Annotated in this window: 44 protein-coding genes; 20 read left to right on the plus strand and 24 right to left on the minus strand. The window is 72.5% G+C overall.

Features of this window, described 5'->3' with window-relative positions; all coding sequences use genetic code 11:
• Positions 1 to 208 precede the first annotated feature (208 nt).
• Positions 209 to 1,450, plus strand: coding sequence for a benzoate/H(+) symporter BenE family transporter (locus ABZ484_RS21460; RefSeq protein ID WP_358867494.1), 1,242 nt, complete (start codon positions 209 to 211; stop codon positions 1,448 to 1,450).
• Positions 1,451 to 1,465: 15 nt separating this feature from the next.
• Here the strand turns inward: ABZ484_RS21460 and ABZ484_RS21465 are convergent, their stop codons facing one another.
• Entirely contained in the window at positions 1,466 to 2,242 is a 777-nt protein-coding gene (locus ABZ484_RS21465) for a TetR/AcrR family transcriptional regulator (protein WP_358867495.1), read from the minus strand.
• Between the two features lie 154 nt (positions 2,243 to 2,396).
• On the opposite strand from ABZ484_RS21465, the gene ABZ484_RS21470 reads away from it, so the two are divergent.
• Positions 2,397 to 3,623 carry a DUF418 domain-containing protein gene (locus ABZ484_RS21470; protein WP_358867496.1) on the plus strand — a complete coding sequence of 409 codons (1,227 nt, stop codon included), beginning with the start codon at positions 2,397 to 2,399 and terminating at the stop codon, positions 3,621 to 3,623.
• Positions 3,624 to 3,647: 24 nt separating this feature from the next.
• Here the strand turns inward: ABZ484_RS21470 and ABZ484_RS21475 are convergent, their stop codons facing one another.
• Positions 3,648 to 5,861, minus strand: a complete 2,214-nt coding sequence (locus ABZ484_RS21475) for a glycoside hydrolase family 3 N-terminal domain-containing protein (RefSeq protein WP_358867497.1) — start codon at positions 5,859 to 5,861, stop codon at positions 3,648 to 3,650.
• Between the two features lie 278 nt (positions 5,862 to 6,139).
• A complete protein-coding gene (locus tag ABZ484_RS21480) occupies positions 6,140 to 7,027 on the minus strand; it encodes a LuxR C-terminal-related transcriptional regulator (RefSeq protein ID WP_358867498.1) in 888 nt (295 codons plus the stop codon).
• Between the two features lie 129 nt (positions 7,028 to 7,156).
• Here ABZ484_RS21480 and ABZ484_RS21485 point away from each other — a divergent pair, with 129 nt between their 5' ends.
• The 9 genes from ABZ484_RS21485 to ABZ484_RS21525 all read left to right on the plus strand — a co-directional run bounded on the left by ABZ484_RS21485 (position 7,157) and on the right by ABZ484_RS21525 (position 18,710).
• Positions 7,157 to 8,782: an AMP-binding protein gene (locus ABZ484_RS21485; protein WP_358867499.1), complete on the plus strand. Its 1,626-nt coding sequence runs from the start codon at positions 7,157 to 7,159 to the stop codon at positions 8,780 to 8,782.
• Between the two features lie 65 nt (positions 8,783 to 8,847).
• Positions 8,848 to 9,882 (plus strand): alpha/beta hydrolase family protein, encoded by a 1,035-nt coding sequence (locus ABZ484_RS21490; protein ID WP_358867500.1) that lies wholly within the window; start codon positions 8,848 to 8,850, stop codon positions 9,880 to 9,882.
• A 136-nt stretch (positions 9,883 to 10,018) separates the two neighbouring features.
• Positions 10,019 to 12,022, plus strand: a complete 2,004-nt coding sequence (locus ABZ484_RS21495; protein ID WP_358867501.1) for a CocE/NonD family hydrolase — start codon at positions 10,019 to 10,021, stop codon at positions 12,020 to 12,022.
• Entirely contained in the window at positions 12,019 to 13,635 is a 1,617-nt protein-coding gene (locus tag ABZ484_RS21500; protein ID WP_358867502.1) for an ABC transporter substrate-binding protein, read from the plus strand. Before ABZ484_RS21495 ends, ABZ484_RS21500 begins: the two co-directional genes overlap by 4 nt.
• A gap of 5 nt (positions 13,636 to 13,640) precedes the next feature.
• Positions 13,641 to 14,582 (plus strand): ABC transporter permease, encoded by a 942-nt coding sequence (locus ABZ484_RS21505; protein WP_358867503.1) that lies wholly within the window; start codon positions 13,641 to 13,643, stop codon positions 14,580 to 14,582.
• Positions 14,579 to 16,555: a dipeptide/oligopeptide/nickel ABC transporter permease/ATP-binding protein gene (locus ABZ484_RS21510; protein ID WP_358867504.1), complete on the plus strand. Its 1,977-nt coding sequence runs from the start codon at positions 14,579 to 14,581 to the stop codon at positions 16,553 to 16,555. The genes ABZ484_RS21505 and ABZ484_RS21510 overlap by 4 nt, the downstream gene beginning before the upstream one ends.
• Positions 16,527 to 17,402 (plus strand): ATP-binding cassette domain-containing protein, encoded by an 876-nt coding sequence (locus tag ABZ484_RS21515; protein ID WP_358867505.1) that lies wholly within the window; start codon positions 16,527 to 16,529, stop codon positions 17,400 to 17,402. The genes ABZ484_RS21510 and ABZ484_RS21515 overlap by 29 nt, the downstream gene beginning before the upstream one ends.
• A gap of 11 nt (positions 17,403 to 17,413) precedes the next feature.
• The gene (locus tag ABZ484_RS21520; protein ID WP_358867506.1) at positions 17,414 to 18,175 is read left to right on the plus strand and encodes an SDR family NAD(P)-dependent oxidoreductase; all 762 of its coding nucleotides are present in this window, start codon (positions 17,414 to 17,416) and stop codon (positions 18,173 to 18,175) included.
• A 202-nt stretch (positions 18,176 to 18,377) separates the two neighbouring features.
• Positions 18,378 to 18,710 carry a putative quinol monooxygenase gene (locus tag ABZ484_RS21525; protein ID WP_358867507.1) on the plus strand — a complete coding sequence of 111 codons (333 nt, stop codon included), beginning with the start codon at positions 18,378 to 18,380 and terminating at the stop codon, positions 18,708 to 18,710.
• A gap of 18 nt (positions 18,711 to 18,728) precedes the next feature.
• Here the strand turns inward: ABZ484_RS21525 and ABZ484_RS21530 are convergent, their stop codons facing one another.
• Positions 18,729 to 21,149: a SpoIIE family protein phosphatase gene (locus ABZ484_RS21530; protein ID WP_358867508.1), complete on the minus strand. Its 2,421-nt coding sequence runs from the start codon at positions 21,147 to 21,149 to the stop codon at positions 18,729 to 18,731.
• A gap of 323 nt (positions 21,150 to 21,472) precedes the next feature.
• Positions 21,473 to 22,294: a DUF1963 domain-containing protein gene (locus ABZ484_RS21535; protein ID WP_358867509.1), complete on the minus strand. Its 822-nt coding sequence runs from the start codon at positions 22,292 to 22,294 to the stop codon at positions 21,473 to 21,475.
• A 69-nt stretch (positions 22,295 to 22,363) separates the two neighbouring features.
• Between ABZ484_RS21535 and ABZ484_RS21540 the strand changes: the two genes are divergently transcribed.
• Positions 22,364 to 22,615, plus strand: a complete 252-nt coding sequence (locus tag ABZ484_RS21540) for a hypothetical protein (RefSeq protein WP_358867532.1) — start codon at positions 22,364 to 22,366, stop codon at positions 22,613 to 22,615.
• A 265-nt stretch (positions 22,616 to 22,880) separates the two neighbouring features.
• Positions 22,881 to 23,429, plus strand: coding sequence for an isochorismatase family cysteine hydrolase (locus tag ABZ484_RS21545; protein ID WP_358867533.1), 549 nt, complete (start codon positions 22,881 to 22,883; stop codon positions 23,427 to 23,429).
• A 23-nt stretch (positions 23,430 to 23,452) separates the two neighbouring features.
• Here the strand turns inward: ABZ484_RS21545 and ABZ484_RS21550 are convergent, their stop codons facing one another.
• Positions 23,453 to 24,346, minus strand: a complete 894-nt coding sequence (locus ABZ484_RS21550; protein WP_358867510.1) for a LysR family transcriptional regulator ArgP — start codon at positions 24,344 to 24,346, stop codon at positions 23,453 to 23,455.
• A 67-nt stretch (positions 24,347 to 24,413) separates the two neighbouring features.
• Here ABZ484_RS21550 and ABZ484_RS21555 point away from each other — a divergent pair, with 67 nt between their 5' ends.
• Positions 24,414 to 25,031 (plus strand): LysE/ArgO family amino acid transporter, encoded by a 618-nt coding sequence (locus tag ABZ484_RS21555; RefSeq protein ID WP_358867511.1) that lies wholly within the window; start codon positions 24,414 to 24,416, stop codon positions 25,029 to 25,031.
• A gap of 76 nt (positions 25,032 to 25,107) precedes the next feature.
• Here ABZ484_RS21555 and ABZ484_RS21560 read toward each other — a convergent pair whose 3' ends face one another.
• From ABZ484_RS21560 to ABZ484_RS21580, 5 genes are all read right to left on the minus strand, one after another.
• On the minus strand, positions 25,108 to 28,308 hold the full coding sequence (locus ABZ484_RS21560) for a glycoside hydrolase family 2 TIM barrel-domain containing protein (RefSeq protein ID WP_358867512.1): 3,201 nt from the start codon (positions 28,306 to 28,308) through the stop codon (positions 25,108 to 25,110).
• Between the two features lie 205 nt (positions 28,309 to 28,513).
• Entirely contained in the window at positions 28,514 to 29,089 is a 576-nt protein-coding gene (locus ABZ484_RS21565) for a rhodanese-like domain-containing protein (protein ID WP_358867513.1), read from the minus strand.
• A 122-nt stretch (positions 29,090 to 29,211) separates the two neighbouring features.
• Positions 29,212 to 29,955: a sulfite exporter TauE/SafE family protein gene (locus tag ABZ484_RS21570; protein WP_358867514.1), complete on the minus strand. Its 744-nt coding sequence runs from the start codon at positions 29,953 to 29,955 to the stop codon at positions 29,212 to 29,214.
• Positions 29,952 to 30,161, minus strand: coding sequence for a hypothetical protein (locus ABZ484_RS21575; RefSeq protein ID WP_358867515.1), 210 nt, complete (start codon positions 30,159 to 30,161; stop codon positions 29,952 to 29,954). The genes ABZ484_RS21570 and ABZ484_RS21575 overlap by 4 nt, the downstream gene beginning before the upstream one ends.
• A 45-nt stretch (positions 30,162 to 30,206) precedes the next feature.
• Positions 30,207 to 31,568, minus strand: coding sequence for an MBL fold metallo-hydrolase (locus ABZ484_RS21580; RefSeq protein WP_358867516.1), 1,362 nt, complete (start codon positions 31,566 to 31,568; stop codon positions 30,207 to 30,209).
• A 330-nt stretch (positions 31,569 to 31,898) separates the two neighbouring features.
• Here ABZ484_RS21580 and ABZ484_RS21585 point away from each other — a divergent pair, with 330 nt between their 5' ends.
• Positions 31,899 to 32,186 carry a metal-sensitive transcriptional regulator gene (locus ABZ484_RS21585; RefSeq protein WP_358867517.1) on the plus strand — a complete coding sequence of 96 codons (288 nt, stop codon included), beginning with the start codon at positions 31,899 to 31,901 and terminating at the stop codon, positions 32,184 to 32,186.
• 51 nt (positions 32,187 to 32,237) lie between these two features.
• On the opposite strand, the gene ABZ484_RS21590 is transcribed toward ABZ484_RS21585, so the two are convergent.
• Together ABZ484_RS21590 and ABZ484_RS21595 are read right to left on the minus strand one after the other, a co-directional pair.
• Positions 32,238 to 32,486 (minus strand): hypothetical protein, encoded by a 249-nt coding sequence (locus ABZ484_RS21590; RefSeq protein WP_358867518.1) that lies wholly within the window; start codon positions 32,484 to 32,486, stop codon positions 32,238 to 32,240.
• A 224-nt stretch (positions 32,487 to 32,710) separates the two neighbouring features.
• Positions 32,711 to 34,471 carry an MOSC and FAD-binding oxidoreductase domain-containing protein gene (locus ABZ484_RS21595; protein WP_358867519.1) on the minus strand — a complete coding sequence of 587 codons (1,761 nt, stop codon included), beginning with the start codon at positions 34,469 to 34,471 and terminating at the stop codon, positions 32,711 to 32,713.
• Between the two features lie 214 nt (positions 34,472 to 34,685).
• Here ABZ484_RS21595 and ABZ484_RS21600 point away from each other — a divergent pair, with 214 nt between their 5' ends.
• Positions 34,686 to 35,381 (plus strand): TMEM175 family protein, encoded by a 696-nt coding sequence (locus ABZ484_RS21600; protein ID WP_358867520.1) that lies wholly within the window; start codon positions 34,686 to 34,688, stop codon positions 35,379 to 35,381.
• A 65-nt stretch (positions 35,382 to 35,446) separates the two neighbouring features.
• Here the strand turns inward: ABZ484_RS21600 and ABZ484_RS21605 are convergent, their stop codons facing one another.
• Complete coding sequence (locus tag ABZ484_RS21605; protein WP_358867521.1) at positions 35,447 to 36,325, minus strand: alpha/beta hydrolase; 879 nt, start codon at positions 36,323 to 36,325, stop codon at positions 35,447 to 35,449.
• 147 nt (positions 36,326 to 36,472) lie between these two features.
• On the opposite strand from ABZ484_RS21605, the gene ABZ484_RS21610 reads away from it, so the two are divergent.
• Positions 36,473 to 38,419, plus strand: coding sequence for an AfsR/SARP family transcriptional regulator (locus tag ABZ484_RS21610; protein ID WP_358867522.1), 1,947 nt, complete (start codon positions 36,473 to 36,475; stop codon positions 38,417 to 38,419).
• Between the two features lie 33 nt (positions 38,420 to 38,452).
• Here ABZ484_RS21610 and ABZ484_RS21615 read toward each other — a convergent pair whose 3' ends face one another.
• From ABZ484_RS21615 to ABZ484_RS21630, 4 genes are all read right to left on the minus strand, one after another.
• Positions 38,453 to 39,232, minus strand: a complete 780-nt coding sequence (locus tag ABZ484_RS21615; RefSeq protein ID WP_358867523.1) for a D-Ala-D-Ala carboxypeptidase family metallohydrolase — start codon at positions 39,230 to 39,232, stop codon at positions 38,453 to 38,455.
• A 164-nt stretch (positions 39,233 to 39,396) separates the two neighbouring features.
• Positions 39,397 to 39,618 carry a DUF5133 domain-containing protein gene (locus ABZ484_RS21620; RefSeq protein WP_358867534.1) on the minus strand — a complete coding sequence of 74 codons (222 nt, stop codon included), beginning with the start codon at positions 39,616 to 39,618 and terminating at the stop codon, positions 39,397 to 39,399.
• 388 nt (positions 39,619 to 40,006) lie between these two features.
• Positions 40,007 to 40,270 carry a hypothetical protein gene (locus ABZ484_RS21625; RefSeq protein ID WP_358867524.1) on the minus strand — a complete coding sequence of 88 codons (264 nt, stop codon included), beginning with the start codon at positions 40,268 to 40,270 and terminating at the stop codon, positions 40,007 to 40,009.
• 185 nt (positions 40,271 to 40,455) lie between these two features.
• Complete coding sequence (locus tag ABZ484_RS21630) at positions 40,456 to 41,100, minus strand: TetR family transcriptional regulator (protein ID WP_358867525.1); 645 nt, start codon at positions 41,098 to 41,100, stop codon at positions 40,456 to 40,458.
• Positions 41,101 to 41,184: 84 nt separating this feature from the next.
• Here ABZ484_RS21630 and ABZ484_RS21635 point away from each other — a divergent pair, with 84 nt between their 5' ends.
• Entirely contained in the window at positions 41,185 to 42,120 is a 936-nt protein-coding gene (locus ABZ484_RS21635) for an oxidoreductase (protein WP_358867535.1), read from the plus strand.
• Positions 42,121 to 42,199: 79 nt separating this feature from the next.
• Here ABZ484_RS21635 and gap read toward each other — a convergent pair whose 3' ends face one another.
• The 4 genes from gap to ABZ484_RS21655 all read right to left on the minus strand — a co-directional run bounded on the left by gap (position 42,200) and on the right by ABZ484_RS21655 (position 45,990).
• Positions 42,200 to 43,198, minus strand: a complete 999-nt coding sequence (gene gap, locus ABZ484_RS21640; RefSeq protein WP_358867526.1) for a type I glyceraldehyde-3-phosphate dehydrogenase — start codon at positions 43,196 to 43,198, stop codon at positions 42,200 to 42,202.
• Positions 43,199 to 43,301: 103 nt separating this feature from the next.
• On the minus strand, positions 43,302 to 44,258 hold the full coding sequence (locus tag ABZ484_RS21645) for a helix-turn-helix domain-containing protein (protein WP_358867527.1): 957 nt from the start codon (positions 44,256 to 44,258) through the stop codon (positions 43,302 to 43,304).
• A gap of 50 nt (positions 44,259 to 44,308) precedes the next feature.
• A complete protein-coding gene (locus ABZ484_RS21650) occupies positions 44,309 to 44,965 on the minus strand; it encodes an ATP-dependent endonuclease (protein WP_358867536.1) in 657 nt (218 codons plus the stop codon).
• 86 nt (positions 44,966 to 45,051) lie between these two features.
• Positions 45,052 to 45,990, minus strand: coding sequence for an aldo/keto reductase (locus tag ABZ484_RS21655; protein ID WP_358867528.1), 939 nt, complete (start codon positions 45,988 to 45,990; stop codon positions 45,052 to 45,054).
• Positions 45,991 to 46,316: 326 nt separating this feature from the next.
• Between ABZ484_RS21655 and ABZ484_RS21660 the strand changes: the two genes are divergently transcribed.
• Complete coding sequence (locus ABZ484_RS21660; RefSeq protein ID WP_358867529.1) at positions 46,317 to 47,060, plus strand: class I SAM-dependent methyltransferase; 744 nt, start codon at positions 46,317 to 46,319, stop codon at positions 47,058 to 47,060.
• A 37-nt stretch (positions 47,061 to 47,097) separates the two neighbouring features.
• On the opposite strand, the gene ABZ484_RS21665 is transcribed toward ABZ484_RS21660, so the two are convergent.
• The gene (locus ABZ484_RS21665) at positions 47,098 to 49,080 is read right to left on the minus strand and encodes a heavy metal translocating P-type ATPase (RefSeq protein ID WP_358867530.1); all 1,983 of its coding nucleotides are present in this window, start codon (positions 49,078 to 49,080) and stop codon (positions 47,098 to 47,100) included.
• Positions 49,081 to 49,251: 171 nt separating this feature from the next.
• On the opposite strand from ABZ484_RS21665, the gene ABZ484_RS21670 reads away from it, so the two are divergent.
• The gene (locus ABZ484_RS21670) at positions 49,252 to 49,641 is read left to right on the plus strand and encodes a metalloregulator ArsR/SmtB family transcription factor (protein WP_306185254.1); all 390 of its coding nucleotides are present in this window, start codon (positions 49,252 to 49,254) and stop codon (positions 49,639 to 49,641) included.
• A 3-nt stretch (positions 49,642 to 49,644) separates the two neighbouring features.
• Here ABZ484_RS21670 and ABZ484_RS21675 read toward each other — a convergent pair whose 3' ends face one another.
• On the minus strand, positions 49,645 to 50,817 hold the full coding sequence (locus tag ABZ484_RS21675) for a permease (RefSeq protein ID WP_358867531.1): 1,173 nt from the start codon (positions 50,815 to 50,817) through the stop codon (positions 49,645 to 49,647).
• Between the last annotated feature and the right edge of the window lie 165 nt (positions 50,818 to 50,982).

Genomic DNA, 50,982 nt, shown 5'->3' on the forward strand with positions numbered 1-50,982 from the left:
TCTCTAGTGTTCCACAAACAGAACGTTCCGTTTATGGAACGGCGGGTCCGGAGGGGCGCGGAGGGGTTCGGAAGGGTTCGGAAGGGTTCGGAAGGGTTCGGAACAGTCTGTCGCCGACTCCTGCCCGGCGCACCGCTCCGCCCCGCCCGGCTCTGCCCCGCCCCGCTCCGCCCGCATCCCGCCGCCCTCGTCCCGGAAGTTGCCCCGCATGCCCTCCTTCACCGACCGCGTACGCGCGGCCGCCCCGCCGTCGGCCGTGGCCGCCGGACTGATCGCCGTCACCGTGGGCGTCACCAGCTCGGCCGCGCTCGTGTTCACCGCGGCGAAGGCCGCGGGGGCGGGGCCGAGGGAGATCGGCTCCTGGATGCTCGCGCTCGGCTTCGGGCTCGCCGTCACCTGCGTCGGACTCTCCCTGCGCCATCGCGCCCCCGTCGTCACCGCGTGGTCGACACCGGGCGCGGCCCTGCTCTCCACCAGCCTGGTAGGGGTGCCGATGGGGCAGGCCGTGGGCGCGTTCGTCTTCTCGGCACTGCTGGTCCTCGTCACCGGCGTGACCGGGTGGTTCGCCCGTGCCATGGACCGCATCCCCGTGCCGCTGGCCTCGGCGCTGCTCGCCGGGGTGCTGCTGCGGTTCGGCACCGGCCTGTTCAGCACGATGCACGACAGTTTCGCGGTCGCCTTCCCCGTGTTCGTGCTCTATCTCCTGGCGCGCCGGTTCGCACCGCGGTACGCGGTGCTCCTCGCCCTGGCCGGCGGTGTCCTCGCCTCGGTCCTCACCGGCGGGTGGCGCCTGGACAGGCTGCGGGTCTCGCTCGCCGAACCGGTCTTCGTCGCGCCGGACTTCGACTGGAAGGTCCTCGTCAGCGTCGGTGTGCCGCTGTTCGTGGTCACGATGGCCTCGCAGAACCTGCCCGGAGTCGCCGTGCTGCGCGGCTCGGGCTACGACGTGCCCGTCTCGCCGCTGATGACGTGGACCGGAGCGGTCAACGCACTACTCGCCCCGTTCGGCGCGTTCGGGCTGAACCTCTCCTCCATCACCGCCGCGATCTGCACCGGCCAGGAGGCGCACCCGGACCGGAACAAGCGCTACGCCGCCGCCGTGTGGGCCGGCGTCTTCTATCTCTGCGTCGGCGTGTTCGGTGCCACGGTCGCATCGCTGCTCACCGCCATGCCGCACGCCCTGGTGCTCGCCACGGCGGGCGTCGGTCTGCTGGCCACCATCGAGAGCTCCCTGACCACGGCCCTGTCCGACAAGGAGTCGCGGGAGGCCGCCGTCGTCACGTTCCTCGCCACCGCGTCCGGTGTCACGCTGCTGGGCATCGGATCCGCCTTCTGGGGGCTGCTCGCGGGCGCCCTCACCAGCGTCATCGCGAGCGCCGGGCGACGCCGGACCAGGCCGACACCGCCGGCCCGGCGGGCGGACACGGTGGGCGACACGGCCGGAGTGTGACGCAGCTCCTCAAGCTCACCTGGTCGCGGCGCCGTCCGTCGCGCGGGTGACGGCGGCTGCGACACCGTCGAGGATCAGCTCCAGGCCGATCGCGAAGTCGCTGTCCGCCATCGCCTCGTCGGTGGTGGCGGGCGGGGCCTCGAAGAGGGACGAGGCGAACAGCCGGGCCGACTCCGGGAAACGGCCGGGATCGACGAGCCGCGCCAGCGCGCGGCCGTAGTCCCGTTCCGCGCTCGCCTGGTCGGTCCCCTCGCCCCTGCCCGCGGCGAGATCCTGCGACTGCTGTACCGCCTGGCGCGCGTAACCGCTGATCAGGCCGAGTACGGCGAGCTTGCGCGCCCAGTCGAGACCGGTCCCGCGCAGTACCGCCAGCCCCGATTCCATCCAGGCGATGTGATGGGGCCCGGCGGGCGGACCGGACATCGGCACCCGGACGAGCCAGGGACGCCGCAGATACACCTCGCGCTGGGCGCGGGCCCAGTCGCGCAGGCCGTCGCGCCAGGACGGTGCGTCGCCGTCGCGTGCCGGCGGCTCGCCGAGAGCGGCGTCGCTCATCAGCACGAGCAGCTCGTCCTTGGAACCGACATAGCGATAGAGCGACATGCTCGTCACCCCGAGCGCGGCCCCGACCTTGGGCAGCGTCACTCCGGCGAGCCCGTCACGGTCTGCCAGTTCGACGGCCACCCCGACCACCCGGCCGATGTCGAGCGCGGCGGGCCGGCCCAGGCGCGAAGGCTCCGACAGGCGCCAGAGCCTGCGCAGGCCGTCCGGCACGGTGTCCTCGCTGTTCACGCACTTCCTCCATCGCTGCCACGGCCCGATCGACTGTCTCATCATCGCCCACCCTGAGCCCCGGCCTCCCCGCGACCTGGATTAGTTTCTCACCTATAGTTTCTCTGATATATAAATAAGGACCCGAGTCTGAAGCAGGGGGAAGGGGACACGGATGACCGTCGACCATGTAGATCGCGGCGTGCGGCCGGTGCGGGGGCCGGTGCGGCGTGCGGAGCGCGCGCTGGCGCCGGACCTCGGCAGGGGCGCGATGCTGCTGATCATCGCGCTCGCCAACGCGGCGGGCGTTGTGTTCGCGGGCGAACCAGGGGCCGAGCCGTCGCCCCAGGGCGTCGACCGCGGCGTCAACCTCGCCATGTTCACGCTGGTCCATGCCCGCGGATATCCGGTGTTCGCGGTCATGTTCGGCTACGGACTGGTCCAGCTGGCCCGCCGTCAGACGGCGGCCGGTGCGCCGCGCTCGGCCGTGCGGTCGGTGCTGCTCCGGCGCAACGCATGGCTCGTCGTCTTCGGGTTCGCTCATGCCGCGCTGCTCTACTACGGCGACTTCCTCGGCGCCTACGGCCTGGTCGGGATCGTCATGACCCTGGTGCTCCTCGAGCGGAGCGACCGGGTGCACCGGATCGTGACCTGGCTCTGGGCGCTGTCCGCGGTGGAGGTCCTGGTGCTCGGAACGCTCGTGGCCCGGGCGCTGTCGTCCGGTTCCGCGCCGGGCTCCGGCGCCACCGTCCCGAGCCGGCACGTCGACTCGCTCGCCGCGCCGGACTACCTCCAGGGCATGCTCGACCGGCTCGCCGAGTGGCCCACGCACACGGTGACGGTCCTGCCGTTCATCCTCATCACCTGGCTCGGCATGTGGGCCGCGCGCAAGCAGGTGCTGGAGGACCCGGCCCGCCACCAGCGGCTGCTGCGCCGCACCGCCGTGGCCGGCCTCGGCCTCGCCGTGGCGGGAGGGCTCCCGCTGGGGCTGGTGGCCGCGGGATGGCTGCACGTCGACGCCTCGACGGCGTCGCTCATGTCGACCCTCTACGCCGTCAGCGGCATGTTCGCCGGGCCCGGCTACGTCGCGGTGTTCGGTCTGATCGCCCTGCGCGTGTCGCGCGCCGCACCGGGCCCGCTGGTCACGTCGCTCGCGGCGCTGGGGCAGCGCTCGCTCTCCGGCTACCTCTTCCAGTCCGTCGCCTGGCTCGTCCTCCTCGCGCCGTACAGCCTGGGCCTGACCGACTCGTTGGGCGGCGGCTCGGTCACCGCGGTGGTGCTCGCCGTCGCCGTCTGGTTCGTGAGCGTGGCCGGCGCCGTGTGGCTCGATCGCCACGGCCGCACCGGCCCCGCCGAGTGGCTGCTCCGGCGGCTCACCTACGGCCGGCGCGACACCCGTTGACGGCCGAGGCGGCACACGGTCACGTCACTTGATGGTGAGAGCGCAACCCGTGGCGGTCGGGTGGGAGCCGATGCTCAGGTGGAGGTGGATGTCGCCCGGTTCGACGAGGAACTCGCCCTCGGGACAGTTCGTCCAGAAGCCGAAGTCCTCCGCGCCGAGGGTGAAGGTCACTGTGGTGCTCCGTCCAGCGGGGAGGTGGATGCGGCGGAAGGCCCGCAGGCGGCGAACGGGTTGGACGAGGCTTGCCACCGGGTCGCGGATGTAGAGCTGGACGACCTCGTCGCCGGCCCGGGCGCCGGTGTTGGTCACCGTCACGGAGGCTGTGACCGTGGCTCCTTCGAGGAGGGCCTGCGCGGTGAGGGCCGTGGTGTCCACGGTGGGCCGGCCGAGCTCGAACGTGGTGTAGCCGAGGCCGTGGCCGAAGGGGAACCGCGGGCCGTGGTCCAGGTCGAGGTAGCGCGAGCCGTAGCGCGGGGGCTGGGGTCCTGGGCCGCACGGGCGGCCGGTGTTCTCGTGGTTGTAGGCGATGGGGATCTGACCCGTGGTGCGGGGGAACGACACCGGGAGTCTGGCACCCGGGTCGACGGCGCCGAACAGCACGTCGGCCAGGGCGTGGCCGGCTTCGAGGCCCGGATGCCAGGCGACGAGGACCGCCGGCACCGCGTCGAGCCAGTCGCCGAGGGCGAGGGGGCGGCCGCAGGTCAGTACGACGACGCAGGGGCGGCCCGTGCCGGCGATCGCGGCGACGAGGCGGTCCTGCTCGCCGGGCAGGCCGATGGCGCTGCGCGAGCCGCCTTCGCCGCTCAGGGCCGCCGGCTCGCCGACCACGACCACGGTCACGTCGGACACCTCGGCCGCGGCGACGGCGGCCGCGATCCCGGACGTGTCCTTGCCCTCCGGGTCGACTCCCTTTGCGCAACGGATCTTTGCTCCGGGCACCGCTTGCCGGATGCCGTCCGCCATGGTGACGGCGGGGAAGGCGTCGGCGCCCGGCCCGGCCCACGCGCCGTTGAGGTCGGTCGACTCGGCGAACGGGCCGACCACCGCGATCGACGCGGCGTCCCGAGGCAGGGGAAGTGCGCCGCTCTCGTTCTTGAGCAGCACCATGGAGCGGGCGGCGGCGGCACGCGCGGCGCGACGGGCGTGCGCGGACGGTGCGGTGATCTCCGTGCGCTCGTCCGCGTAGGGGTTGTCGAAGAGACCGAGCCGGAACTTCAGACGCAGCACCCGCGCCACGGCGTCGTCCAGACGGCCGGCCGTGAGACGGCCGTCCGCCAGCAGTCCCGCACCGTGGTCGGCGAAGCAGGTGCTGACCATCTCCATGTCGACACCGGCGCCGAGCGCGAGCCGGGCGGCGTGCGCGGGGTCGGCGGCGAAACCGTGGGGCACCAGTTCCGCCACGCCCGTCCAGTCGCTGACCACGACGCCGCCGAAGCCCCAGTCCCGCTTGAGGACGTCGGTCAGCGTACGGGCGTTGGCGTGCGCTGGTACGCCGCTGACGGTGTTGAACGCGGCCATGACCGTGGCCACGCCTGCCTCGACGGCGGCCCGGAACGGCGGCAGGTGCAGGTTCCGCAGCCGTGACTCGGACACGTCCACCGTGTTGTACTCGCGGCCGCCCTCGACCGCGCCGTAGCCGACGAAGTGCTTGGCGCAGGCGGCCATGCGGTCCCGTGCGATCCGTCCGGCACCGTTGCCCTGGTATCCACGGATCTTGGCGGTCGCGAACGCCGCCGTGAGGCAGGGGTCCTCGCCGCAGCTCTCGGAGATCCGTCCCCAGCGCGGCTCGGCGGTGACGTCCATCATGGGTGAGAACGCCCAGTGGACGCCGGCCGACCGCGCCTCCTCGGCGGAGATGCGGGCCTCCTGCTCGGCGATGTCCGGGTCGAAACTCGCCGCCTGGGCCAGCGAGATGGGGAAGGTGGTCCAAAATCCGTGGACGACGTCCATGCCGAAGACCAGTGGAATGCCGAGCCGGCTCTCCTCGACGGCCATGCGCTGGAGGTCGTTGGTCGCGCGGGCACCGTGGAGGTTCAGCACGGAGCCCAGCCGGCCGGCGCGCGCGGCGCGTCCCACGAGGTGTGCCTGGTCGTGGCCGGGCCCGGTGTCGGCGGTCCAGGCGAGTTGCTGGAGCTGGCCCAGCTTCTCGTCGAGGGTCATCCGCGCGAGCAGTTCGCGGATCTCGCTCTCGTACGGGGCGGCGTGGCCCATGGCGTCGTTCGGCACAGGGCGGTCCATGACGTCGTCTCCTGGGATGCGAGTGCCCGGTGCGTGTGCACGCGGGACCGCTCGGCGCGCCGGCTGTGCGCGGGGCGGGCGGCCATGGTGTGCGTGGTGCCACGGGCACGGAGGAACCGGCGCTGTGCGCCGGGGAGATGAGCGGCGGACCGACGTCCTGACACGGCGGTTCCACTGGGCCGGGAACGATAGTGCACCGGGCCGGTGTCACGTCAACCCCGGGCCGGTCCGGGGCGGGCCCACGGCGGGCCGAGGCCCGGGTAGGGGGAAGGGTCCTGTCAGGGCAGCAGACCGCGGCGTCGTGCCGCGACCACCGCCTCCAGCCGGGAGCGTGCCTGGAGTTTGCGGGTGGCGCTGCGCAGATAGCTCTTCACCGTCTCGACGGTGATCCCGAGGTCGGCGGCGACCTGCGGGTTCGTCCAGCCCAGAGCGACGCAGGCGAGCACGTCCAGCTCACGGGCCGACAGCGGTGTCTCCTGCCGTCGCACCACCGCGCCGTCCGCGGGGCGGGTGTCGCCGCCGGCCGTGGAGAGCTTGTGGCACACCGCCTCGATCCGCTCCCGCAGCGTCGGGTCGTCGGTGTTGTTGGCCAGGATCCGCAGCTCCGTGTAGGCCTCGCGGAGCTGTTCCCGGTGGGTTCCGGCCGGCTCGGGGGCGCCCGCCGCCCTCGGCTCCGGCACCCGCTCGTCGAGCCAGCGCAGTCGCCGCGCGAGTTCGTCCTCGACCGCCAGGTCCTGCTCCAGCTCCCGGGCCATCTCCATGACGGAGTGGACGATCCGGTCCCCGAGCGGTGTGGCGCTGCGTACGGCGCCGTACAGCACACCGCGCACCCGGCCGCGGACCACCAGGGGCACGGCGACCAGGGCCCGCAGGCATTCGGCCTGGATGATGTGGTCGTAGTGGTGGCTGATGCCCTGCGAGCCCACGTAGTCGTTGACCAGTTGGGGCCTCCGCAGCGTCACCGCCTTGCCGCCGAGTCCGCGCCCGGGGTCGAGGACGGCCCCGCGCAGCGCCCCGGCGATGGCTCCGACGAACTGCGTGAGCTGCAGTTGCATGCCGCTGTTGACCGCTCCGCCGAAGGTGAGGGGCAGGTCGGTGGCATCCCGCAGCCGGGCGAGTGTGCGCTGTATCCGGGTCTGGTCGTCTGCTGCCACAGAGCGGTTCACGCCGCCTCCTGGAATGAGCCGCGTCGCGGGGGCGCCCCCCTCAGTCGGGGGTACCTCGCGCTGCCACCGCGCCGGAAACATCTGGTTAACAGTCGGGCATCAAGGTGCCCCATGGATCCGGGAGCCGCAATGACTTTGCCACACGAACGCGTCGCGGAGACCCTGGCGGCGGTCGCCGGGCCTGAGGCCGTCGCCGCCGGGCTGCTGTGCGACCGACATCCGCCGGACGCCGTCGCCGTGCGGGTCGTCGAGCCGGACCTCACCAGCACCGGCCTGACCTACGGTGAGTTGCACGACCGGTCCGCACGGCTCGCGACCGCGCTGGCCGGGCTGGGAGTCGGGGCGGGCGACCGGGTGGCCACGCTGATGCCCAAGTCGGCCGACCTGGTCGTGGCGGCCCTGGCGATCTGGCGGCTCGGGGCGGTGCAGGTCCCCCTGTTCACCGCCTTCGCCCGGCCCGCGATCGCCCTGCGGATCACCGGCAACGGCACCAAGGCGGTGATCTGCGATCCGTCGCAGCGGCCCAAACTCGCACCGGGCGACGGCATACCGGACGCCCCCGAATGGCGGGTCATCAGCACCGGTGCCGCCACCGGAACCGACCTCGCCCTGCACGACCTGCTCACGGCGGAACCCTGGCCGCACCCCGTGGCCGTCGGCGGCGACGGAACCCTCGTCGAGCTGTTCACCTCGGGCACGACCGGCACCCCGAAGGCCGTATCGCTCCCGCTGCGGGCCGTGGCGGCGATCCTCATGTACCAGGAGTACGGTCTCGACCACCGCCCCGACGACGTCTTCTGGAACGCGGCGGACCCCGGCTGGGCGTACGGCCTGTACTACGGGCTGATCGGCCCGCTCGCCCTCGGCCGGACCACACTTCTGCTGCACAGCGCGTTCTCGTCCGAGCTGACCTGGTCCGTCCTGGCGAGGTTTCGCGTCACCAACTTCACCGCGGGACCCACGGTGTTCCGGGCGCTGCGCGCCCATACCCCGGCGCGGACCGAGCCCCTCGCGCTGCGGCACTGCTCCTCGGCCGGCGAGCCGCTCGGCGCGGACGTCGTCGCCTGGGCCGAGCGGACACTGGGCGTTCCGGTGCGCGACCACTACGGTCAGACCGAGCTCGGCATGGCCGTGGCCAACGCCTGGCATCCCGAGGTCGCGGCGCCCCTGCGGCCCGGTTCGATGGGCCGTGCGCTGCCCGGCTGGCGCCTCGACGTGCTGCGTCCGGACGCGGACGAACCCGCGCCGCGCGGTACGACGGGCCGGCTCGCGGTCGACGTGGAGTCGAGCTTTCTGATGTGGTTCACCGGCTACCGCGACGCCCCTGAGCGCACCGCGGAGCGCTTCACCGCCGACGGCCGCTGGTACCTCACCGGTGACGCGGCGGCCCAGGACGACGACGGCTATCTCACCTTCGCGTCACGCGACGACGACGTGATTCTGATGGCCGGTTACCGCATCGGCCCGTACGAGGTGGAGAGCCTGCTGGAGCGGCACGAAGCCGTGGCGGAGGCCGCCGTCGTCGGCGCTCCGGACGACCTGCGCGGCGAGATCGTCGTCGCCCATGTGGTGCTGCGGCAGGGCGCCGAGCCGGGCGACGCGCTGGTCGACGAGCTCCAGAAGCATGTGAAGTCGCACCTCGCCGCGCATGCCTATCCGCGTGAGATCCGCTTCGTGAAGCGACTGCCCCGCACGCCCAGCGGCAAGCTCCAGCGCTATCTGCTCCGCGAGAGCGGCGGCTCCCGGCCGTCCTGATCCGCGCCCGACTCCCCTGAGAAATCCTCCCTTTCCCCACGTCCCAGGAGGCGACGATGCCCCGCATGGACCGACGTAGATTCCTCACGGGTGCCGCCGCGGCCGCTTCGGCGGTCGCGTTGACGGCCACCCCCGCCGGCGCCGCGGCCCCGCCGGCCCGGCACAAGGCCAAGCCGGCACGGCGCGCGGCCGGCACGTTCGGCGACGCCCGCGTCGTGGCCGAGACCTACGTCGACGCCCGGACCCTGGACCTCACCATCGACTCCCCCGCTCTCGCCGACCCGGCGGTGAAGGTACGGCTGCTGTTGCCGCCGGGGTGGACCCCGAACCCGGCCCGCACCTGGCCGGTGCTGTATCTGCTGCACGGCGCGGGCGACGACTACTCGTCGTGGACCCGCTCCACCGACGTCGCCGCGCTGACGCGGGACACCGGCGTCCTCGTCGTCATGCCGACCGGCGGCCGTGCCGGCTTCTACTCGGACTGGTGGAACCACGGCTTCGGCGGCGCTCCGGCCTGGGAGACGTTCCATCTCGTCGAACTGGTACGCATCCTGGAAGGCGGCTACGGCGCCGGCCCGCGGCGCGTCATCGCCGGTCTGTCGATGGGCGGCTTCGGCGCGATGTCGTACGCGGCCCGCCACCCCGGCATGTTCCGTGCCGCGGCCGCGTACAGCGGTGTCGTCCACACCACGTACACCGGACCGCACGACCCGAGCCCGTTCGACGGTCCCGCGCTGGTGCGGGGCACCCTCCAGGTGGAGGGGTTCGACCCGGACGCCCTGTGGGGGGACCCGGCCGTCGATCCGGGGCGGTGGTCGGCCCACAATCCGTACGACCTCGCGTACCTGCTCAAGGACATCCCGTTGTACGCCTCCAGCGGCAACGGCCGGCCCGGCCCCTTCGAGCCGCCGGGCACACCGGCCGATCCCAACATCGAACCGCTGATCGAGATCATGACCGAGGCGTTCGTCGACCGCCTGCACCAGGTCGGCGCGAACATCACGGCCAACCTCTACGGCCCGGGCATCCACAACTGGCCCTACTGGGAGCGCGAGTTGCACGCGTCCTTCCCGCTCCTCATGAACGCGGCCGGCGTCTGACCTGACGCGGAGCCGGCCGAGAAGAGGCGCGGTTCCGCGTGCCCGGCCTGACACGAGCACGCGGAACCCCCTCGAAGCCGACGCGCCATCCCTTTCCCGACACAGTCACAGCTCCTGCTCGTGGCGAGAGGCCACCATGAACGCACCCGAACCTCCCCTCGAAGGCCCGGGCCGCCGCTACGGCGTCGTCGTGCACCGCGACGTCCGCATCCCCACGGCCGATCCCGATGTCACGCTCTCCGGCGACCTGTTCCTGCCCGAGGGCGCCGCCCCCGCACCGCTTCTCCTCACGCTTCTCCCCTACCGCCGCGACGTCGCCGCCCTGTCGGGCTCCGCCGTCTTCCGCTGGTTCGCCTCGCGCGGCTACCCCTCGCTGCTGGTGGACCTGCGCGGTCTCGGGTCCTCCGACGGCGTGCGCAGGCCACCGTTCCACCCGCAGGAGGCGGACGACGCGCTCGACGCCATCGCCTGGGCCGTCCGTCAGCCCTGGTGCGACGGCACGGTCGGCATGTGGGGCGGCTCCTACGGCGGGATGACGACGATGCGCACCGCGGCCCGGCGCCCCGCCGCACTGCGTGCGATCGTCGTCCTCGAAAGCACGGACGACCCGGGCCACGACTTCGTCCACCCCGGTGGCACCCGCGGCGCGCTCGGCCCGCTGGGCCTGTGGTCGATGACCATGCTGCTCGGCCAGCTGCTGCCGCCGCTCGACGACTACGCCGACCTGGCCGAGCGGGCGCGCTGGCGCACTCGCCGGAGCGAGCGCCCGCACCTGCTGGACCTCTTCGGCCCGGGCCCCGGCGACCCGGTGTGGGACCGCGCGCGCATCGACGCCTCGGCGATCGACGTCCCCGCACTGTGCTTCGCCGGATGGCGGGACCTGTTCTGCGAGGGCACGCTGCGGGCGTACGAGAAGATGACCGGGCCGAAGCGGCTGATCGCGGGACCGTGGCTGCACACCATGCCCCACGAATCGCCGCACGTGCCCGTCGACTTCCTCCAGCTCGCGCTGGCCTGGTGGGACCGGTGGCTGCGCGACGAGCCGAACGACGCGGACAAGGCGCCGCCCGTCAGCGTGTACGTCGAGGGAGGCGACGCGCCGCGTTGGCTGGGTCTGCCGGACTGGCCCACGGGCGACAGCGCCGTGCCGGTGCATCCGGCGACCTGGACGTGCACCGTGGCGGTGCGGCCCGATCCGGCGACCGGCGCACTCAGCGGCCTGTGGGCCGTTCCGTCCGGGCCCTTCGGCCTCCCTCTCGACCAGCACGACGACGACACCCGCGGTCTGTGCCTGACATCGCCGCCGGGTCGCGAGCCACAACTGCTGTGCGGGCGTCCCGTGGTGACCGTCACCGCGCCCTGGCCGCGCGTGTCGGTGAAGCTCACGGACGTCGATCCGATGGGCCGTTCCACCCTGGTCTGCGCGGGTCTGTGGGCCGGGGAGCCGCTCGCCGGCGGCACCGTCGACGTCACGCTCGGTCCGACGACGTACGAAGTGCGTCCCGGACACCGGCTGCGCGTCGTCGTCGCGCCGGGCGACTTCCCGCGTGTCTGGCCCGAGGAGCCGGGGCGCGCGGACGCGTGGCCCGAGGTGACCGGACTGGTGCTCCCCGTCCTGCCCGCGGAGCGCGTCGGGAACGCCGACGTGCTCGACTTCCCGGCCCCGGATCCGAGTTCACTCCTGGAGCTGCTGTCCGTGGCCACCGGCACGGCCTCCGAGCCCCCGGCCCCGGGCACGGCACCCGTCCCCGCCGCCGCCTCGGCTTCCGGCCCACCCGTCTGGGAGATCGCCGACGACCACCTCGGCAACACGGTCTCCGTGCGCATCGCCCTGAGCGACGACGGAGCGGCCGTACCGCACACCCACGGCCGTGCCCACCGCGTGCGCGGCCGGCAGGAGATCGCCGCGACGGCCGACCGCGTGCGGCCGGACGCCGCCACCGTCACCGTCAGCGCCTTCGGCGAAGTCCACACCGACACCGGTCACCACATCACCGTCGACGCCGACATCACCGCCCAGGCCTCCGGTGTGCGGGCCACCGGCCGGATCACGCTCGACGGTCACCTGCTGTTCGACCGCCAGTGGACCGCCGGTCCTCCTCACCCGCCCGCCCTCTCTCACGACAGGAGCCCACGATGAGCACCGCATCCCTCGGCGGGACACTCCCCGCCCGCCTCACCCAAGCCCCGGCGCCGGACCGGGCGGGCCTGTCGCGACGGCGGTTCGCGGCCACGGCGACCGTGCTCGCCTCCGGGCTGACGCTGGCCGCGTGCAGCGGTGGCGCCGGTTCCGCCGGCTCGGCGACCTCGCACAGCACTCTGCGCATCGGACAGTTCTGGCCACCGGTCAGTCTCGACCCCGCCAAGGCCGGCGGCGAGTCGCTGTTCTACCTCAACCCGGCCTACGACCCGCTGATCCACCGCGCCGCCGACGGCAGTCTGCGACCGCGCCTGGCGACCTCGTGGAGGTACCTCGGCAAGGGCAACACCGCCTTCGAGATCAAGCTCCGTGCGGGCGTGACCTTCAGCGACGGCGCGCCGCTCGACGCCGAGGCGGTCGAACGGAACATCGCGTACTTCAAGCGGGCGGCGGGCCAGGCGGCGGCCTTCCTCGCGCCCGTCGCCAAGGTGGAGGCACTCGACGAGCACACGGTCCACCTCGCTCTTTCCCAGCCGCACCCGCAGCTGCCGGCGCTCTTCACCCAGGACTACTTCGCGGGCAACCTGATCAGCCCCCGAGCGCTCGCCGATCCCGGCACACTCGCTCGCCGTACCTCCGGCGCGGGCCCCTACATGCTGGCTCCGGCCGAGACGGTGGCGGGCGACCACTACACCTATGTGCCCAACCCGAGGTACTGGAACGCGAAGGACCGCCGCTACGACAGGATCGTCATCAAGGTCCTGCCCAACGAGAACACCGCCCTCGCCGCGCTCAAGACGGGCCAGGTGGATGTCATCTCCGGCAGCTACGCGATCGCCTCCGGCGCGGCGCGGGCGGGGCTGAAGGTCGCCTCCAGCCCCAACATCGTGATGGGCATCCAGCTCAACGACCGTGCCGGGAAGCTGTGCCCGCCGCTGCGTGACGTCCGCGTGCGGCAGGCCCTCAACCACGCCGTGGACCGCGAGAAGATCACCAAGGCGTTGCTCGGCGCCTACGGCACACCCACCGACCAGCCGGCGGTGCCCGGTCAGGACGGCCACAACGACACCGTCTTCTACCCCCACGACCCGGTCAAGGCCAAGCAGCTCCTGGCCGCGGCCGGGTACGCCGACGGCTTCACCCTTCCGGTGGTCGTCCCGTCGACCCCCGCGTTCCCCGGGGAGATCGCCCAGGCCGTAGCCGCCGACCTGGAGAAGGTGGGCGTCCGGATGCGGATCACGGCGAAGGACCCCGCCGGCGCGGCGCAGGAGATCACCAGGTATCCCGCGTCGACGATGGGTTGGGGGGCGCTGCCGGTCTACTTCATGGGCCGGGGGCTGTGGCTGCGGGACGCCGTCGGCATGAACCCCTTCCACAGCTTTGATCCCGAACTGGAGCGGCTGGACCCGCAGGCGGCCGCCGCGGACGAGAAGACCCGCGCGGGCCTGGACCGGGACATCGTCCGGCGGGTGGTGGAGCAGGCCTGGTTCCTGCCGGTGTGCCTGAGTCCGGTGTTCCTCTTCCACCGCGACAGCGTGCGGATCGAGGCGGTGCGGGACAGGCCGTTCCCGAGCGTCGTCGACTGGCGCCCGGCGGCGGACCCGGGAGCCTGAACGCCATGCCGCGGTTGATCGCACGCCGGCTGCTGGTCTCGGCCGTGCTCGTCCTCCTCGTCTCACTGCTGACGTTCCTGCTCCAGGCGGCGGCTCCCGGAGACACCGCCCGCACGATCCTGGGCGATCACTACAGCCCCGAGGCCCACCGGCTCCTGGCCCACCGACTGCACCTGGACGAACCGCTGCTGGTCCAGTACGCCCACTGGCTGGGCCACGCGCTGCGCGGCGACCTGGGGTCCTCGCCGATCAGCGGACTCGACGTCGGCGCGGAGATCGCGGGCCGTCTGCCGGTGACGCTCTCACTGATCGTGTGCACGACCACCGTCACGGCCGTGCTCGGGGTGGCGCTGGGTGTGCTGAGCGCGGTGCGCGGCGGGCGCATCGGCCGTGCCGTGGACCTGGTGTCGCTGATCGGGTACGCGTTGCCGGGGTTCTGGCTGGCGCTGGTCCTGGTCGCCCTGCTCGCCGTGGCCGTTCCGGTGTTCCCCGCGACCGGGTACGTGGCGTTCTCCGACGCCCCCGGCGGGTGGGCGCGCAGTCTCGTGCTGCCCGTGGCCACCCTGGCGCTGCCCGGGATCGCGGTGTTCGCCAAACAGACACGCGACGCGATGCTGGAGGCCCTCTCCCAGGACTTCGTCACCACGCTGCGCGCCAACGGGGCCTCGCCGGCCTCCGTCGTCCTGCGGCACGCACTGCGCAACGCGGCCATACCCGTGGTGACGCTGGTCGGTCTCACCTCCGTCGGCCTGCTCAGCGGCACCGTCTTCGGGGAGGCCGTCTTCGCCATGCCGGGCCTCGGCGGTCTCGCCGCGCAGGCCACGACCCAGCACGACATCCCCGTGATCCAGGGCGTGGTCGTGGTGTTCACGCTGGTGGTCGTCGCCGTGAACCTCGCCGTCGACCTCGCCTACGCCCGGCTCAACCCCAAGGTGCGTGTGCCATGACCGAACCGCCCTCCGCCGTACGACGCCGCCGACCCGCGCCGATGATGCGCACCGTGCTGCGGCGCCCGGCCGCCCTCGTGTGCCTGGCGTACCTCGCGCTGCTGGTCCTGGCGTCCCTCGCCGCTCCGTGGCTCGCGCCGCACGGCCCGACCGCCACCGACCTGGACCACGTCCTCACCGGTCCGAGCGGGGCGCATCCGCTGGGCACCGACAACCTGGGCCGGGACGTGCTCAGCCGCCTCATGTACGGCGGCCGGCCCAGCCTGACCGACGCCTCCGTTGCCGCGGCGACCGTGCTCGTCGTCGGCGCCGGCTGCGGGGTCACGGCCGGTTTCCTCGGCGGCTGGTTCGACCGGGTCTTCTCCTGGGCGGTGGACGTCATGCTCGCGATCCCCGTCCTGGTCACCCTGCTCGTCGTCCTGGCCGTCGTCGGCGACCACCAGGTCCTGGCGATGGCGGTGCTCGGGGTGCTGGTCTCCCCCGGCGTCGCCCGGGTGGTGCGGGGTGCCACCCTCGCCGTACGGCAGGAGTTGTACGTCGCGGCGGCCCGGGTGAGCGGCCTGAGCCGGCGTCACATCCTCGTGCGCCATGTGCTGCCGCGGGTGGCGGGGCTGGTCGTCGTCCAGGTCTCGCTGTTCGCCGGCGGGGCCCTGATGATCGACGCGGGTCTGAGCTATCTGGGGTTCGGCGCCGACCCGCCCACGCCCACCTGGGGCAACATGATCGCCGACGCGGCTGCCGTCACCGACCGGCAGCCCTGGCTGCTCGCGCCACCCGGTGTCGTACTCGGTCTGGCGATCCTGGCGTGCGGGGTGCTCGGCGACGCCGTCCGGGACGCCGGCGCGGGCCGGTCCACCACGGCCACGCCACCCGCGCCCCGCACACGCCCGTCGCGGTCCCGGATGACCCGGCCCCACAAGGGCACATCGCACCCACCGGTGGCCGCCTCGCGCAGGGACTCCTCCCCCGCCCTGCTGTCGATCCACGGCGCCACCGTCGCGCTCCCCGGTCCGCACGGCATGACCACCGTCGTCGAAGGCGTGCACCTCGACATCGGCCGCGGGGAGACCGTGGGCCTGGTCGGCGAGTCGGGCTGCGGCAAGTCCGTCACCGGCCGGGCGATCCTGGGACTCCTGCCCGGCCGGGGCGAGGTCACCGAGGGCAGCGTCGTCTTCGACGGCACCGAGCTCGTGGGCGCGGACCCGCGGACCGTCCGCGCGCTGCGCGGCAGGCGCATCGCTCTGGTCTCGCAGACTCCCCTCACCTCCCTCGACCCCGTGATCCCGGTCGGCGAACAGATCGCGGAGCTGGTACGCCGCCACCACGGCGGCACACGCCGGGCCGCCCGTGCCCGGGCCGTCGAACTGCTGCGCGCCGTACGCGTCGCCGAGCCAGAACAGGTTGCCACCCGCCATGTCCACGAGCTCTCCGGCGGGATGGCGCAGCGCGCCGCCATCGCCCTGGCCCTCGCCGGGGAGCCGGACCTCCTGATCGCCGACGAGCCCACCACCGCACTGGACGCCGGCGTACGCGCCGAAGTCCTCGACCTGCTCCGGCAGGTGCAGCGCGAGCGCGGCCTGGCGGTCCTGCTCATCAGTCACGACTGGAAGGTCGTCGCACGGATGTGCCGGCGGACGTACGTGATGTACGCCGGCCAGGTCGTCGAGTCGGGTCCGACGGCCGATCTGCTCGCGCGCCCTCGGCACCCCTACACGGCCGGACTGCTCGCCTCGGCGCCCGGCCGCGCCGCTCCCCGAGAGCCGCTGCGGGCGATCCCCGGCACGGTTCCGGCTCCCCACGAGTGGCCCCGGGGCTGCCACTTCGCCGCCCGCTGCGCGCTCGCGACGCCGGCCTGCGCCGCGGCGGCCGTGCCCCTGCTGGAACCCGCGCCCGACCGCGGCACCCGCTGCCTGCGGCACACCGAACTCGGCAAAGGAGACGACCGTGACCGAGCGACCGCCGTACGTTCCTGACGCCACCGCGGCCGAGGGGCAGCCGTGCGCTCCTGAGACCGCCGTGGCCGCGCGGCCGCCGACCGTCGCGACCGAGCCCCTGCTCGAGGTGCAGGGGCTGAGTGTCTCCTACGGACGGCGCGGCCGGAGCCGGGGCCCGCTGCGCCCCGCCGTCGACGGTGTCACCCTGCGCCTCTCCCGCGGTGAGACCCTGGGCCTGCTGGGCGAGTCGGGCTCCGGCAAGTCGACGATCGGCAACGCGATCCTGGGCCTGGTGCGGCCCACCGCCGGGCGCATCGTCTTCCACGGCGCAGTCCAGGACGAGGACATCACGCACGCGCCGCCCGCGCGGCGCCGCCGGCTCGCCCGGCACATCCAGGTGGTGTTCCAGGACCCGTACGGTTCGCTCAACCCCTCGCGCAGCATCGGCCAGACCCTGAGCGAACCCCTGCACATCATGCGGCGGCACACCCGCGGCCAGGCCGCGGTACGTGTGAGCGACACCTTGAACCTGGTCGGTCTGACCGCGGACGCCGCCGAGCGCTACCCTGCCGCCTTCTCCGGGGGACAGCGCCAGCGCATCGCCGTCGCCCGCGCCCTCGTCCTCGAACCCGACCTGATCGTCTGCGACGAGCCGACCAGCGCCCTGGACCTGTCCGTGCAGGCCCACGTCCTCAACCTGCTCGTCGAACTCCAGCAGACCCTCGGCGTCGCGTACTTGTTCGTCTCCCACGATCTCGACGTCATCCGCCACGTCGCACACCGCGCGGCCGTGCTGCGCGCGGGAACCGTCGTCGAGGAGGGCACCGCCGACCGGCTCACCACCCATCCGTCCCACCCCTACACACGGACCCTCCTGACAGCTTGAGGAGCAGCACGTTGCACATCGAGGGAAACGTCGTACTGATCACCGGAGGCGGGTCGGGCCTGGGTCTGGCGACCGCGCGCCGGCTCGTCGAGGCCGGAGCCACGGCCGTACTCGTCGATCTGCCGGCCTCGGACGGGGCGCAGGCCGCCGAAGAGCTGGGAGACCGGGCCCGTTTCGTCGCGGCCGACGTCACCAGCGCGGAGCAGGTGGCGAGCGCCCTGGACACCGCCGAGGGACTGGGGCCGCTGCGCGCCGTCGTCACCTGCGCCGGGGTCCTTCGGGGCATCCGTCTGCCGGCGGGGGACCCGGTCTCCGGTCTCGCCGCCTTCCGCGGTGTGGTCGAGGTCAACCTGACCGGAACCTTCAACGTGGTCCAGCTCGCCGCCAGGCGCATCGCCGCGCAGCAGCCGATCGGGGGCGAGCGCGGCGTTGTGATCACGACGGCCTCGGTGGCCGCGTTCGACGGACAGATCGGACAGGCCGCCTACGCCGCGTCCAAGGCAGGCATCAGCGGAATGACGCTTCCGTTGGCGCGGGACCTCGCCGAGAGCCTGATTCGGGTGGTGAGCATCGCGCCGGGCCTGTTCGAGACGCCCATGCTCGCGGGACTGCCGGACGCGGCCCGGGCGGCTCTCGGCGCACAGGTCCCGCACCCGGCCCGCCTCGGCGCCCCGCACGAATACGCCGCTCTGGTGGAGCACGTCCTCACCAACCCCATGCTCAACGGCGAAACCGTCCGACTGGACGGCGCTCTCCGCATGGCGCCCCGCTGACGCCCGGACGGCGTGGGCCGGCCTGCAGGGGCCGTCCCACGGGTGCGCGGCCCGCGCAACGGCGGCAACGGCAGGAGCGGCGACGGCAGGAGCGGCGACGGCAGGAGCGGCGACGGCAGGAGCGGCGACGACAGGAGCGGCGACGGCAGGAGCGGCGACGACAGGAGCGGCGACGACAGTACGAGGTCGTACGATGCTGCCCATGATCTTCATCACCGCCAAGTTCCGAGTCCGTCCCGAACACGCCGACCGGTGGCCCGAGATCACCGCCGACTTCACCCGGGCGACCCGCGCCGAGCCGGGCTGCCTGTGGTTCGACTGGTCCCGCAGCATCGAGGACCCGACGGAATACGTGCTGGTCGAGGCGTTCCGTGACGACGAGGCCGGGGCCGCTCATGTGCAGTCCGCACACTTCAAGGCGGCGCAGCAGTCGCTGCCGCCGCATCTGGCCGAGACGCCGCGCATCGTCAACATGACCGTCGAGCAGGACGACTGGTCCCTGCTCGGGGAGATGGCGGTCCCCGGGCAGGAGTAGCGGTCCCGCCGGGGGCGGTCAGGTGAACGCGCCGCCCAGGGGTTGTTCGGTCCACACCGTCTTGCCGTCGCGGCTGTAGCGGGTGCCCCAGCGTTCGGCCAGCTGGGCCACCAGGAACAGGCCGCGCCCGCCCTCGTCGGTGGTGCGGGCCCGGCGCAGGTGGGGTGAGGTGTGGCTGGTGTCGCTGACCTCGCACACCAGAGACCGTTCACGGATGAGCCGCAGGGTCGCCGGGCCGCCGGCGTACCGGTAGACGTTGGTGACGAGTTCGCTGGCGATCAGCTCGGTGGTGAACGCCAGGTGTTCCAGGCCCCATTCGGCCAGCTGGGCGGAGGTCAGCTCGCGGGCCCGGGCGGCGCTTGCGGGCTCCGGTGGCAGCTGCCAGGAGGCGACGTCGTCCGGTGGCAGCATGCGGGTGCGGGCGATCAGCAGGGCGACGTCGTCGCTGGGGCGCGCCGGCACGAGGGAGTCGACCACTGCTTGGCACGTCCGTTCCAGTGCGTCCGCGGGGCGGGCGAGCGCCCGGCGCAGGGTGGCCAGGCCCGCGTCGGCATCGAGGTGGCGTTCGCCGATGAGACCGTTGGTGTAGAGGCACAGCAGGCTGCCCTCGTCCAGTTCGATGTCCCGGGCCTCGAACGGCAGGCCGCCCAGGCCGAGTGGTGGGCCGGCGGGCAGGTCGAGCAGGGCCGCCTGTCCGTCCGGGGCCGTCACCACCGGCGGCGGGTGGCCGGCGCGGGCCGCGCAGCAACGCCCGGAGACGGGGTCGTAGACGGCGTACAGGCAGGTGGCGCCGACGACCTGCTCCCCCACGGGCCGCTCGCCCGCCGCCTCCTGTTCGGCCGCCAGCAGCAGGATCAGATCGTCCAGTCGGGAGAGGACCTCGTCCGGTTCCAGGTCGAGGCTGGCCAGCGTGTGTACGGCGGTACGCAGCCGGCCCATGGTGGCGGCGGCGTGGATGCCGCGTCCCACCACGTCGCCGACGACGAGGGCGACCCTGGCCCCGGACAGAGGGATGACGTCGAACCAGTCCCCGCCCAGGCCCGGGGCCGCGCTGGCCGGCAGGTACCGCAGGGCCACCTCGACGGCCGACTGGTCCGGGACCGTACGGGGCAGCAGGCTGCTCTGGAGGGTGAACGCGGTGTGCTGCTGCTGGGTGAAGCGCCGGGCGTTGTCGATGGCGACGGCGGCGCGCGCGGCGAGTTCCTGGGCGAGGGTGAGGTCGTCGGCCTCGAAGGGCTCGGGGCGGCGCGTACGCCACAGGGTCATCACGCCGAGCACCAGGCCACGCGCGGCCAGGGGCACCACGATCAGCGAGTGCGCGCCGAGTTCCGGAGCGTGGGCCCCTTGGCGGCCTTGGGACGAGAACCAGCCGGGCGGGAGCACGGGCTCCAGGACGGGCCGGCCTTCGGCCAGGCATCTGGCTTCGGGCGTGTCGGGTGCGAACTCCACCGGCTCGCCCTGGGGGTGGGGCGGACCGGGTTGCCGGGCGCCGACTCCGCTGGTCCCGACGCGTACGACGGGCCCCGCCAGTGCCTGCGCCGGTTCCTCACCGAGCGTCACCTGCTGAAGGAGGTCTACCGAGGCATGGTCGGCGAGGTGAGGCACCATCGCCTCGGCGAGTTCCCGGGCGGTCTCCGCCGCCTCGAGGGTGGTTCCGATGCGGCTGCCGGCCTGGTCGAGGAACGCGAGCCGACGCTGGGCCCGATAGCGTTCGGTGATGTCCTCGATCATCTCGGCCACGCCCAGGATGCGGCCGGAGGGATCCTCCATCGGGAAGGACGAGACCATCGCGACGCGCTCGCGTGCCGGGTCCCACTCCATGCGGACCAGCTGCTCGGAGTAGACCATGGGTCTCCCGGTCTCGAGCACCCGGCGCACCCGGTCCACGGCCCTGCGCGCGTCGTCGGGCAGGAGGAAACAGCCGGTGGGCAGCCCGCGGAAGTCCGCTGCCGGGACGCCGGTGACGCGTTCGATCGCCCGGTTGACCCGGAGCAGCCGCAGGTCGGGGCCGTGGACGACGAGGCCGATGGGGCACCGGCGGTACAGCCCGTCGAGCACCGCGCGGTCCCTCTGCCACTCCAGGACGTCGATCGCGAGCGCTCCCGCCAGAAACCACTCGCGGGTCCCGTCGTCGCGGGTGAGCGCATGGGCCCTGAGCCCCATCTCCACGAGCCGCCCGTCGCTGTGCCGCACCTTCAGCACCCCGAACCAGCCGCCGGTTCTCCTGCATCGTGCCGCGGCCTGTCGTGCGGCCGGCCGATCGCGGGGATCGACGAGGACATCCAGTGCCGGACGCCCGAGCACCGCGGCGTCCGGATGGCCGAGCAGTTCCTGGGCCCGCCGGTTCCAGCCGACCACGGCTCCGCGGTCGTCGAGCACCGCCACAGCGGCCAGGTGCTGGGCGAACGGATCGTCGTGGCTTTCGCTGAGCTCCGTCATCCGCTTCTCCACCACCGGGCTCCACCTCGTACCAGGTCAGCGGCGTTCTGCCGCGGGTCCTGACCGCGGCCGGTGACCGGCATGACGGGGTCCCGTGCGGTGTGGCTCGGCGTACCCCCCTTGCACGCTGACCTGCTGACGCTCCGTAAGCCTAGTGAACGGGGCGGGTTCGCGGCGGCCACGCCCGCCGCACGGCGCGGCGTGGCGTGGCAAGCACGAAGGTCCGCTCGGGCTGAGGCCGCGCGCACTCAGCCGACGGCGGCGCCGAACTTCCGCGGCTCGGGTTCCGGGCGTGATCGTGGGACCCCGTCCCTGCCGGCCGGTCAGGCCATTTCGACGTAGCGGTGGGCTCGGTCGAAGCGCAGGGCCGCCAGGTCCCGGCGGCGGATCACCCAGTGGGCCACGCCGGAGTCCAGTTCCGTGACGTCGTCGCCGCATCTCCAGGTGGCCAGGAGAGTCCAGTCGTCGGTGCCCACGCCGCCGTCCGTGCCGCCCTGCTCGGCGGTGTCGTCCTGGCCGGGGTCGCGGGCGTAGTGGACCGGGTCGTTCTGAGGAGAGACCGGGTGGCCGCCGATCTGGAGGGTCCAGGAAGGCCGGTGGCCGCCCACCTGGGACCAGGCGTCGGCGAGCTCTTCGGCGCGTTCGAACTGTTCGTCGTCGGGGAAGTCGCCCCATGTGTCCAGGGCGAAGCTCTCGGGCATCCGAGGGCTCAACTGGTGCCAGAGTGTGCGCAGTTCCCGCACTTGGTAGGGCTTGCGCCGGCTGTGTTCGAGGGGGCGTCGGGTGGTCGGTGTCCCGGCGGGGATGTACATCACCGCGTCCGGCACGTGTCCCTGGACGCCACCCACGTCGGGAGCGGCGAAGAAGAGCAGGTGACCGTCGGCCGGGAGCGGGAGGTCGGTGGTGCCCCGGGGGAGGGCCGTGAGGTCGACGGCGGCCACGAAGGGATCGGACGGTTCCGGCACGCCGTGCGGCAGCGTCGGGTCGCCACCCACCCGGGCGGCGAGGGGCCCGTCACCGTCCTCTGCCATGTACACCGCAGGCAGGGCGACGCGTATCCACTCCTCCACCTCCTCCGACGGCAGGTCCCGGGATGCCGCCTCGGCGCGGAAGCGGTTCGGTCTGTCCACGGTCTCGTCAGTCACGGGGCCACCCTAACGATCTCGTTCGCGGGCGGACGCCTGACCGGAGGTGTGGACCTGGTCCTGGAATCCGTGGGACAGGCCACGTTCCCCGTCAGTCTGGCGGTCACCAAGCCCTTCGTCGGACGGGTCGTCGTGTTCGGTGCCGCTTCCGGTGAAGCCGGCTTGACCACGCACGACCTGATCTTCGCCCACCAGGTCCAGCTCAAGGGCCTGCACGGTGCTTCAGTGACTCGAGGCAGGCCGGACCCGTGGCAAACACGCCCTCGATCCATGGCGGCAGGAAAGGCCTGCGCCACACCGCAACACCCATATCGCACCTGAGGTGAGGATCTCCTGGTACGTCCCGGGGAGTCACTTCCGGACCAGATGCACCCGCACACCGCTCATGGGACGATGGTCGCTCGAGTTCGTCCTGAATTCGGTTCTCTCTCGAGCTTTGGCCAGTAACCGTCACCCCCCTGGGAAGTCCTGCCGGGAGACGGATCCGAGGTACGAGATGACTGCAGCGATCAGAGATTATCCACCCGACGAGACGGCTCTGCTGATCATCGATCCGTACAACGACTTCCTGTCCTAGGGCGGGAAGCTGTGGCCGCGTGCCAAGGAGGTCGCGGAAGGCGTGGGGCTGCTCGACCACATGCGGCTCATGCTGGCCGCGGCGCGCGATCAGGGTTTCCGGGTCTTCATCGTGCCCCACCATCAAACGGCCCCGGGTGACTACAGCACGTGGGACCACCTGTCCCCGACCCAGCGGCACGTCGTCGAGCGGCAGACCTTCGCCGCCGGCAGCTGGGGCGCCGAGTGGCACCCTGACTTCGTGCCGCGAGAGGGCGAGCTGGTCATGCGGCAGCACTGGGCGTCGAGCGGCTTCGCGAACACCGACCTCGACATGTTGCTCAAGCAGCACGGGGTCAGGAAGATCGTGCTCATCGGCATGAAAGCCAACACGTGCGTGGACACCACCGCCCGCTTCGGCCAGGAACTGGGATACCACGTCACCCTCATCCGTGACGCCATCGGATCGTTCGACTGGGACGAGATGAAGGCGACGTTCGACATCAACGCGCCGGCGTACGCCCACGCCGTCCTCACCACGGACGAGTTTCTCGGCATCGTCGGGGGAACGGCCCAGTAGTCGAGGAATCGGCCGGTGGTCCTTCACTGCCGAAGAGCCTCGGCCGCGGTGGCCGTGACCGCGTCGGCCAGTGCCGCCAGTGCCGGGGAGTCGAGCTTCCACTGCTGCCAGTGCAGGGTGACGTCCATCCACTCCCCGGGCGCCAGCAGGGTCAGACGGCCCGCTTCGAGCAGGGGCGCGGCCTGGACCTCCGGGACCATGCCCCAGCCGAGCCCGGCCGCGACCGCCTCGCAGAAGCCCTCGGAGGTGGGGACGTGGTGCCGGTCCGCGGCGGCGGAGGTGCGGCCCAGGCGGCGTACGAAACCGTCCTGGAAGTCGTCCTTGCGGTCGAAGACCACGACGGGGGCCCGGGGCAGCACCTCCGGGAGCGGCCCGGTCAGCAGGCGTGCCGCGAGAGAGGGCTCCGCCACCGGCAGATACCGCATCCGGCCGAGCGGCCGGACCGTGCAGCCGGGCACCGGGTCGGGCGAGGAGGTCACCGCCGCCATCACCAGGCCTTCGCGCAGCAGGGTCGCCGTGTGGGCCTCGTCCTCCCGGTGCAGTTCGAAGCAGAGCCCACTCACCCGGGTCAGCGCCGGCAGGAGCCAGGTCGCCAGCGAGTCCGCGTTCACGGCGACCGACACCCGCGTCGGCCGACCGGCGTCGCTGAGCCCCAGCTCGCCCCACGCGTCCCGCTCCAGCCGGGCGAGCTGCCGGGCGAACCGCACCAGCACCGCGCCGGACTCCGTGGGCCGCACCGGCTTGGTGCGTTGCAGCAGCACGCGGCCGGTGCGCTGCTCCAGTGCCTTGATGCGCTGGCTGACCGCCGACGGCGTCACATGCAGCGCCGCGGCCGCCGCGTCGAAGGTGCCCTCGTCGACCACGGCGAGCAGAGTCCGGACCTGCTCCACGGGGAGGTCCGCGTGTTCCGTCATCATGGCTGCTAAGGATACGTAAGAAACTTTAGCTGTACTTTTCCTCGTCCGGTTCCTTAGCGTCGGCGTCATGAACCACCACGCCCTGGCCGTCGCCGCCGCCGGATTCGGCACCGGACTCTCCCTGATCGTCGCCATCGGCGCCCAGAACGCCTTCGTCCTGCGCCAGGGGGTGCGCCGGGACGCCGTCCTCGCCGTCGTCGGCATCTGCGCGCTGTCCGACGCGGTGCTCATCGCGCTCGGCGTCGGCGGCGTCGGGGCGGCCGTCGTGGCATGGCCGGGCGCGCTCCGTGCCGTCGGGATCATCGGCGGCGTCTTCCTGATCTCCTACGGCGTCCTCGCCGCCCGCCGCGTCCTGCGGCCCGGCACCGGACTGCGGGCGCAGGGCGAAGCCGCCGGGTCCCGCCGACGCGCGGTCCTCACCTGCCTGGCGATGACCTGGCTCAACCCGCACGTCTACCTGGACACCGTGTTCCTCCTCGGGTCCCTCGCCGCGGACCGCGGCTCCCTGCGCTGGACCTTCGGACTCGGCGCCGCTCTCGCCAGCCTGTGCTGGTTCGCGGCGCTCGGCTTCGGCGCCCGGCTGCTGGGGCGCCTGCTGGCCCGGCCCACCGCCTGGCGCGTTCTGGACGGTCTGGTCGCCGTCACCATGCTGGTGCTGGGCGCCACACTCGCCCTCGGGGCATGAGGGCGAGTGCGGTGGGCGGCCTCGGCGCAGCGTCGTGCCGCCCTGCCGCCCTTCGTCCGGGTCAGCCGGAGGCGGGTCAGCCGGAGGCGGGCCGCAACCGGTAGGCGTAGCTGTAGGTGCGGCCGGAGTGCAGAAGGTACTTCTCCAGCGGTGCCGCGCCCCAGGAGTTGATGCCGCCGACTCCCATCTGCCGGTGGTTGACGAGCAGGATCGTCTCGTCGCGCCGCCTGAGCTGATACGGGTGGCGCGGACCGTCGAGGTCCGATGGCGAGTGGTGCAGAGCGCTGGTCTCCAGGAGCGGCTCGCCCTCGGCGGGGTCGGCGACAACTTCCAGGCCCTGACCGGAGCGGTCGGTCAGCGACAGCCACCGGACGTCCGTCTGGTTGCCCGTCTGCTGGGGCCGTACGTACGGCGCAACCTGCTCGTCGACCGTGGAGTGCCACCGTCCCACGAAGGCGGCCGTCTTGCGGTCCTGGTAGTTCTCGTGGGGCCCCCGCCCGAACCAGCCGAGCCGTTCGTGCCCGCCCGGCACGGTGAGCAGCGCGCCGACCATGGGCAGGTCCGGCAGCCCGGCCGGGGCGTCCAGGGTGTGCCGCACCCGTACCTCGCCGTCGGCGCGCACCCGGAACACCGTGTGCCAGGTGGCGGTCGTCGGGGACGTGGGCAGAGTGCAGGCGACCTCGACGACGGCCTCGCCGTCCGCGGGCTGTGCGGCCCGCACGGAGGTCACCGTGCGTTCGGCGCCCGCGGCCCGCCATGTCGCGGCCGTCTTCTGGAAGCCGCGGCCGATGTCGTTGTCCGTGGGCCCGCGCCAGAAGTTGGGCACGGGGCCCTCGGCGAGCAGCGCCCGCCCCTTCCATGTGTAGGAGGCGAGGGTTCCGGAGGTCTTGGACAGCACCACCTCGACGTCCGGACCGCTGATCCTCACCTCGGTCGCGGTCTCGGCGAGCGTCAGCCGGCCGATCGCCGGGGCGTCGCCGGCGAGCGGGGCGTGCCAGTCCAACGCCAGCTGTTCGGCGGCCACTTCGTGTCCCGCGTCCGCCCAGCGGGTCCGCTCGCGCAGCACGAAGGACAGGTTCAGGAAGTACTCGCCACCGGATGCGGCGGACGAGGGCCCCCGGTACGGGATGCGTACGTCACCCTCGTCGCCGGGAGCCACCGCCGGAGCCGGGAGCGTGCCGTGCTGCACCGTCTCGCCGTCGCGGGTCACGGACCAGCGCAGCGCGTAGGCCTCCAGACCGCTGAAGAGGTGCTTGTTGCGGACCTTGACGGTGCCGCCGGACGCGCCGGAGAGATCGCCGGCCGTGATGCCGACCGGCTGGTAGCACTTCTTCACCTCGATCAGCCCGGGGTGGACCGACCGGTCCGCGGCCGTCAGGCCGTTGCAGCAGAAGTTGCCGTCCGTGGGATAGCCGGCGTGCCAGTCGCCGCCGAAGGACAGGTACGTGTGCCGGGAGTCGCCGGGGACCGGCAGCCGGATGGCCTGGTCGACCCAGTCCCAGACGAAGGCGCCGTGCAGGTTCGGATACCGCTCGAAGACGTCCCAGTACTCCTGGAGGTTGCCGCCGCTGTTGCCCATCGAGTGGTTGTACTCGCAGAGCATGAACGGCGTCCGGTTGCCGGACCTGCCGTAGGCCTCCACGCCCGCGGGGCTGGTGTACATCTCGCTGTGCAGGTCGGCGACGGCGTTCATGCCCTCGTAGTGCACCGGACGCGAGGCGTCGCGGGCGTGCGCCCAGTCGGCCATGACCTTGAAGTTCGCGCCCTGTCCGGCCTCGTTGCCGAGCGACCAGACGACGACGCACGGATGGTTCTTGTCCCGTTCGACCAGCGACCGCAGCCGGTCCACGCAGGCGTCGGTCCACTCCGGCAGGGACGCGGGGACCGTGGCCCGCACGCCGTGCGTCTCCAGGTTGGTCTCGTCGATGACGTACAGCCCGTACTCGTCGCAGAGTTCCAGCCAGCGGGGGTGGTTGGGGTAGTGCGAGGTGCGGACGGCGTTGATGTTGTGCTGCTTCATCAGGCGGATGTCCTGGATCATCCGTGCCTCGTCGACGGCCTGACCGCGCTCGGGGTCGGTCTCGTGGCGGTTGGTGCCGCGGAACATCACCGGCTTGCCGTTGACGGTGAACCGCCCTGGCCCGTACTCCACTTGGCGGAAGCCGATCCGCGCGCTGTGGACGTCGGTCGTCCTGCCGCCCGGGTCGGTGAGCGTGACGACGAGCGTGTACAGGTTCGGGTCCTCCGCGGACCACAGCGCCGGTGCCCGGACGTCGCCCTTCAGGGTCGCCGAGCCGCCGCCCGCGTCACCGGAGAGCCGCAGCCGCCGGCGGCCGCGCGGATCGAAGAGTTCGGCGGTGACCCGGTGCCCGGCCGTGCCGTCGCCGCTCCGGTCCCGTACGGCGACGTCGACCGTCAGGACGGCGTCCCGGTAGGCGGAGTCCAGTTCGGTGTGCACGAACAGGTCCTGTACGTGGACCGGCGGGATCGAGTACAGGTAGACGTCGCGGAAGATCCCGGACAGGTCGATCATGTCCTGGTCCTCCAGCCAGCTGCCGTCGGACCAGCGGTGCACCTCCACCGCGAGGGTGTTGGTGCCCTGGCGCAGATACGGTGTGACGTCGAACTCGGCGGGTGTGTAGCTGTCCTCGCTGTAGCCCACCTGTTCGCCGTTGACCCACACGAAGAAGGCCGACTTCACGCCCTGGAACGACAGCAGTGTGCGGCGCCGCGACCAGCCGGCGGGCACCGTGAAGGTACGGCGGTAGGAGCCGACCGGGTTGAAGTCCTTGGGCACCTCGGGCGGGACCGGCGTCTCGTAGCCGATCCACGGGTACTTGATGTTGAGGTAGATCGGCTCCGGATAGCCCTCGATCTCCCAGTTGGAGGGCACGGGGATGTGGTCCCATCCGCTGTCGTCGAAGTCCGGGGCCTGGAACCCGGTGGGCCGCCGGTCGGCGTTCCGCGACCACTTGAAGCGCCAGCTGCCGTTGAGCGAACGGTGGTACGGCGACTCCTGGAACCGTCCGCGCAGCGCGTCGGCCGGGCTCGCGTACGGCACGAGGCGGGCTCGGGCCGTCTCGCGGTTGATCTGGAACGTGCGCGGGTCGGCGTCCCACGGACCGCCCTGGGCGGCGGGGTCTCCCTTGACCGCCGGATCGCCCTGGGCGGCGAACGCCCGTTTCTGGGCGCTGAAGGCGGCCCAGCCCGCCAGGGCGCCCGCGGCGAGCACCGTGCGGCGGCGCGGGCGGTACGAACTGTTTCTCTCTGCACTCATTCGCGACTCCGAACGCAAGGCATCAAGAACCGCCAGCATCGAACGGAACTCCCCATCGCACAAGAGCACCGAGGGCTCACGCGGCTCACCGACCTCTTTGGCCTAAAGACGGAGGAGGGCCCAGAACTGAGGGAGGGTCACCTCACGGCAGTGCCATGTCAGTGCTCGTTCGTCCGGCGGGGCCCGGCGTTTCGCGGGCGCGATGTCAGCCGTTGCGCAGTCGTGCCAGCGTCGCGTCGAGGTCGGCCTGACGGGGCCGGTTGAAGGGGAGTCTGGCGAGTACGGCGGCCATGCCGCAGGTGTTGGACACGGCGGAGAAGACCAGGCCGCCCGCGATGCCGGCGGACAGGAGCCGGAAGGCGGGGTGGACCGTCTCGCCCAGCACCAGGCCGAGCAGCACGATCGAGCCGGCGGTGAGCCGGACCTGGCGCTCCATGCCCCAGGTGGCCTTCGGGCTGCCCTCGGGGCGATGGAGGTCGTGGCCCTGGGCCGCCCAGGCGCCGGTGCCTCCGACGAGCGTGGCGGCGTGGACGCCGTTCGCCGCGAGCATCCGGCACGCGTTCTCGGAGCGGGCTCCGGAGGCGCAGACGACGAGGATCTCGCCGCGCCGGGCGGCGGTTGGGAGGTCGGGCAGCGCCCGGTCGAGCTGGTCCAGCGGGATGTTGAGGGCTCCGGGGAGGTGTCCGCCGGCGTATTCGCCCGGAGTGCGGACGTCGATGACGGTGAGCTCGTGCAGCCGGGCCCGGGCCTGGCGTGGGTCGAGGGTGGCGCGGGTGGTCATGCTGGTTGCCGTCCTTGTGTGTCGAGGGGCGAGTGCAGGGGGGTCGTGTCAGGCAGCGAGGGCCTGTGAGGATGTGAGGATGAGTCAGGTCAGTGTGTCGATGAGCATGAACGCGGGATGAGTCAGGTGAGCGCGTCGGCGAGCATGAACACGGCGACCGCGAGCAGCACGTAGGCGAAGACGGTCCGCAGGGTTGCGCTCCGGATCCTCTTCGAGAGACGTTTGCCGTCCCAGGCGCCCAGGATCGCCGCCGCGGTGAACGGTGCGATGACCGCCCAGTGCGGCTGCGTCCCGGTGCCGGCCCGGGCGGCCAGGGCCGCGAGCGAGTTGACCGTGATGACCAGCAGGCTGGTGCCGACCGCCCGGCGCATGGTCAGTCCGAGCACGCCCACCAGCGCGGGCACGGCGAGGAAGCCCCCGCCCACGCCGAGGAATCCGGTCACCGCGCCGAGCCCGGCGCCCGCCGCGCCCGCCTTGCCGGGGCGGACCCGGCCGGACGGCTCGGAACGTGCGGACCGCAGCATGCGCAGGGCGGCGAGCGCCGCTGTGCCGGCGAAGGCGACGATGAGCAGGGACTCGGGCAGACGGCCGGCGGCGGCCCCGGCGATCGTCGCGGGCACGATGCCCGCCAGGGCGAAGAGCAGTCCGGTCCGCCAGGCGACGTTGCCGTCCCGGGCGTGGCCGGTCAGTGCGGTGACCGAGGTGACGCTCACGATGATCAGGCCCGCGGTCGTCGCCTCGGCGGGGGTGAAGTGGAGCAGGTAGATCAGGGCGGGCACGGCGAGGACGCTGCCGCCTCCGCCGAGGCCGCCCAGGGCCAGGCCGATGACGGCTCCGGCGAGCAGCGCGAGGATCAGGGCGGTCATGCCGTCGAACCGTCGTCGACTCCGAGGGCCTCGAGGGCTTCGAGGACTTCGAGGACTTCAGGGGCCGCGGCGCCGTGTTCGGCCGGCGGTGCCAACGTCTGCTGGGAGCTGCGCCCGCCGCACCCGTGGGTGCGCCGGTGGGCCTCGTCCACGGTGGCATGGTCCGGGCCGCGATGGCGGAAGTGGGACATCACAGTCTCTTGCACGTTTCGGGCTTGGGAGGTTCGGGAGGATCGTCCGGCCGGGTCGTGTCAGCCGGAGGTGACGACGGCCAGTCCGGCCTCGGCGGCGGCGTCGAAGCCGTCGTCGACGGCCACGACGTCACGGCCCGCGGCGTCCAGCAGCGAGGCGGCGACAGCGGCGCGCGCCCCGCCCGCGCAGTGCACCCAGACGGTGCCGGCCGGCACCTCACCCAGGCGCTCGTGCACCTGATGGATCGGGATGTGCACGGAGTCCTCGATGTACCCGCGTGCTCGCTCGGAGTCGCGGCGTACGTCCAGGACGACGATGCCGTCCGTACCGTGCTCGGCCAGGCCCCGGAACGTCGAGCGGGGGAAGGAGGCGAGGCTGTCGCGCTCGGGGATCCACTGCCGTGGGGTGCCGGTCGCGGCGGCGGCCGGCCGGTCGATGCCGACCCGGACGAGTTCACGCTGGGCGGCGGCCAGCTGCTCGGCGGACTCGGCGAGCAGTGTCACCGGCTTGCCCCACGGGATCATCCAGGGCAGATAGGTGGCGATCTTGCCGTCCGCCTCGAAGTTGAACGACCCGGCGACATGGCCTTCGGCGAATGCCACGCGGTTGCGCAGGTCCACGACCCACTCTCCGGCCGCGAGCCGGGCGGCGATCTCGTCCGCGTCCGCGATGGCCGGAGGGGTCAGGTCCACCGGCGCCGGACCGGCGGCATTGGCCGGGCCCATGTGCGTGTAGTAGGCGGGGATGTCGTCGAGATCCGCGAGCAGCCGGGCGACGAAGGAGTCCACGTCCGTGGTCAGCGCCGCGTTGACGGACTTCTCCGTGCCGATCGTGGTGGTGTCCCCCGCGGCCTGCGCGGAGGAGCAGAAGCTGCCGAAGCCGTGCGTCGGCAGTACGGAGGTCTCGTCCGGCAGCTCGGCCGCCAGGCGGTGCGCTGAGGCGTGCTGGGCGCGGGCCAGCCGTTCGGTCAGCCGCGGTTCGACCAGGTCCGGCCTGCCCACGGTGCCGATCAGCAGTGACCCGCCGGTGAACACGGCCACCGGCCGCGTCTGCTCCTGGAGGACGTAGGAGGTGTGGTGCGGGGTGTGGCCGGGCGTGGCGACCGCGCGCAGCTCCAGCCCGCTGTCGACGGTGACGGTGTCGCCGTCGGCCACCGGCACCCGCGCGAACGAGACGTGCGCCCCGGCCGGCACCAGGTAGGCGGCGCCCGACACCCGGGCCAGCTCCAGGCCGCCCGTCACGTAGTCGTTGTGCAGGTGGGTCTCCACGACATACGCGATCCGTACGCCGCGTCGCGCGGCCGCTGCCAGCACCTGGTCGACGTCGCGCGGCGGGTCGACCGCCACGGCCGTCCGCCGGCCACCGGCCAGATAGCTCCGGTTGCCCAGGCCCTCGAGCTCCATGGTGTCGATGAAGAACACGGGGATGCTTCCTTCCCGTCGAGAACACCCAGGAATTACCCCCGGGGGTATATGGCACCCTAACATGGGTACCCCCGGGGGTATGTGGAGTGTGTTGTGGTCCTCGTGCGGGGACCTCATCGATCGGCGTCGGCCGCGGTGTGCGCCACTCGAAGACTTGAAGGTGCCGATCAGCGGGAAGGCGGGCGAGGGCGGGCTTCAGTCCGTGGTCGAACCCGGCCCGCCCTGGAGACCGCCAGGGCGGCCATGTCGCCGAGCCCACAGGCGTCCGGGAACCTCGGACACCAAAGGGGGTATATTACCCCAGGGGGTATTTCATGGGGAGTGATGATGGATCTTGACCTGGCGGGTGCCGAACTGAAGTCGGTCCTCAACCGGCTGCGCCGGGCACAGGGCCAGATCTCCGGAGTGATTCGGATGATCGAGGAGGGCCGGGACTGCGAGGAGGTCGTCACCCAACTCGCCGCCGCGTCACGGGCGCTGGACCGTGCCGGTTTCGCCATCATCGCGACCGGTCTCCAGCAGTGCGTGGCCGACATCGAATCCGGCCGGACCAACGGCGAGGACGCCCAACGCATGCGCGCCCGCATGGAGAAACTGTTCCTGTCGCTGGCATAGCAACGGCGGTCAGGGCCGGCACGCCGGCCTACCCTGTGCGACCACACCCGGTCACATCGTCGTTTCGCCCCGCTCGTCGGCACCGTCCACGGCAACCATGCGGGTGCTCATGTGCGCCTGCCGCATCCGCCCGTCGGGCGCGAACCGGCCGAAGAAGTAGACCTCGACGGCGAGATCCCTGCCTCGCCGCGAGCAGTGCAGGGTGTAGGACGGGTCATCGAACACGGGCGGCGGACCGGAGAGTTCGACGACCGGCTGCCCGTCGACTGGCTGGTCGCGGCGACCATCAGGCTCGGCCATGCCGCGAGCGAGGAGCAGGACGCCGGTCGGCTGTCAGCCACGGCCGCGCAGGACGCCCCCCGCACCAGCCTGCTCCGCCTGCTCGGCGCCGGCGCCGGTGCCGGTGCCGGTGCCTGTGCCCAGGCGAATTCCTCGCCTCGGCCTCGCTGAGCGCGTCCAGCGCCGCAGGCCGGGCAAGTCCTCGGCACCCGCCGCCCGCCGAGCGGGTCCGCCCCTGGCCCCGGCTACAGGTCGAGGACGACGTCGGTGGCCGGTTCGCTGCAGCAGACGAGGACGGTGCCGGGCTCGGGGAGTTCGAGGGGTGGGGTGGTGTAGGTGACGTCGCCTGCCACGAGGTGGGTGACGCAGGTGTGGCAGACACCGGTCCGGCAGGACCACCGGGTGGGGATGTCGCAGGCTTCGGCGAGTTCGAGGAGGGTCGCACGGGCGGGTGACCAGGCGGTGGTGATGCCGCTGCGGGCGAAGGTGATGAGGGGGCCGGTGCCCGTGCGGCCGGGTGGCTGGTGCGGCCGGATCACCGCGGCCGGGGTGACGCCGGGGTTGATGGCGGGCAGCGCGCTGAACTGTTCGGTGTGGATCCGCTCGGGGCGCAGTCCGTGTGCGCGGAGGAGGCCGCCGACGTCGTCCATGAAGGCGGGCGGTCCGCAGAGGTAGGCGTCGGCGTCGGTGGGGACGCCCAGGGCGGCGAGGGATCGGGCGCTCGGGCGGCCCTGGGTGATGTGGGGTTCGCCGGGGTGGGGGCCTTCGGCGGTGTAGTAGATGTGCTCATGGGCGTCGGGGAGTTGCGTCAGGAGGGTGTGGGTCTCGTCCGCGAAGGCGTGGTGGGCGCGGTCGTGGGCGGTGTGGATCCACCAGACGGGACGCGGATCCGCCGTGGCGGCGAGCCGGTGCAGCATGGCGAGCACGGGAGTGGCGCCGATCCCCGCGGAGACGAGCACGACCGGGCGGGTTCCCTCTTCGAGCACGAACGTCCCGCGGGGGCTTGCGATGTCCACGAGGTCCCCGGGACGGAGCGTGCCGTGGATGTAGCCGCTGACCTTTCCGTGAGGCTCGTGCTTGACGCTGATGCGGTAGGTGCCGGCGGTGGGCGCGGAGGAGAGTGAGTAGCTGCGTACCGCGGGGGCCGCGTCGCCGACGGGGAGGCGGATGGACAGGTACTGGCCCGGGCGGGCCTGCGGCAGTGGGGTGCCGTCCGTGGTGTCGAGGTAGATCGACGAGACGGTGGGGGTCTCGGCGACGACGCGGGCGACGCGCATGGGTTTGAAGCCCGGCCATCCCGGCTCCGCTCCCGGCTGCCGCGTGGCGGCGCGTTCGCCCGGCCATCCCGGTTCCTGCTGGGGCTGCTGGGCGGCGGCGAGGTCGCGGAAGGACTGCTGCCATCCGGGGCTGAGGGCGGGGATGTTCAGTGCTTTGCGCAGCTTGGCGGGGTCGCGGTCGGGGAGGTAGAGCAGTGCGTCGGTGTCGGCGACGGTGAGTTCTTCGGGGCCCCTTCGGGTGAGGGTGATCTCGTCGCCGGCCTGGACGCGTCCTTCGGTGATGACCCGCAGGTAGAAGCCGGGGCGGTGGTGGGCGACCAGCAGGGAGGCCATGGCGGGTTCGCCCAGGCGCATGCCGACCCGGTAGCAGGTGACACGGGGCTGGGTGACCTCGAACTCCGCTTCGCCGATGCGGTACCGGTCGCCGATGCACACCTCGTCGTCGGGCAGGCCGTCGACGGTGAAGTTCTCCCCGAAGATCCCGTAGGTCAGGTCGTCGCGGCCGAGTTCCTTTTGCCAGTACTGGTAGGACTGCCGCTGGTACACGAGGACGGCTCGGATCTCGCCGCCGTGCCCGGCCAGGTCTCCTTGACCGTCTCCGTCGACGTTCAGCCGCCGCACCATACGGGGGCCCTCGACGGGCGCCTTCCAGGCACCGGTGCGGACGGTCCTCCCCTGCCAGGAGACGTCCTTGGGCATGCCTACGTTGACGGACAGCAGCGTCGCCATCGCTGACCTCCTGCGGGACGGCCGGCCGCGGCGGCCCCTCATGGCGCTGAGACCTGTGCGCTGGTGCCGATCCTATGCGTGGGCCGGTACGGCCGCGATTCAGACCGGGGAGATTGCACGCGCGGTGCGGGGCCGCGCCGCGCCCCGACCCAGGCGCCGAGGAAACGCTCCTCGGATGCGCGCGCTGGAGCCTGCGGTGCCGGAGGCTGGGGCGATGAGAGAGCCTGTTCACGAACCGGGCGGCCGGCGAGAAGGGGCGACGTCGTTCGGCGTGGAGCGCGATCCCGCCCGGGTGGTCGCGTTCAGCGACGGTGTCATCGCCATCGCCGTCACCCTGCTCGTCCTGGAGATCCACCCGCCGCACGACACCAGCCGTCTGCTGCACGGCCTCGCCGCACTCTGGCCGTCCTACCTGGCCTACGTCGTCACCTTCATGCTGATCGGACAGGTCTGGGTCAACCACCACCTCATGTTCGACCACATCCGCAGCGCCGACCGGGTGGTGCTCTTCCTCAACACCGTGCTGCTCATGGACGTCGCGTTCCTGCCGTTCGCCGCCTCCGTGCTGGCTCAGGCGTTCCGTGACGGGCACGGGGAGCGCACCGCTGTCGTCCTCCACGGCGCCGCCTTCGAACTCCTTGCCGTTCTGTTCAACATCATCTGGGGCTATGTCCGCCGTGACCGGCGGCTCCTCGCCACCACGATCGATGCGGCCGGCGTGGCGGCGATCGGCCGGCGCTTCCGCCTCGCCCTGGTCTGGCTCGCCATCGGAACCCTGCTCGGCGCCTTCGTTCCCGTCCTCGGCATGGCCGTGATCGCCGCCTTCGTTCCCTACTACTGGCTTCCGATCGCGGGCGAGATCGCCGAGGCCGAGCGCCGCCGTCGCCGTCGCCGTGGGCATCGGGCATGACCGGTGACGGACGTGGGGCGGTGCGCCGGCCGATGACCGCTGACGGACACAAGGGTCCGTGGCGATCAGCGTTTCACCAGGTCGAAAATCAGCGTGGCGATGTCCTCGGGAGCCTCCTCGGCCATGAAGTGGCCCGCCCGGGTGGTGAAGTGCCGAAGGTCGCCGGCCCAGGGCCGCCAGATCGCGGCGGCGTCGAACCCCAGCTGCTGGCCCCAGTCCTGCTGGACGACCGTGACCGGCATGGTGAGCCGGTTGCCGGCGTCGAGGTCGGCCTGGTCGTGCTCGATGTCGACGGTCGCGGTGGCGCGGTAGTCGGCGACGATCGACGCGACGGCGCCCCGGCAGGCGCGGAGGTACTCGGCTCGTACGTCCGCGGGGATCGCCCCGGGGCTCGCGGACCAGATGTCGAGGAAGTGGCCGAAGAACGCGTCGGCGCTGCCCGCGATCATCCGCTCGGGCAGTCCGGGCGGCTGGGCCATCAGATACAGGTGGAAGGCCACCGCCGCGCCGGCCCCGTGGAGGACGTTCCAGGTGTCCAGGGTGGGAACGATGTCGAGGATGCCCAGGTGGCTGATCCGGTGCGGGTGATCCAGACCGGCCCGGAAGGCGACATGCGCGCCGCGGTCGTGCCCGACCAGCGCGAACCGGTCGAACCCGAGGGCGTCGGCCAGGCCGACGACGTCCGCGGCCATCGTCCGCTTCGAGTAGGTGTCCTCGGCGACCGCTTCGGGTTTGCCGCTGGCGCCGTAGCCGCGAAGATCGGGGCAGACCACGGTGTGGCGCGCGGCCAGGACGGGTGCGACGTGCCGCCACATCAGGTGTGTCTGGGGAAAGCCGTGCAGCAGTACGAGTGCCGGTCCTTCGCCGCCGACCGCGGCGTTCAGCTCCACGCCGTCGGCCACGGGGATCGGGCGTGTCTCGAAGCCCGGAATGGTGATGCCCATCGTTGTCGTCTCCTTCTCCTGCTCTCCCCCACCCGTGAACCACTGACGCTCACGGGTGGATGTGTGGACGGCAGGAGCATCAAAGAGCCGGGTCAGCAGTGAATCAGCGGCGGCCGGCGCCGACGGCGTGCGGACGACAATGAGGGCATGGAGATCTTCGTCGAGGTGCTCGGGCCGATCGAGGTCACCGACAGCGAGGGCCGCCCTGTGGCGGTGGGCAGCCGCCGCCGGCGCGAGCTTCTGGGACGGCTGGTCGCGGCCGGTGGCCGGGCCGTACCGTTGCCGGTGCTGGTCGATGATCTCTGGGAGGAGCCGCCGCCCACGGCGGCCGGGACGATCCGCACCTTCGTCGCCGAGCTGCGCCGCGCCCTCGAGCCGGATCGCCGCCCGCGCGCCCGGTCGCGAGTCATCGAGACCGTCGGTACCGCGTACGCCCTGCGGATCCCACGATCGCACGTCGACGCCCACCGGTTCGAGGACACTCTTCGGGCGGCGCGCGAAGGATCCGGCGGCCGGGCGGCCGGTGCGCTGGGCGAGGCGCTCTCGTGGTGGCGTGGCGAGCCGTACGCGGACCTCGACGCCTCGCCCTGGCTGACACCGGAGCGCGCCCGCCTGACAGAGCTGCACCGCCAGGCCGTCGAGCTGCGTGCCCGGGCGGTGCTCGATCTCGGGCGGGGCGCGATCCTCGTCCCGGAACTGGAGGCGTTCGCCACCGCACATCCGTGGCGGGAGCACGCCTGGGTGCTGCTGGCCCGTGCCCTCTACCAGGCCGGCCGGCAGGTCGACGCGCTGGCCTCGCTGCGTGACGCGCGCGCCGGGCTGCTGGACCGGTTCGGACTGGAGTCGGTGGACCTCCTGGACCATCTGGAACGTGACATCCTCCGGCACGCTCCGCACCTCACGCCCGCGCCCCGGGAGGCGGACCGGCTCCACCTGCTCACGCGCACCGAGGCGACGGGGATCTACACCCGGCTGCGCTCGATGAGCACCGTGGCCGGAGCCGCGGCGGTCACCGGTGGCACCAACCTGGTACTGGCCCAGGAGCAGCGCGCCAGGGCGGTCGCGGAGGCGGAACGGACGGGAGACCCCGGCCTCACCGCACGCGTGATCGCGGCCTACGACGTCCCTACCGTCTGGACCCGCTCCGACGATCCCGTGCGCGCCGCGGCCCTGGTGGCGACCGTCCGACGGACCCTGCACCGGCTGGGATCGGGGGCTCCTCCCGCGCTTCGCGCGCGCCTCCTCGCGACCGTGGGGCTGGAGCATCGCGGAACCCGCGACCGCTGGGCCGCCGAGGCGGCGACCGAGGCCGAACGTCTCGCGCGGGACCTGCACGACCCCGGTGTGCTGGTACTCGCGCTCAACGCCCGGTTCGTGCAGTCCTTCCAGCACCCGGGGGGCACCGGCGCACGCGACGTGATCGCCGGCGAGCTCATCGAGGTCGCCGCACGACATGAACTGCCGATGTTCGAGATCCTCGGCCATCTGATCAGGATCCAGGTCTGCGCGGCCCGCGGCGACGCCGAGGCCGCGCGGCCTCACGTCGTGGCGGCCGAGCGGCTCGCCGCCGTCCATGAGGCCCCGCTCGTTCACGTTCTCACCGCCGCCTACCGGGCCATGCGGCTGGCGGAACGGTCGGACGACCCGGCCGAGGCCGCTCACGCCTATCGCGCCGTGGCCGCGGACCTCGCCGGTGCCGGCATGCCCGGGATGGAAGCCGGCATGTTGCCGCTCGCGCTCCTCTCCCTCCGCCTGCGCCATCGACGGCCCGCGCCGACGGATCCCGGCCTCGACTGGGGCCCCTGCCGTCCCTGGGCGCGGCCCCTCCTCGAACTCGCCCGCGGCAACCCGGCGGCGGCCCGGTACGCCGCCGCCGGCCTGCCCACGCCCCCTGCCGACCACCTGTACGACGCGCTCTGGGCCGTCAACGCACACACGGCGATCCTGCTCCAGGACGCCTCGCTCGCCGCGCAGGCGCACGACGCCCTCTCCCCCCTGCGCGGCGAGATCGCGGGCGGAACGACCGCCGTGATCAGCTTCGGGCCGGTCGACGACATCCTGGCCGCCCTGGACCGGCACTTCGACCGGGGTTGACCACGGGGCGTCGCCCACGACGGCCGGTCACGGTCACACCACGCCGCTCTCCCACCACCAGGAGCCGGAGCCGTACGAGGGGTACTGAACGCGGCTGTCCACGTGCTGCCAGGAGTGCGTGTACGCCTCCAGTCCGGAGAACCCGCAGGTCTCGGCGATCCTGTACGTCTGGAGGGTGGTGTGCCCGGAGACCACGACGTCGGCGGCGACGCCGTACACGTGCATGCTGTTGGACGCGCCGCCCACCGACGCGTTGTGCGCGACGCTGCGGAAACCGGAGTTGATGGTGACCGCGGCGTTGCCGGCCTTCTTGCGCAGCGCCTCCAGCTTGTACATCAGCCGCCGGACGTTCTCCTTGACCTGGGTGGCGCCCACCTTGCCGCCGCTGAACCCCGAGCCGTCCTTGGACTGGAACTCGCTCCAGTCGAAGTGCGCGGTCGAACCGTCCCCGTTCTCCAGGCTGTTGAGCACGCTCTGCGTCTGCGGTCCGACGACGCCGTCCGCGGTCAGACCGTAGGCGGACTGGAAGCGTCTGACCGCACCGTCGGTGGCCGGGCCGAAGGCGCCGTCCCAGGCGATGTACGTCTTCTGGGCGCTCGACGCCGCCCATCCGCCGACGCGGATCTGCAACTCGACCACGTCCGAGCCGGACGCGCCCTGCTGGAGTGTGCGGGTCCAGCCGTAGGCCGAGGCCCGTCCCGCCGAGCCGAGGTCGACGAACGCCGCCGCGCCCAGCGCGGCCGTCACGCCCGCCGCACCCCGCAGCAGCGCGCGGCGACCCACGCTTCCCCCCTGGACCTGTGACTCGTTCATGATCGCGTCCCCTCGACCGGGCGGTGGTTGACGCGCGTCACCGTAAGCGCTGTCTTGTCATGAACGCAACGGGTCGAGGCGGCGGATCCTGTCGCTCGGTTCCCGGCCGCGCCGCACACCCGCACAGCCGCGGGCGGCGACGTCGAACCCACCCAGATCGACGTTCAGCGGCGAGGCTGCCGTCGTGCCATGGCGTCGGCCAGCTGCCGGCGGGCCACGAACAAGGCCGCGTCCAGCCGGCGGGTGCCGGTGACCACACACAGCGTGTACGCGGCATCCTCGAGCTGGCGCGCGGTGTCCGAACCACCCCCGGACGCCACCCGCCGGCTGAGCCTCTCACACCGTTCGACCAGCTCCCGCAGGAGCGAAGGATGCGCCACCAACACCACGGCCGCCTCCGTTCTCACCCACCTGGACCATCCCCCATCCCTCAAACGGTCGCAGCCGTCGGCCTCCGCCGCACCTCGAGCGGGGTCGCGGGCCATGCTGGTGGCAACCCGGCGTCAGGAGCAGCCATGAACAACGATCGGCGCAAGGAAGCCTATCTGCAGCAGAACGGCCGCACGGACGTCACGCCGCGACAGCGACGACGCCTCAAGAAGAAGGGCGCCCAGGGCAAGGAGTAGCGGCCCGCGGCGGCCGGCGCACCGCTCGGTCCGGGAGCGGTGGCGACACGACGGACCGGCCGCCGGCGCGCCCTGGAGCGGACGCGCCGACGGCCGGCCGGATCGCCGTCACCGCCGGCTGGAGGCGGTGTCGGCGGCGGTTGCGGGATCAGCGGTGGCAGTTGCGGTGGTGGGTGGGGTGCCAGACGCGGGTCCAGTAGGCGGCGTGCCAGCGGTGGTGCCGGTCCCGGAATCCGGGGTGCCGCACCCACGTCCAGTGGCCCGCCGCCTCCACGCAGTGGCGCGCCGGCCTCGGCGGCTGGTGGTGCTGCGGTGCGGCCGACGCGGTGCCGACCGTGCCGACGACCGCGCCCGCGGCCAGGGCCACCGTCGCCGCCCCCAGGGCCGCCGCCCTCTTCAACCCGTTGATCATGTTCAGACCTTTCCGTGCGAGGTGGGGCTGACGCCCCGCCGCTCCCCGGACCGGTTCGGCCGGGGACACAGCGATCCTCGCGCCCCGACACGGGCAAAAGGCCCAAAAACACTGCTTGTTACGAAACACCAATCAATTTCTCATTGACCTCAAATAGTCGTACATACATGCAATTCCGACATCCATCAGGGCGCCGACGGGCCCGAGCCGGGCGTGCCGGTCCGTACGACGGCGTCCAGGGCCGGTCCGATGACGGCGAAGGACCGTTCGGTCAGGGCGGCGGGGTCCTCGGTGCCGTCGCTGTCGCTCCACCGCTGGAGAACCGTGTGAAAGGCGGTCAGGGCCATCCCGGCGGCCAGGCGCGGGTACAGCTCCGTGTCGAGGTCGAGGCCGAGCCGCTCGGCCGTCTCCGCCGCCAGTTCCTCGCGCCACTGGGCCTGGCGCTCCAGGAAGCGGGCGAGCAGGGCGGGCGTCCCCACGATCAGCTGCACGACACGCAGAGCCCGGTCGGCATGGCCGGCGCACGCGTCGATGGAGCGCCACACCGTGTGCCGCAGGGCGACCGAGGGCGGCTCCGCCGCCGGGCGGCTCGCCAGTTCGTCGCACATGGCGGAGCCCATGTCGGCAAGGAACTGGACGACCACGTCCTCCTTCGAGGCGAAGTAGCGGAAGAACGTCCGCTTCGACACGCCCGCGGCGGCGGCGATCTCGTCCACCGTGACCGCGTCGAAGCCTTCGCGCGCCAGCAGGGTCAGCGCCGCCTGCGTCAGCTCGTCGGCGACGAGCTGACGTTTGCGCTGGGCCAGCGTTCCTGTGGGACGGGAGCTCATCTCCTCATCGTATCCGCCGTGCCACGCCTGCGCCTGGATGTCGCGCTTGACACTTGGTGTCACGCAAGGCACCGTGAGCCTATGATGATGCGTCAGCAACCCTGGACCGCTGATCGGATTCCGGACCAGAACGGCCGGGTCTTCGTCGTCACCGGAGCCAACAGCGGCCTCGGTCTGGCGACCACGCGGGCACTCGCCCGCAAGGGCGCCCACGTGATCCTCGCCGTACGCGACGAGGCCAAGGGTCAACGGACGGTCGCGGAGGTGACGGCCGACACCTCGGGTGCCCGGCTCCAGGTGCGCCGGCTGGACCTGTCCGACCCGGACTCGGTCCGGACGTTCGCCGACCGGCTGCGCTCCGAGGGTGTGCGGCCCGACGTGCTGGTCAACAACGCGGGCGTGATGGCGCCGCCGCGTACGCTCACCGCGCAGGGCCTCGAGCTGCAGTTCGCCGCCAACCACCTCGGCCACTTCGCCCTCACCGGCCTCCTGCTGGACCTGATGACGGACGGCGACGACCCCCGCGTGGTCACGGTGACGTCGGCCAACCACCGCCTGGGCCGGATCCACTTCGACGACCTGACCGGCGAGCGGACGTACTCCCCGATGGGCCGTTACAACCAGTCCAAGCTCGCCAACGCCGTGTTCGGACGGGAGCTGCACCGACGGCTGAGCGCCGCCGGCAGCCCGGTGCGCAGCGTGCTGGCCCACCCCGGCTACGCCGCCACCCATCTTCAGACCAGCGCCCCGGTCGGCATGGTGAAGCTGCTCTTCGGCCGCCTGCTGCTGCCGTTCGCCCAGTCCCCGGACCAGGGTGCACTGCCCCAGCTGTACGCGGCCACCGCGCCGGACGTGCGGGGCGGCGAGCTGTTCGGGCCGGACGGCATGGGCGAGTTGCGGGGCGCGCCCCGGCGCGTGAAGCCGGCCCCGCGCTCCGCCGACCCGGAGACCGGCAGCCGGCTGTGGCAGCTGTCGGAATCGCTGACCGGCGTGAGCTTCGGGCTCCCGGCCCCGGCGTGATCCGGGAGCCCGGCCCGCGGGCCTCGGCCGCGTGTGGCCGCCGCGGGCGCCCGGTCGGCCCGGTGCCGTAAGCGACCGGTCAGCGGCCGGCGAGGAGTTCCAGCGTGTCGATCACTCGGTTCGAGAAGCCCCACTCGTTGTCGTACCAGGCGACCACCTTGACATGACGGCCGTCGACGCGGGTGAGGGCCGAGTCGAAGATCGACGAGGCCGGGTTGCCCGTGATGTCGGAGGACACGAGCGGGTCGTCCGAGTACTCGAGGATGCCGGCGAGCGGTCCCTCGGCCGCGGTCCGGTACGCCGCCAGCACGTCGTCGCGCGTCACCTCGCGGGCGACGGTGGTGTTCAGTTCGACGATCGAGCCCACCGGAACCGGCACGCGGATCGAGTCGCCCGACAGCTTTCCGTCGAGGTTCGGCAGCACGAGGCCGATCGCCTTGGCGGCGCCCGTCGTGGTCGGCACGATGTTGACGGCGGCGGCGCGGGCGCGGCGGGCGTCGCGGTGCGGACCGTCCTGGAGGTTCTGCTCCTGCGTGTAGGCGTGCACCGTCGTCATGAAGCCGTGCTCGATGCCGGCGAGCTCGTCGAGCACCGCGGCCAGCGGCGCGAGCGCGTTGGTCGTGCACGAGGCGTTCGAGACGATCGTGTGCACGTCCGGGTCGTACGCGTCGGTGTTGACCCCGAACGCGAGCGTGACGTCGGCTCCGTCCGACGGCGCGCTGACGAGCACCTTCCTCGCGCCCGCGTCGAGGTGGGCGCGGGCCGCCTTCGCCGACGTGAAGCGGCCGGTCGCCTCCAGCACGATGTCCACGCCGAGTGCGGCCCACGGGAGCTGCGCCGGTTCGCGCTCGGCGAGCACCTCGATGCGCCGGCCGTCGACGACCAGGGCGTCCCCGTCGACGGTCACCGGGCGGCCGAGCCGGCCGGCCGTCGTGTCGTAGGCGAGCAGCCGCGCGAGGCCGGCGGGCTCGGTGAGGTCGTTGACGGCGACGACCTCGAGGTCGCTGCCGCGTTCGAGCAGTGCGCGCAGCACATTGCGTCCGATGCGGCCGAATCCGTTGATCGCGATGCGAGTCATGAATGGTGTCCCTTCGGTTCGCGACCAGCCTCGCGCGCGGCGTCCGCCCGGGACAGCGGCGTGATCGCCATGGTTCACAAGGATCGCGCCACACGACGGCGGGCTACTCGCCCCGGGCGAAGGTGCGCCGGTACTCGCTCGGCGTGGTACCGAGGATGCGCTGGAAGTGCAGCCGCAGATTCGCGCCGGTGCCCAGCCCCACGTCGGCGGCGATCTGCTCGACGCTCAGCTGGGAACGCTCCAGAAGCTCACGGGCCACGTCGATACGGGCTCGCATCACCCACTGCATCGGCGTGTACCCCGTGTCCTCCACGAAGCGCCGCGAGAACGTGCGCGGCGAGACCGCCGCATGCCGGGCGAGCGCCTCGAGAGTGAGGGCCTCGCCCAGCCGGTGCAGCGCCCACTCGCGGGTCGCGGCGAACCGCTCGCCGAGCGGCTCGGGCACGCTGCGCGGCACGTACTGCGCCTGACCGCCGCTGCGGTAGGGCGCCGCGACCAGCCGCCGGGCCGCGTGGTTGGACGCGGCCACGCCGAGGTCGCCGCGCAGGATGTGCAGGCACAGGTCGATGCCCGAGGCCGCGCCGGCCGAGGTCAGCACGCTGCCCTCGTCGACGAACAGAACGTTCTCGTCGACCTTGACCAGCGGGTGCTTCTCGGCGAGCGCCCTCGAGTAGTGCCAGTGGGTCGTGGCGCGCCTTCCGTCGAGCAGGCCCGTCGCGGCGAGCGCGAAGGCGCCCGTCGAGATGGCCGCGAGCCGCGTGCCCCGGGCGTGCGCGGCGATCAGCGCGTCGACGACCGCCCGCGGCGGGTCGTCACGGTCCGGGAAACGGTAGCCGGGAATGAAGACGATGTCGGCCCACGCGAGGGCGTCCAGGCCGTGGGTGACGTGGTACGCCAGGCCGTCGCCGCCGGTCACCAGGCCGGGCGCCGCCCCGCACACGCGCACCTCGTACGGCATGCTCGCGCGGGTCGTGAACACCTGTGCGGGGATGCCCACATCGAGCGGCTTGGCACCCTCGAGCACGAGCACGGCGACACGATGCAGACGGGAGGACGGCACGAGGGCCAGGATACGAGGGGTGCGGGGCCGGCCGGCCCCGCTGCCGGTCGTCAGGCGACGTACGTGAGCAGGCGCTCCAGCGGCCGGGGAACGCGTCCGAGGTCCAGGTGTGCGACCAGTGCTCGCGCGTAGAGCGCCTTCCGGCCGCTGTGCGTGCCCATGAAGCGCCGCAGCTGGTGCTCCACGGGCCTCTCCCGCTGCGCCGGCTGGCCCTGGAAGGTGAGGAAGGGGCGCGTCTCGCCCTGGGTGTCGATCACGTGCCGCACGCGCTCGGCACCGAGAGCGCGGATCAGCTCGTCCTCCAGGTCGGCGACGCACACCTGGAACCCGAGTGTCTCCAGTCCGGTCTGCGTGAGACCGGACCCGAGGCCGACGCGCTCCAGATGACGCCGGAAGTGCCGCTCCTCCCCGATGTCGCAGAGACCGGCCAGTGGGAGCCCGAGCCCCGCAGGACCGCACACGTCCAGGAAGCGCCCTATGTTCGTGGCACCGCCGAGCGGTACGACAGCGACGCCCTCCGCGCCGAGGTCGCGGCCGCGCCGTGTGGCCAGCGTCTCGAGCGCGACCTGATCGCTGCTCCCCTCGACGAGTACGACCGTCCGCACACCGCCGGCCAGCCCCCGCGCCGCCGCGGCGGCCCCAGCCGCCCCCGCTCCGCCGGCCGCCCATGCGACCAGTGCCTGGCGAAATCGCCCCAACTCGTCCACGAGACCTCGCTTCCCCACGCCATCCTGGCAGGCCGAGATCTCGTACGCACGCGCGTTTTCCCCGGGTGGGGACTCCGGTGAACGGCCTACCGTGCGCCGGCCGGCCGCAGCGAGGTGAGGCGTGTCATCTCCTCCTCCGTGAGCCGTATCGAGCCGGCCTCCATGTTCTGCGCCAGGTGGTCCGGGTCCCCGGTCCCGGGGATCGCCAGCACATGCCGGCCCTGGTGCAGGGTCCAGGCCAGGCGGACCTGCGCGGCGGACACACCGTGGGCGCGGGCCACGGCCCGCACCGCCTCACGGTCACGGCTCGCCGGGCCCGCCTCGCTGTCACGGGCCGCCGGGCCCGCCTCGCGCCCTGAGCCGGCGATGGCGAAGAACGGGACGAAGGCGAGGCCGAGTTCACCGCAGAGCCGGAGAAGAGCCCGGTCCTCGTCGCAGGCGCCGATCGCGTAGGGGTTCTGCACGCAGACCACCGGCGCGATGGCGAGGGCCTCGGCCAGTTGCCCGGGGGTGACGTTGGAGACCCCGAGGTGCCGGATCAGCCCGGCGTCGCGCAGCTCGGCCAGCGCGCCGAAGTGCTCGCCGATCGAGCCGGTCCGCCGGCTCGGCGGCACCCGCAGGTTCACCACGTCCAGGTGGTCGCGGCCGAGTTGGCGCAGATTCTCCTCCACCTGTCCGCGCAGCTGAGAGGGTGTGGCCCACCACCACGCTCCCGAGGGGTCGCGGCCGGGCCAGACCTTGGTCGTGATGACCAGGTCCTCCGGGTACGGCGCCAGCGCCCGATTGATCAGCTCGTTGGCCGAACGCGTCGCCGAGAAGTAGAACGCGGCGGTGTCGATGTGATTGACGCCGAGCTCGACCGCCCGCCGGAGCACACGGATCGACGTCTCGCGGTCACGCGGCACACCGTGGCCGAAGGGTGCGGTTCCGGTCAGTCGCATCGCGCCGAAGCCGATGCGGTTGACGGTCAGGTCACCCAGCCGCAACGTGCCGGTCGCTGCCGTGATGTTCGTACGTGGATGCATGCGAGGGTCTCCTCTTGCGGACGCGGGGCGGGAAGCAGGAAGCGGGAAACGGGATGCGGGATGCGGGATGCGGGATGCGGGTTCACCGAATGGAGGCGGGTTCACCGACTGCCGGAGGCAGGCAGGCTCCGGGCATGAGAAAAGCCTCCTCGGCGGATCGGAATCCGCTCCGAGAAGGCTTGCGTTCGGCGTAAACCTAGCAGGCCGACGAAGGGGTCCGCCAGCTGGTCCTCGGATCCGGGGGCCGCACCGGCCGGCGTCCCGGCAGTGGCGGCACACGAGAAATCCGCTGGACATCGCGCGGGCCGGCGGCGAGCGTTGAGGGAATGCAGCAGGAGAAGATCTGGGACGCCGATGCCGCCCAGCGCTACGACACGCCCGGTTCCGGCATGTTCGCGCCGGAGGTCCTCGGGCCGACCGTGGACCGGCTCGCCGAGCTCGCGCACCACGGTGCGGCGCTCGAGTTCGCCATCGGGACCGGCCGGGTCGCCGTGCCGCTCGCCGAGCGAGGAGTGCCGGTCACCGGCATCGAGCTGTCGTTGCCGATGGTGGAGCAACTGCGTACGAAGGCGGACGAGTCGACGATCCCCGTGGTCATCGGTGACATGGCGACCACCGCCGCCCCCGGGAAGTACACCCTGGTCTATCTCGTCTACAACACGATCTCCAACCTGCTCACCCAGGACGAGCAGGTCCAGTGCTTCCGCAACGCCGCCCGCCACCTCACGCCCGGCGGCCGGTTCGTGATCGAGCTCTGGGTACCGGAACTGCGCAGTCTCCCACCGGGCCGGACGGCCACCGTCTGGCAGAACGAACCCGGCTACATCGGTCTGGACACCTACGACGTCCTGCGTCAGCACGTGGTGTCGCACCACGTCCACTTCGACGACACCCAGCAGGCGCGGTTGTTCCGCAGCCCGCACCGCTACATCTGGCCCGCCGAACTGGACCTCATGGCCCGACTGGCCGGGTTCGAGCTGGAGGCGAGACACGCGGACTGGGCCGGTGGCGAGTTCACGGCCGAGTCACGTTCCCACGTCTCCGTCTACCGCATCCCGCCCGCGTCGTAGCGGTGGTCCCGGCACACGGTGACCGTCCTGCGGCGGCTCACTCGGCGGCTCGCTTCCAGGCCGCCTCGCGCAGCAGCCGCAGCCCGTTGAGGCCGACGATGACGGTGGAGCCCTCGTGTCCTGCGACGCCGAGGGGCAGCGGGAGGTGGCCGGCCAGGTCCCAGGCGACCAGACCGGCGATGAAGACAGCGGCGATGACGAGGTTCTGGACGACCAGCCCGCGGGCCCGGCGGGACAGGCAGATCACGGCGGGCACCGTGGCGAGTTCGTCGCGGACGACGACGGTGTCGGCGGTCTCCAGCGCCAGGTCGGAGCCCGCCCGGCCCATGGCGACACCGGTGTGTGCGGCCGCCAGGGCCGGGGCGTCGTTGACACCGTCGCCGACCACCATCACCTTGCGACCGGACCGTTCGAGCTCCCTGACGGCGCCCACCTTGTGGTGGGGCAGCAGCCCGGCCCGTACGTCCTCGATGCCGGCTTCGGCGGCGAGGCGGGCGGCGGCCCGCGCGTTGTCGCCGGTCAGCAGCACGGGCACGGTCCCGGTCAGGGACGTCAGGGAGGCGACGGTGGCGGTGGCGTCGGGACGCAGTCGGTCGGCGATGGCGAGCACGCCGACGGGTCTGCCGTCCACCGCGACCAGCACAGCCGTGCGACCTCCGTCCTCGAGCTCGGCGACCTGGTCCGCCGCGCCCGTGGAGCCCGCGTCACCCGAACCGGCGAGCAGCCGGGCGGGCGCGCCGACCGCGACGGCGTGTCCCCCGACGGTGGCCCTCACACCGACACCGGGCGTGGAGTGGAAGTCCTCCGCCACCGGCAGGGCGAGTCCCCGTTCACGGGCCGCCTCCACCACGGCGCGGCCCAGCGGATGCTCGCTGGGGTGCTCGGCCGCGGCGGCGAGGGTCAGCAGGCCCGGCTCGTCGAACCCGGCCCCGGGCAGCGGCCGTACGTCGGTCACCCGCGGCGTGCCTTCGGTCAGCGTGCCGGTCTTGTCCAGCGCGACCGCGTCGACCTGGCCGAGCCGCTCCATGACCACCGCCGACTTGACCAGCGCACCGTGCCGTCCGGCGTTGGCGATGGCCGACAGCAGCGGCGGCATGGTCGCCAGGACCACCGCGCAGGGCGAGGCCACGATCATGAAGGTCATCGCCCGCAGCAGCGAGCCCGTGAGAGCGGCGCCGAAGGCGAGGGGGACGAGGAAGACGGCGAGGGTCGCGGCCACCATGCCCAGCGAGTAACGCTGTTCGACCTTCTCGATGAACAACTGGGTCGGCGCCTTGGTCCCGGACGCCTCCTCCACCATGCGCACGATCCGTGCGATCACCGTCTCGGAGGCGTCGCGTTCGACGTGGACGCGCAGCACGCCGGTGCCGTTGAGGGTGCCGGCGAAGACCTCGTCGCCGCGCTCCTTGGCCACGGGCAGCGGCTCACCCGTGATGGTCGCCTGGTCGACCTCGCTCGCCCCGTCCAGGACACGTCCGTCCGCGCCGACGCGCTCGCCGGGCCGTACCAGGATCGTGTCGCCGACGGTCAGCTCCTCGACGGCGACGGTGACCTCGCTGCCGTCGGACTCGACGCGGGTGGCGGTGGCCGGTGCCAGGTCGAGCAGACCGCGCACGGAGTCCGCGGTGCGGGCGGTGGCGAGTGCTTCCAGGGCACCCGAGGTGGCGAAGATGACGATCAGCAGCGCACCGTCCATCACCTGCCCGATCGCCGCCGCCCCGAGCGCGGCGACCACCATCAGCAGGTCGACGTCGAGCGTCTTGTCCCTCAGCGCCCGCAGTCCCGCCCAGCCCGGCTCCCAGCCGCCCGCCGCGTAGGTCAGCGCGTAGGCAGGGCCCCATGTCCAGGCGGGAGCGCCGGTCAGCTGCGACGGCAGCGCGATCAGGAAGAGAACCAGGGCGGCGGCCGCCCAGCGCGCCTCGGGCAGCGCGAGCACTCGTGTGCGGCGCCGGGGTGCGCCCGGGGCCCCGGCCGGCCGCGCTGCGCGGTCGGCCGGGGCCGGAGTGAGGGTGGAGGTCATCGGGGCGGGAGTCCTTCACGACGGCATGACGAGGGCACGGAACAAGGGCACGGGACGAGGGCACGGTCAGGGCACGGCCGGCCGGGGGCCCGGCGAACCGCCCCTCCACGGTACAGGAGTAAATGAAGAAGCATTCATACGTTCATGCGTTCTTCTCCGTAGGATGTACGCATGGGCCACGGAGCTGACGCCAAGACCACCGCCACCGCGCGCCAGCGCCTCGAAGCCGTCGGTGCCGCCGACGTGGCCGTGACCCTCCAGGCCCTCGCCACGCCCTCCCGGCTGCGCATCCTCGCCCGCCTCCAGGAGGGCCCGTGCGCGGCGACCGAACTCGCCGATGCCGTGGGCATGGAGCAGTCCGCCTGCTCCCACCAGCTGCGACTGCTGCGCAATCTCGGCCTGGTCACCGGCGAGCGCCGGGGCCGCTCGGTCATCTACGCCCTCTACGACAACCACGTCGCCGAACTGCTCGAACAGGCCCTCTACCACGTGGAGCATCTGCGCCTGGGCCTGCGCGACACCCCGGCACAGGCGCCTGCCACGGCGGCCGGGGCCCGTTGATCCTCACGTCCGCATCGCCCCGTCGTGGTCGTGATCGTGGCCGGTGTCCGGGGAGCCGCCCATCCCGCGCAGCATGGACAGACCGCCGGTCCGCAGGAACCGCACCAGGAGCACGGCGGCGAGGATCAGGAAGGCGATGTCGAGCCAGGTGGTGTAGTTCCAGCTGACGCCTTCCGTGGGGAGCCTCGCCGCCGCCTGGTCGGGGACGAGTCCGAGCCCGCCGAAGGCGAACTCCACGACGTATCCGGCGACGACCGCCGCCAGGAAGAAGGTGGCCGCCAGGAAAGCGGCCATCCTGGGGCCGTAGTACTTCCGGTAGATGTTGAGGATCGGCAGGATCAGCAGGTCGGCGAAGACGAACGCCACCACACCCCCGAAGCTGATACCGCCCTTCCACAGCACCACCGCCAGCGGCACGTTGCCGATGGAGCACACGAACGAGGCGATCGCCACCAGCGGTCCCACGACGGGCCCCCACAGCTCGGCGGCGAGCGGGTGGCCGTGGAAGAAGAAGGCGCGCCAGAACGTGTCCGGGACCCAGGCGGCGACGGCGCCGGCGATGAGCAGGCCGACGACCAGGTCGCGCAGGATCGCGGCCCATTCCATGACGAACACGTGACTGACGGCCGTGAAACCGTCCCGGGAGAGCAGCCGCCGGACGAAGGAGCCCGTGCCGCGGACCGACATGTCCATCGCGGCATGGCCCTCCATCGATCCGGCCAGCCCGCGTTCTGCCTGCGCCCGGGCCCGGCGCAGCGGCCCCGCGCGCAGGAACAGCCGGAACAGGACCGCCAGCACGGTGATCATGACGGGGCCGCCGACGAACTCCGCCGCGGTGAACTGCCAGCCCATCAGCAGCGCGAGGATGACGCCGAGTTCGACGACGAGGTTGGTGGAGGCGATCTCGAAGGCCATCGCGGCGGTGAAGTCGGCGCCCTTGCGGAACAGCGAACGGGCCAGCGCCACCGCGGCGTAGGAGCACGACGAGGACGCGACGCCGAGGCCCGCGCCGACGGCGAGGGTGCGGGGCCGGTCGTCGCCGAGCAGGGAGACGACGGTGGACTTGCGGACCACGGCCTGGACGACCGCGGACAGGGCGAAGCCCAGGATGAGGGCCCAGGCGATCTCCCAGGTCATGGACCCGGTGATCGACAGTGCGTGCAGTACGGCGTCCATCTGCGAAGCCTTCCCCCCGAGGGACGGCGTACCGCCTCCCGGCACCTTCCTGGCGGCGAGCCGGCCCGCCGGGCGGGGTGCGGGGGGGCGCCCCCCCGGGGCGCGGGGGGGGGCCCCCGCGCGGTGTTGGGTGGATTACACGGCAGTAATACCCTCACTAGGTAC

Source organism: Streptomyces sp. NPDC006393, assembly GCF_040628575.1.
GTDB lineage: Bacteria > Actinomycetota > Actinomycetes > Streptomycetales > Streptomycetaceae > Streptomyces.

Excerpts from the sequence above, each read along its gene's own strand:
- ABZ484_RS21605 (WP_358867521.1), bottom strand. The coding sequence starts at position 36,325 with ATGGGCATCACCATTCCGGGCTTCGAGACACGCCCGATCCCCGTGGCC.
- ABZ484_RS21590 (WP_358867518.1), bottom strand. The coding sequence starts at position 32,486 with ATGGCCGAGCCTGATGGTCGCCGCGACCAGCCAGTCGACGGGCAGCCG.
- ABZ484_RS21565 (WP_358867513.1), bottom strand. The coding sequence starts at position 29,089 with ATGACCACCCGCGCCACCCTCGACCCACGCCAGGCCCGGGCCCGGCTG.
- ABZ484_RS21495 (WP_358867501.1), top strand. The coding sequence starts at position 10,019 with ATGAACGCACCCGAACCTCCCCTCGAAGGCCCGGGCCGCCGCTACGGC.
- ABZ484_RS21505 (WP_358867503.1), top strand. The coding sequence starts at position 13,641 with ATGCCGCGGTTGATCGCACGCCGGCTGCTGGTCTCGGCCGTGCTCGTC.
- ABZ484_RS21615 (WP_358867523.1), bottom strand. The coding sequence starts at position 39,232 with ATGAACGAGTCACAGGTCCAGGGGGGAAGCGTGGGTCGCCGCGCGCTG.
- ABZ484_RS21460 (WP_358867494.1), top strand. The coding sequence starts at position 209 with ATGCCCTCCTTCACCGACCGCGTACGCGCGGCCGCCCCGCCGTCGGCC.
- ABZ484_RS21675 (WP_358867531.1), bottom strand. The coding sequence starts at position 50,817 with ATGGACGCCGTACTGCACGCACTGTCGATCACCGGGTCCATGACCTGG.
- ABZ484_RS21570 (WP_358867514.1), bottom strand. The coding sequence starts at position 29,955 with ATGACCGCCCTGATCCTCGCGCTGCTCGCCGGAGCCGTCATCGGCCTG.
- ABZ484_RS21665 (WP_358867530.1), bottom strand. The coding sequence starts at position 49,080 with ATGACCTCCACCCTCACTCCGGCCCCGGCCGACCGCGCAGCGCGGCCG.
- ABZ484_RS21600 (WP_358867520.1), top strand. The coding sequence starts at position 34,686 with ATGAGAGAGCCTGTTCACGAACCGGGCGGCCGGCGAGAAGGGGCGACG.
- ABZ484_RS21635 (WP_358867535.1), top strand. The coding sequence starts at position 41,185 with ATGATGCGTCAGCAACCCTGGACCGCTGATCGGATTCCGGACCAGAAC.
- ABZ484_RS21550 (WP_358867510.1), bottom strand. The coding sequence starts at position 24,346 with ATGATGACGGAACACGCGGACCTCCCCGTGGAGCAGGTCCGGACTCTG.
- ABZ484_RS21660 (WP_358867529.1), top strand. The coding sequence starts at position 46,317 with ATGCAGCAGGAGAAGATCTGGGACGCCGATGCCGCCCAGCGCTACGAC.
- ABZ484_RS21500 (WP_358867502.1), top strand. The coding sequence starts at position 12,019 with ATGAGCACCGCATCCCTCGGCGGGACACTCCCCGCCCGCCTCACCCAA.
- ABZ484_RS21625 (WP_358867524.1), bottom strand. The coding sequence starts at position 40,270 with ATGATCAACGGGTTGAAGAGGGCGGCGGCCCTGGGGGCGGCGACGGTG.
- ABZ484_RS21485 (WP_358867499.1), top strand. The coding sequence starts at position 7,157 with ATGACTTTGCCACACGAACGCGTCGCGGAGACCCTGGCGGCGGTCGCC.
- ABZ484_RS21530 (WP_358867508.1), bottom strand. The coding sequence starts at position 21,149 with ATGACGGAGCTCAGCGAAAGCCACGACGATCCGTTCGCCCAGCACCTG.
- ABZ484_RS21585 (WP_358867517.1), top strand. The coding sequence starts at position 31,899 with ATGGATCTTGACCTGGCGGGTGCCGAACTGAAGTCGGTCCTCAACCGG.
- ABZ484_RS21475 (WP_358867497.1), bottom strand. The coding sequence starts at position 5,861 with ATGGACCGCCCTGTGCCGAACGACGCCATGGGCCACGCCGCCCCGTAC.
- ABZ484_RS21630 (WP_358867525.1), bottom strand. The coding sequence starts at position 41,100 with ATGAGCTCCCGTCCCACAGGAACGCTGGCCCAGCGCAAACGTCAGCTC.
- ABZ484_RS21490 (WP_358867500.1), top strand. The coding sequence starts at position 8,848 with ATGGACCGACGTAGATTCCTCACGGGTGCCGCCGCGGCCGCTTCGGCG.
- ABZ484_RS21470 (WP_358867496.1), top strand. The coding sequence starts at position 2,397 with ATGACCGTCGACCATGTAGATCGCGGCGTGCGGCCGGTGCGGGGGCCG.
- ABZ484_RS21610 (WP_358867522.1), top strand. The coding sequence starts at position 36,473 with ATGGAGATCTTCGTCGAGGTGCTCGGGCCGATCGAGGTCACCGACAGC.
- ABZ484_RS21510 (WP_358867504.1), top strand. The coding sequence starts at position 14,579 with ATGACCGAACCGCCCTCCGCCGTACGACGCCGCCGACCCGCGCCGATG.
- ABZ484_RS21670 (WP_306185254.1), top strand. The coding sequence starts at position 49,252 with ATGGGCCACGGAGCTGACGCCAAGACCACCGCCACCGCGCGCCAGCGC.
- ABZ484_RS21655 (WP_358867528.1), bottom strand. The coding sequence starts at position 45,990 with ATGCATCCACGTACGAACATCACGGCAGCGACCGGCACGTTGCGGCTG.
- ABZ484_RS21525 (WP_358867507.1), top strand. The coding sequence starts at position 18,378 with ATGATCTTCATCACCGCCAAGTTCCGAGTCCGTCCCGAACACGCCGAC.
- ABZ484_RS21555 (WP_358867511.1), top strand. The coding sequence starts at position 24,414 with ATGAACCACCACGCCCTGGCCGTCGCCGCCGCCGGATTCGGCACCGGA.
- ABZ484_RS21560 (WP_358867512.1), bottom strand. The coding sequence starts at position 28,308 with ATGAGTGCAGAGAGAAACAGTTCGTACCGCCCGCGCCGCCGCACGGTG.
- ABZ484_RS21595 (WP_358867519.1), bottom strand. The coding sequence starts at position 34,471 with ATGGCGACGCTGCTGTCCGTCAACGTAGGCATGCCCAAGGACGTCTCC.
- gap (WP_358867526.1), bottom strand. The coding sequence starts at position 43,198 with ATGACTCGCATCGCGATCAACGGATTCGGCCGCATCGGACGCAATGTG.